We start from the raw sequence: 57,671 nt of genomic DNA on the forward strand, positions 1-57,671 counted from the left end.
GCCGACGACGCCCAGCCGTTCGGCGACGATCTCGGCGGGGACCGGGCCGCGGTAGACGACGAACGCGAGGCCGTACTCCTCGGCGCGCTCGCGCACGGCGTCGGTGAGCGCGGGAGGCGCGGACGGATGCGGCTTGAACACGATGCGGGCGGGCTTCCATGGCAGCGCGCGATCGATCATGTCCTGCTGCATCCGGATCTCCTCGTCGGGCGAGACGAGACCGAGCGCTGCGAGGTACTGGCCGAGCACGAGGGCGGTCGGGGCGCCGTCGGCGAGGGCGTCGAGCTCGGCATCCTCTCCCCCGGTCTCCGCGAGTGCGGCGGCGAACGCCGCGGCGGGAACCGGCGTCCGCGCAGCCCCCGTCTCGCGGAACACGAGCGGCTCCACACCCGGGACGACATCGGCGTAGACGACGCGGCCGACGCGCGAGACGATCGATCGGGGCAGCTCGACGCGGATCGGCGAATAGGTCATCAGTCCGTCGCCGATGATCGTCAGCCGGGCGCCCGGGAACAGCGCCATGAGCGTGCGGGCTGGGGCCACCTGCGGGCTCTGCACGCACAGCTCGAGGTCGCCGTCGATGCTCCACGCCCGCTCGAGCAGCCTCCGCAGGACGGGGAACTCCTCGTCGTCCGGCTCCCACGCGCTCGGATGCCGCGGCTGCAGCAGCGCGTCGAGCGACTCGACGCGGTCGAAGCGCGCACGCAGGGTCGCCAGTTGCGGATGCTCGTCGATGCCGATCGTCGTCTCGGGCACGCGCGCCGAGTTGAACGGCACGAGCACTCGCTCGCCGCCGCCCTCGAAGAACCCCTCATCGATCGCGGCTGCGGCGGTCGTCAGACCGTACGCGCTGTGCAGCGCGAACAGGACCGTCATGCGGCGCGCCCCGCCGTGCGCAGCGATCGCGCCAGCACTCGCCTGCGCGAGCCGTCCAGCCGCGCGAGGGCCCGCGCGGCATCCGAGACGGGAAGGGTGGCGAGAAGACCGCGGATGCTCCGGCGCATGTCGCGGCGCAACCCCGCGTCCATACGGCGCGAGCGGACGATGTGGTGCGAGCTGAGCGCCAGGACAGTCTGCACGGCCTTGGGCAGGAAGCGCTCGGCCTCGGCGTCCTGCTGCACGATCTCGAGCACCTGCGCCATCGCGCGCGCGAAGTCGAGCTGGCGGCGATCGTGCACCTGCGTGAGCGAGGTCGTGACCCCGCGGCGGTAGAGGATCGCGGGCGCGTCGACGACCGCGAACCGGCGGGCCTGCAGGTGCAGGCGCCAGATCCAGGGGCGGTCCTCGGCGGTGAACAGCCCGTCGGGGAATGCCGCGAGTCCCTCGTCGATCACGCGGCGGTGGAAGATGCCGGCCCACGCGTACGGGTAGTCGACCATGGTCTTGTCGTCGGCGGGGAGGATCGCGTCGCGCGGCGATGCGGCGATGCCGCGCCACGGATGCGGTGCACGCACGAGCCGGCGATCCTGCCCCCTCACGCGCACGTGATCGGTGCGCAGGAAGTCGCAGTCCAGGGACTGCAACTGCTCGGCGAGCACCTGCAGGCGGCGCGGCTGCATCCAGTCGTCGCCGTCGATGAAGCAGAACGCGTCGCCCTCGACGTGGCCGAGGCCCTGGTTGCGGGCGGTGGCGAGTCCGCTCGGCCGGGCGTTGACGAGCACCTCGGCGTGCGCGAACCGTTCAGCGTACGCGCGCATGATGTCGCCGGTGCCGTCGCTCGAGCCGTCGTCGATCGCGACGAGCTTGAGGGCGGAGGCGTCGTCGAACTGGCGCAGCAGCGTCTCGAGCGTCGTGCCGATGTAGGGCTTTGCATCCTTCGCGGGGAGGATCGCGGTGACCTGTGCGCTGCGCATGGGTTCGGATGCTGGCATCCGCACCTTAACGCGAGGTGACGTCGCGGCGGCTACCGTGGAGGCGTGACGACGCCTGCACCCCAGCCCATCGCATTCGACGCGCGACCGCTCACCGAGCCCGTCGATCCGAAGGCGGTCTCGGCATTCGTCCGCAACATGCGGGCCCGCTCGTCCGGCCGGGGGATCGCGGCCGGAACGGTGATCGCGATCGTCGTCGTGGTGATCATGGCGGCGATCGCCGTGCCGATGCTCGTGCTCGGGGTGACGGCGGCGATCCGCAGCGGCTCGAGCGTGATCGGCCTTCCGTTCGTGCTGCTCCTCGTGGTGTTCGTCGGCATCGGCGTCGCCGCGTTCGTCACCTCGCGGCGGAAGCGGGTCGCCCGCTACCGGATCAGCCGGTTCGCGGCGGCCAACGGCATGACGTACGAGGATCAGGTGTTCGACCCTCCCCTGCCGGGGATGATCTTCGGCATCGGCAGCTCCCGGGTCTCGGAGCAGCTCGTGCGGGGCAGCACGCCGCGGTTCGTCGAGTTCGGCAACTACCGGTACACGGTGAAGTCCGGCAAGAACTCCACGACGTACCGCTGGGGGTACGTCGCCGTGAAGCTCGACGTGCCCTTGCCGAACATCGTGCTCGACGCCCTCGGCAACAACGGGTTCGGGTCGAACCTGCCGGCGTCCTTCGGCAAGGATCAGCGCCTGTCGCTCGAGGGCGACTTCGACCAGTACTTCACGCTGTACTGCCCGAAGGGCTACGAGCGGGACGCCCTGTACCTGTTCACGCCCGACATCATGGCGCGCTTCATCGACAGCGCCGCCCAGCTCGACGTCGAGATCGTCGACGACTGGCTGTTCCTGTACACCAAGCGCGAGGCGTCGACGCTGGATGCCGCGACCTGGGCCTGGCTGTTCGGCGCCGTCGGGGCGCTCATGACCAAGCTCGACCAGTGGGCGCGGTGGCGCGACGACCGCCTGCTCGAGGAGCAGGGGCGCACCTACGCGCAGGCCGTCGGCGCCGGGTCACCCTCGACGCCGACCGCCGGATCGCACGCGCTGCCGTTCGCCGCGCCGGCGGGGATGCTGAGCCCGCCGCCCGGTGTCGCCCGGCAGGGCCGTCGGCTCAAGCGCAGCGGCCGCTGGGTGTTCATCGCCCTGGCGATCCTCTTCGCCGTGGTGTGGGTGTTCGGCCGCGTCGTGGACTTCACGCTCGGCTGACGCGCGGCCGCGCGCGTCCTCGTGCGCTACCAGACGGACGAGACGGGGTTTGCAGCATGATACCCGGGCCATACACCCCCGTCTCGTGCAGCAAGCCCCGTCTCGCAGTCAGGCGCGGGCGGCGGCACGGCGGGCGGCCTGCTCCTCCGGGTCGGGGACGGGCAGGCTCGCGATGAGCCTGCGCGTGTAGTCGTCCTTCGGGTTGCCGAGCACCTCGGCGGTAGGGCCCGCCTCAGCGATCTCACCATGGTGCAGCACGACCACCTTGTGCGCGAGCATGTCGACGACGGCGAGGTCATGCGTGATGAACAGCGTCGCGAACCCGAACCGCTCCTGCAGTTCGCCGAACAGCTCGAGCACCTTCGCCTGCACCGACACGTCCAGCGCACTGGTCGGCTCATCGGCGATGAGCAGCTTCGGGTCCAGGGCCAGGGCTCGGGCGAGCGAGGCGCGCTGACGCTGACCGCCCGACAACTCGTGCGGGAAGCGGTCGCCGTACGCCCCCGACAGCTGCACGGCGTCGAGCAGCTCGTCCACCTTGCCCCTGGCATCCGCCGGGTTCTTCGCCAGCCCGTGCACGATAAGCGGCTCGGCGACGTTCTGCGCGATCGTCAGCAACGGGTTGAAGCTCGTCGCCGGGTCCTGGAAGACGAAACCGAGATCCTTGCGGTGCGGGCGGAACTGCCGCTCCTTCACGCCGTTCATCTCCACGCCGAGCACCTCGAGCGATCCTCCGGCGACCGGGGTGAGGCCGGCGATCGCGCGTCCGATCGTGGTCTTGCCCGATCCGCTCTCACCGACCAGCCCCACGACCTCACCCGGCGACAGCGTGAAGTCGATGCGCTTCACGGCCTGGAAGGCACTGCGACCGAAGCGTCCCGGGTACTCGATCACAAGCCCCTCGGCCTTGACCAGAGGACCCGTCTCGGACACCGGCGCTTCGCGCTCGCTGATCTGCAGCCGCGGCACAGCGGCCAGCAGCCGCTTCGTGTACTCGTGCTGCGGGTGGGCGAACAGCTCGCCCACTGGAGCGGTCTCGACGAGTTCTCCCTCGAGCATGACGGCGACGCGATCGGCGAGGTCGGCGACGACGCCCATGTTGTGCGTGATGAGCACGATCGCCGTGCCCTCCTCGTCGCGGAGCGTGCGCAGCAGCTCGAGGATCTCGGCCTGCACCGTGACGTCCAGGGCCGTCGTCGGCTCATCCGCGATGATCACGGCGGGGTCGAGCGCGAGCGCCATCGCGATGACGACGCGCTGCTTCTGACCGCCCGAGAACTGATGCGGGTAGTCGTTGACACGGCGCTCCGGTTCGGGGATGCCGACACGGCGCAGCATGTCGACGGCTCGGCGACGGGCCTCCTGCTTGGAGACGTTGCCGTGCGCCCGAAGTCCCTCGGCGATCTGCCACCCGACGGGGAAAACCGGGTTCAGCGCTGTGGACGGCTCCTGGAAGACCATCGCGGCCTTCTCGCCGCGCAACGACCGCAGTCCAGCAGCATCCAGAGCCGTCACGTCGGTGCCGTCGACCACGACGGCACCGCGGATCGTCGACGTCTCGGGGAGGAGCCCGAGAATCGAGCGAGCCGTCACGGTCTTGCCCGATCCGCTCTCGCCCACGATGGCGAGCACCTCGCCGGCACGCACGTCCAGGCTCACGCCGCGCACGGCGTGCACATCACCGGAGTCGGTGACGAACGTGACGTCGAGATCGCGAATCTCCACAGCGGATGCCATCACTCCACCTCTCCCATGAACTCGCGCGCGACCGGTTGAGACGCGGCGACGGCGTCGGCCGGAGTCTTGCCGGCGCGGCGCCGTGCCCGCAGGCGCGGGTCGGCGAGGTCGTTCAGGCTCTCACCGATGAGCGTGATGCCGAGCACCACCAGCACGATGGCGAGCCCTGGCGGGATGGCCGTCCACCAGATCCCCGCCGAGACGTCGCTGATCGACTTGTTCAGGTCATAGCCCCACTCAGCGGCCGCAGTCGGCTCGATGCCGAATCCGAGGAAGCCGAGGGCGGCCATCGTGGAGATCGCCTCGGAGGCGTTGAGCGTGACGATCAGCGGCAGCGTCCTCGTGGAGTTGCGCAGCACGTGGCGGAACATGATCCGTCCGTTCGACGCGCCGATCACCCTGGCCGACTCGACGAACGCCTCGGCCTTCACGCGCACGACCTCTGCGCGTACGACGCGCAGGTACTGCGGAATGAAGACCACGGTGATCGAGACGGCGGCGGCCATCACACCGGGCCAGAGGCCGGATTGCCCGCCCGAGATCGCGATCGCGACGACGATGGCCAGCAGCAGGGTCGGGAACGCGTAGATGGCATCCGCGATGACCACGACCACGCGATCGATCCAGCCGCCGAAATAACCGGAGAGGAGACCGAGCAGCACGCCGGCCACGACCGAGAGCGCGACGGCGACGATGATGACGAAGAGCGCGGTCTGCGCGCCCCAGATCACTCGCGACAGGACGTCGTAGCCGCCCACTGTGGTGCCGAGCAGGTGTGCGGAGCTCGGCGGCTGCTGCGCGCCGAAGCCGCCGTCGGGGCCCTTGAGCTGATTGAACGAGTACGGGGCGATCCACGGCGCGAAGATCGCGCAGATGAGGAACACCGCTGTCAGCACCAGGCCGGCGACGAGCATCCCGCGCTGCAGCCCCACGCTCTGACGCAGCTGACGGATCACGGGGACCCGGGCGAAGAAACCGGTGCGAGCCATGTCAGTACCTCACCCTCGGGTCGATGAAGGCCGCGATGATGTCGACGAGGAAGTTCGTCACGGCGACGATCACGGCGATCATCGCGACGATGCCCTGCACGGCGACGAAGTCGCGGGATCCGAGATACCCGGCGAGCTGGAAACCGAGGCCGTTCCATTCGAACGTCGTCTCGGTGAGCACGGCGCCACCGAGCATGAGGGCGATCTGCAGTCCGATCACGGTGATAATCGGGATCAGCGCCGGCCGGTACGCGTGCTTGCGCACCAGACGCCCCTCATGCACGCCACGGGAGCGTGCGGCATCGATGTACGGCATGTTGAACGTGCCGATGACGTTCGTGCGCACGAGGCGCAGGAAGATCCCGGCCGTCAGGAGCCCGAGCGTGATCGCGGGGAGGATCGCGTGCAGCAGGACGTCCTGGATGTACGCCGGGTTGCCGGACGCGATCGCGTCGATCAGGTAGATCCCGGTGCCACCGCTGCGGTTGAGCGCCACCTCGGTGCGCACGTCCGCTCGCCCGGAGACGGGCAGCCAGCCGAGCCACACCGAGAAGATGAGCTTGGCGACCAGGCCGGAGAAGAAGACCGGTGTGGCGTAGAACAGGATCGCGGAGACGCGAAGCGTCGCGTCCTGCCAGCGGTCGCGCTTGGCCGCGGCGATCATGCCGAACGGGATGCCGATGAGGAAGGCGATCACGAGGGCGTAGCAGACCAGTTCGAGCGTGGCGCCGCCGTAGTTGATGAGCACGTCGGTCACCGGCTGGTTGTCGGTGATCGTGTTGCCGAAATTGAAGGTGAGGATCTGCCCGAGGTACTCGAAGTACTGCACGAGAACCGGACGATCGTAGCCGGCCTCATGGATGCGGTCGGCGAGCTGGTCGGCGGGAAGCCGGCCGCCGAGGGCGGCCGTGATCGGATCGCCGGTGAGGCGGATGAGGAAGAACACCAGGGTGACGAGGATCAGCACCGTGGGGATCATCAGGAGGAACCGCACGAGGATGTAGCGCCCGAGCGAGTTGCCGCCGCTGCGGCGACGGCGTGCGGCGGGAGAGCCGGGAGCGTCGGGCGCGCCCGCGGAGGGGACGGAGATATCTGTCGTCATGACGAAGTACAGGCATCGGCCGTCGGGTGTGCGTTTGCCACGCACACCCGACGGCCAGACACGCTAGTTGTTGGTGATCGGAGCGAACCGGAGCTTGAACGAAGCGTCGAGGATGACGCCGTCCACACTCGTTCCGGCCACAGCCACCTGGGCGCCCTGCAGGTACGGCACCGTCGACAGGTCCTGGGCGACGAGGTCCTGGATCTTCTCGATGTCCGCGGTGCGGGTGTCGGCATCCGGCTCGACGGCCTGCTTCAGGATCAGGTCGTTGACCTCGGCGTTGTCGTAGTGGTTGCCGAGGAAGTTCTCCTTGAGGAAGAACGGCGTCAGGTAGTTGTCGGCGTCGGAGTAGTCCGGGAACCAGCCCAGCTGGTAGGCCGGGTAGACGTCGGCGGTGCGGTCCTTGGAGTACTGCACCCACTCGGTCGACTTGAGGTCGACGGTGAACAGGCCGCTGTCCTCGAGCTGGGACTTGATCAGCGCGTACTCGTCGCCGGACGACGGGCCGTAGTGGTCGGGGCTGTACTGCAGGCTCAGCGATACCGGGGTGGTGACGCCGGCTGCCTCGAGCGTGGCCTTGGCCTTGTCGGCATCCGGTGCTCCGTTGCCGTCGCCGTACAGACCCTTCAGCGACTCGGTGGCACCGGCGAAGCCCTCGGGGACGTAGGAGTACAGCGGGGTGTAGGTGCCCTTGTAGACCTGGTCGGAGATGGCGTCGCGGTCGATGAGGTCGGCGACGGCCTGGCGGACGGCGAGTGCCTTGGCCGGGTCGGCGTCGGCGGTCGTCGCGCCGTACGGCTGCGTGTTGAAGTTGAACACGATGTAGCGGATCTCGCCGCCGGGGCCGTCGATGACCTGGACCTTGTCGTTCTTGCCGAGGTCCTCGACGTCGGTGGCCGACAGGCTGCGGTAGGCGACGTCGACGTCGCCCTGCTGAACGGCGAGCTTCAGGTTCGAGGACTCGGCGTAGTAGCTGAGGATGACGCCGTCGTTGGCGGCGGCATCCAGCAGACCCTTGTAGTTCTCGTTCGGTGCGAACTCGACGGTCTTGTTGAAGTCCCACGAGGTGATCGCGTACGGGCCGCCGAACGCGTTCGCGTCAACGATGTCCTGGTCGGGGGTGAGTGCGTCAGCCGAGAAGACCTCGTCGTCGACGATGGCGCCGGGGAAGCTCGTGAGGATGAACGGGAACACCTGGTCGTTCTCGGTCTTCAGGTGGAAGACGACGGTGGTCTCGTCCGGAGTCTCGACGCTGTCGAGGTTGTACAGCAGGCTCGACGCGCCGTTCGGGTCGGCGATCTTCAGGTTGCGGTCGAACGAGAACTTGACATCGGCCGACGTCAGGTCGTTGCCGTTGGCCCACTTCAGGTCGGCAGGGAGCTTGACCGTGTACTCGGTGGGCGAGGTGAACTCGGCCGACTCGGCGAGGTCGGGCACGACCTCGGTGCTGTTGTAGTCGGTGTTGACCAGGTACGGGAACACCTGGGTCTGGACGGCGAGGGAGCCGTTGTCGTAGGAGCCTGCGGGGTCGAGGGTGGTGACCTTGTCGGTCGTGCCGACGATGACCGTTCCGCCGCCTCCGCCGCCGTCACCGTCGCCCGTTCCTCCGCCGCCGGCTGCGCAGCCGGCCAGGATCAGACTCGTGGCGCCGATCGCGCCGATCGCCAGGCTCACTCGGCCCCGGCTGTGGATGTGCAGAGACATGGATCTCCCTCTTCTGTGAAGGTGGGTGCCGCGTCGGGCGGACGCGGCGATCCATCAATAATGCGCGCGGGGGCGACGCAACACGAATCCGGCGCGCGATTCGTAACGAGACCGCAACGTACCCCGGCGACGCCGGATCTCTATGCGAGTCCGAAGTACGCCATCTCCGCGTCGTTCAGCATCCGGGACCGGATGAGGAACCTCTTCCCCGTCGGGCCCTCGACGCTGAACCCGGCGCCGCGTCCTTCCACGACGTCAATGGTGAGGTGGGTGTACTTCCAGTACTCGAACTGCGGTTCCGACATGTACACCTCGATCGGGGCATCCGTTCCGGCATCCACCGTCCCGAGGAGCACATCGCTCGGGCCGGTGATGAACATCCCGACCGGGTAGCACATGGGCGATGAGCCGTCGCAGCATCCGCCGGACTGATGGAACATCAGCGGGCCGTGCTGCTGCGTGAGTTCGCGCAGCAGCACGGCGGCGGCATCCGTAAGATCCACCCGCTGGTAGGTGCCGATGCTGACCATGAGCTCAGAAGAAGCCCATCGGGCCCTCGGCGTACGACACCAGCAGGTTCTTGGTCTGCTGGTAGTGGTCGAGCATCTTCAGATGGTTCTCACGGCCGATGCCCGACTGCTTGTACCCGCCGAACGCGGCATGCGCCGGGTACTGGTGGTAGGTGTTGGTCCACACCCGACCGGCCTCGATCGCGCGTCCGGCGCGGTACGCGGTGTCGCCGATGCGGCTCCAGACACCGGCGCCCAGGCCGTAGAGGGTGTCGTTGGCGATCGAGATGGCGTCGTCGAAGTTCTCGAAGCTCGTCACCGACAGCACCGGCCCGAAGATCTCCTCCTGGAAGATGCGCATGTCGTTCGTGCCCTCGAACACGGTCGGCGCGACATAGAAGCCCTCGGACAGGTCGCCGCCGAGGTCGACCCGCTCGCCGCCCGTCAGCAGCCGGGCCCCGCCCTGCTTGCCGATGTCGATGTAGCTGAGGATCTTCTCGAGCTGGTCATTCGAGGCCTGCGCGCCGATCATCGTGTCGGGGCTGAGCGGATTGCCCTGGACGATCTTTCCGACGCGATCCAGGCCGTCTGCGAGGAAGCCGTCGTAGATGGAGCGCTGGATCAGCGCCCGCGACGGGCACGTGCACACCTCGCCCTGGTTGAGCGCGAACATCGTGAAGCCCTCGAGCGCCTTGTCGTAGAACGGGTCGTCCTCGCGGGCGACGTCCTCGAAGAACACGTTCGGGGACTTGCCTCCGAGCTCGAGCGTGACGGGGATGAGGTTCTGCGAGGCGTACTGCATGATCAGCCGGCCGGTGGTCGTCTCGCCGGTGAAGGCGATCTTGCGGATGCGCTTGTGCTGGGCGAGCGGAGCGCCGGCCTCGATGCCGAAGCCGTTGACGATGTTGACGACGCCGGCCGGCAGCAGATCGCCGATGATCTCGAACAGATACAGGATGGATGCCGGCGTCTGCTCGGCGGGCTTGAGCACGACGCAGTTGCCTGCGGCGAGCGCGGGGGCGAGCTTCCACGTCGCCATGAGGATCGGGAAGTTCCACGGGATGATCTGGCCGACCACGCCCAGCGGCTCGTGGAAGTGGTACGCCACGGTGTTCTCGTCGAGCTGGCTGAGCGAACCCTCCTGTCCGCGCAGGACGCCGGCGAAGTAGCGGAAGTGGTCGACGGCGAGCGGGATGTCAGCGGCGAGCGTCTCGCGCACCGGCTTGCCGTTCTCCCACGTCTCGGCGACCGCGATCTCCTCGAGGTGCTCCTCGATGCGGTCGGCGATCCTGTTCAGGATGACGCTGCGCTCGGCGGGGGTCGTGCGCTTCCAGCCCTGGAACGCCTTCCACGCGGTGTCGACGGCGCGATCGATGTCTTCGGCGGTACCCCGGCCGACCTCGGTGAAGGGCTTGCCGTTGACGGGGCTGATGTTCTCGAAGTACTGGCCCTTGACGGGTTCGACGAACTCGCCGCCGATGTAGTGGCCGTAGCGCGGGCGATAGTTCGCCACGGCTCCTGGCTGACCGGGAGCGGCGTAGGCCGTGGACGTGGTTTCTTCGACGATGGTCATGCTGTCTCCTTCGACGCTCGCGCAGCCTCAGTGCTGCATCGTTGCGTCGACGGTAGGCCGCAGGACGTTGCACGCAGATGCGCAACGTTGCATCCGGTTGCAGGGTGCGGTCAGTCGCGCTCGAGGCGCTCGATGCGGCTGACGAGCCCGGCGCGGCGAGGCGAACGCGGCGGCAGCATCTCCAGACAGAGCCGCAGGGCCTCGACGTCGCCGGCGCCCTCGGGGATCTCGGCGTACGCGAGCAGCACGTCGACGCTGGCCTCGGTCAGCATCGCCTCGCGCAGTGCGCCGCGCACCTCGTCGCGGAACTCCTCGACCCCGGGGGATGCCGAATCCGGCAGCACCGGCCCGCGGTACGAGGTGAGCGCGACGCGATGCGCGCCGCGCGCCAGCAGGGAGAGCACGTTCTGCGCATCCGTCTCGAGCGGCACGGTCAGCCGGTACGGACGCGACTCCGGGGCGAGGTCGGGCGAGAGCCGCTCGAGCGCTTTGCGCAGCCGGACGACCTCGGGCCGGAGCGTGTCGGGTGAGGCGTCCTCGCCGTACACGAGCTGGGTGAGGCGGTCGGCGGAGAGCCCCTGGCGGTGCACGGCCAGCATGAGCAGGATCTCTGCGTGCCGGGCGCTGAGCGCGATGACCGAATCCGACTCGGGACCGCAGACCTCGAGCTGCGCCTTGTCGCGACCGAGCACCCGGAGCATCGCGCGGGTGACGGCGGGGCGACGCGGCAGCCGGACGGCCGGAGTCTCGGCGCTGCGCGCCTTCAGTCGCGAGACGAGCAGTTCGGACTCGACGGCCCTGGCGGTGGCATCCACGAGCATGCGCGCCTGGGGCGTCGCCGCCTCGGCGCCGCCGGTGACGTCGATGACGCCGAGAAGGCGTCGGGTCTCGGGGTCGAAGACGGGCGCTGCCGTGCACGACCAGGGGTGCACGAGCCGGTTGTAGTGCTCGGCCTCGTGCACCTGCACCGACTGACCGAGCGCGATGGCGAGCCCGGGGGCGGCTGTGCCGACCGACTCCTCCGACCAGTTCGCGCCCTCGATGAAGCCCATCTCGCCGGTGAGGACGCGCTGATGCAGATCGCCCTCCACCCACAGCAGCCGCCCGACGTGATCGCCCACGGCGACCATGACCCCGGAGTCGGTCGGGTCGCCGGGGAGCAGCAGCCCGCGGATCATGTCCATGACGCCGGCGAGCGGATGCCCGCTTCGATAGGTCTCGAGCTCGTCGCCGCCGAGGTCGATCGTCGGGAGCCCTTCGGCCCGCACGCGCAGCTGCCACGCGCGCTCCCACGACTCGCGCACGAGCGGACGCACCTGCTCCAGCCGGTGGTCGTCGACGTTGCCCGCGACGAGCTCCTCGTGCGCGCGTTCGATGATCAGACGCGACGCAGGGCTCCCGGCATCGCGTGACGATGCCCACGGTGACGGCATGAGGCCTCCGATCGTCGGTGACGGAGCTACGGCCAGTGTACGAGGGCGGATGCCGTGGGGACAGGGGCTCCGGCGGATCTTCGCGGCTGCAGCCCGGTGCGCGTCCCGCCTACCCGATCGCCCGGCGCACCTCGGCAGCACCTCGGTGGCGAGCAGTTCGATCGACCGGAGCGTCTCGCGCTGGCCGATCCCACCCAGACCCACCTGTGCGAGGAAGCGCGTATGCCCGAGCAGTTCGTGCTCCCACAGGATCTTGTCGACGATCTCGGCCGGGCTGCCGGCGAACAGGGCGCCGCCGGGGTTCGCCCAGGCGTCGAAGGTGTCGCGGTCGAGGCGTCCGCCGCGGGGCATGTTCTCGGCGAAGTACGCCGCGTAGTGCGGGAAGAACGCGTCACGGGCGGCCTGCGTCGTCTCGGCCACGTGGAAGTGCGAGGTGACGCCGAGCCTCGGGGCCGGATGCCCGGCCGCGCTCGCAGCCTTCCGGTGCAGGTCGGCGAGGGCCGTGAACCGCGCCGGTGCCCCGAGGATCGCGAGATACATCGGCAGCCCGAGGGTGCCGGCGCGTGCAGCGGATGCCGGTGTGCCGCCGACCGCGATCCACACGGGCAGCTTCTCCTGCAGCGGGCGCGGGTGGACGCCGGCATCCTGAAGCGGAGCGCGCGTCGTGCCCGACCACGTGACCTCGGCGTTCTCGCGGGCGGCGAGCAGCAGGTCGAGGCGGTCGTCGAAGTACTCGTCGTAGCGGGCGAGGTCCTGGCCGAAGAGCGGGAACGACTCGACGTAGGCTCCGCGACCGGCGGTGATCTCGGCGCGGCCGGCGCTCAGCAGATCGAGGGTCGCGAACTCCTCGTGCAGACGCACCGGGTCGGCGCTGGAGATCACGGTGACGGTGCTCGTCAGACGGATCCGCTCGGTCTCGCGCGCCGCGGCGGCGAGCACCATCTGCGGAGAGGAGACCGCGAAGTCGGGGCGGTGATGCTCGCCGACGCCGAAGACGTCGAGGCCCGCCTGGTCGGCGACGCGCGCCCACTCCAGGAGCTGTTCGAGGCGCGCTGCCGGAGGCGTGAAGGCGCCGCCCGCGGTGCGGCTGAGCTCACCGAATGTGAAGATGCCGATCTCGAAGGGGGAGGTCATCGCGTGTCGTCTCTCCTGCTCGCCGTCGCGAGACGGGGTCTGCTGCATGAAACGGGGGTTGCTGACAGGGGTCTCATGCTGGAAACCCCGTCTCCGTCTCGCGGGCGAGGAACGCCTGCACGTCGGCGAGTTCACGGGCGTCGATCCCGTGGCCGAGTCCGGGGTATCGGCGATCCTCGAGCTCGGTGTGCTCGGGCGCCCACGCGTCGGTCCGGACCACCGCATCGGACGCGATGACCCTGTCCTGCTCGCCCCGGCCGAGGAACATCGCGGGACGTGTCGCGCGCAGCACGGCATCCGCCTTCTGCTCCCCCGCGGCCACGAATCCGCCGAGGACGACCGGGGCGAGCACGCGCTCCGGCGCCGTGCGCAGCAACTGGGTCGCCATGAGGCCGCCCTGCGAGAATCCGATCGGCACGATTCGCGTCGAGGTCGGGAGTGCGGCATCTGCCCATGACCAGATCGCGGCGGTCGCGGCATCCAACGCGTCCTGGTCGGGATGCCCCGGTGTGACGATCCGGAACCACGCGTAGCCGCCAGGGGCGAGCTCGATCGGGGCGCGCAGAGACGCCCACGGCATCCCTTCGGGAAGGGCGGATGCCAGGGCGACGAGGTCGCGCTCGTTCGATCCGTAGCCGTGCAGGAACAGCGCTGCAGCGGGGGCCGGCTGCTCCCAATCGTCCGAGACGATGGCGGTCATGGATGCTCCTCTGCGATGTGTTACTTGCAGATGCAACCAAACTCGGTCGCAACTATTCCGAGCGGGAGATCATGCGGTCCTCGCCCACGACTCCGTGACAGCATCCAGCACGCCGGTGAGCGCGCCTTCGGCGTCACATGCGCACCGTCGCGAGCGTGGCCGCGGTGAGAATCGCCCTGTCGCGCGAGACTGCCGCTGACGACGCCGTTTTCGGCATGCAGAGCAATTCTCTGCGGGTTACGCCCGGGCCGCCCACCAGTCGCGGAGGCGCTGCTCGGCGGCATCCGGCCCGATGATCCCCTCATCGAGGCGGATGTCGAGCAGGAACCGGTAGGCCTCGCCGACCTCCCGGCCGGGGCCGATGTCGAGGATCTCCTGGATCTGATTGCCGTCGAGCTCCGGCCGCATGGCGTCGAGCTCCTCCTGCTCGGCGAGGGCCGAGATGCGCGTCTCGATGTCGTCGTAGGCGCTCGCGAGCCGGGCCGCCTTGCGCCGATTGCGCGTGGTGACGTCGGCCCGGGTCAGGATGTGCAGGCGCTCGAGCAGATCGCCCGCGTCGCGCACATAACGGCGGACGGCGGCATCCGTCCACGCCCCCTCGGCGTACCCGAAGAACCGCAGGTGCAGCTCGATGAGCTTCGCGACGGCATCCGTCGTCTCGCCGTCGAAGCGCAGCGCCTGCAGGCGCTTGCGCGCCATGCGCGATCCGACGACGTCGTGGTGGTGGAAGGTCACCGCCCCCCCGGGCTCGAGCTTGCGGGTGCGCGGCTTGCCGATGTCGTGCAACAGCGCCGCGATGCGCAGCGCGACGTCCGGCGCCTCGCCGGCATGCCGGGAGTGCTCGAGCTCGATCGCCTGCTGCAGCACGGTGAGCGAGTGCTCGTAGACGTCCTTGTGGTGGTGGTGCTCGTCGACCTCGAGCCGCAGGGCGCTGATCTCGGGCAGGAACTCGTCGATGAGTCCGGTCTCGACGAGGACGCGGATGCCGCGCACCGGATCATCCGTCTGCATGAGCCGCACGAGCTCGCCCTGCACCCGCTCGGGGCTGACGATCTTCAGCGTCTCGCGCAACTGCGCGACCGCGTCGTGCGTGGCGGGGTCGATGTCGAAGCCGAGCTGCGCGCTGAAGCGGGCGGCCCGCAGCATCCGGAGCGGATCGTCGCCGAAGCTCACGGTCGGGTCCGCAGGTGTCCGCAGGATGCCGGCGACGAGATCCTCGACGCCGCCGGTCGGGTCGATGAGCTTGATCTCGCGCCCGGACTCCGGGGACGCGACTTGCAGGGCCATGGCATTGACGCGGAAGTCGCGGCGCGCGAGGTCGCCGTCGATCGTGTCGCCGAACTCGACGGTGGGCTTGCGCGTCACGCCGTCGTAGCTGTCGGCGCGGTAGGTCGTGATCTCGACCTGCTCGCCCTGGACGCGGGCTCCGATCGTCCCGAACGCGCGGCCGATGTCCCACTGCGCAGTGGAGATCGGCGTGACGATGCGCAGGATCTCGTCGGGCGAGGCGTCCGTCGTGAAGTCGAGGTCGTTCGTCTCGCGGCCGAGCAACGCGTCGCGCACCGGTCCTCCGACGACGGCGAGCTCGAAACCGGCGGCCTGGAACGCGGAGGCGACCTCGGACACGACCGGTGCCTCGGCGAGCGCGCGCAGGCGTGCAAGCCCCTCGGCCATGTTCAGCATGGGTTCCAGGTTACCGGGCGCACGATCGCCGGTTCCCCCGTGCACAGCTTCGGATGCTGTGGGCGACCCGCCGCGGCATGCGGCCATCGAGCGGCGTGTCGGACGGGGCGTCCGAAGTTGTGCACGCGGCTGGGACATCACACCCATGCTCGAAGCGTAGCGGCGCCGTGCTCCAGCGCAGCCCGCTGCGGTCCGCGCACAGCTTCGGATGCCGAGGGCGACACGCCGCGGCATCCAGCACCCACCCGGCGTGTCGGGCCCACGATCCGAAGCTGTGCACGGAGGGGGGCCGGGATCGTGAGCATCAGGGTGGCGGCGGCCATGACCGCGTCGACCTGCTCGAGCTGCTCGATGAGCACGTCGGGTTCCGCGGCGTAGGTCTGGCCGAACATGGAGGGGAAGACGACGGCGAGTGAACGGGAGGCGGCGAAGCGGCGTCTATGCAAGCGAATTCACAGAAGCGCTTGGCTTGACGGCCGGTTTTGCTCCATAGTGAGTCATTAGGGGAGATCGTGCTTGATTTTCGGGGCTTGCTCTGTCGACCCGTGACATCGTTTCAGGCACTATCCGAGTTTCGCCTGAGACGAATCGCAGTCGAGGCGCTGACCAGCGCTTCGTCAGCGAGCCAGACTCAGGGCGAACAAGGGGAAAGCCGTGTCCATATTCCGTCGCGAGCGTCCGGATGCTGCATCCGGTGGGGCTCAGAACACGCGTCCGAGTCCACGCCGACAGCTGACGGTGGCAGCGGAGCCGCACCCGACCACCCGCGACCTCGCCTGGAACGCGCTGCTCACCGCCGAAGGTTCTGCCGCTGCGGGCACGGCGACCGCCGTCGACACCCTGGCGCCGGAATCCCCCCTGCCCGTGACGCCCAGCGCGCCCGCGCAGCAGAGCGCTCCGGCTGCGCAGGCGACGGATGCCGCCGACCAGCTCTTCACCGAGGATGCCACCGTCGCGCAGCTGGCTGAACCGGCGCCGACCTCGCGGCGGGCCCGCCGCCGAGCGATGTCCATCGCCTCCACCTTCGCGCCGACTGCGGCTCCGGTCGCGCCGGACGGCGCCGCCGGTGAGGCCACTACCCCTGCGGCACCCGAGATCCCCGCCGCGGTCGTCGAACCGGTGGAGGAAGACACCCGCACGCCGCGCGAGCGGGCCGTCGCCCTCGCCGAGCGCCTGGGGCTGGCCTACGTCGATCTGACCGAGTTCGTCGTCGAGCCGGGCGTGGTGAACCTCATCCCCGACCAGATGTGCCGCCGTCAGGCCGTGCTGCCGATCTCGCGCGTCGGAGAACGCCTGGTCGTCGTCGTCGCAGACCCCGAGAACGTCATCGTGCTCGACGACGTCGCCGCGGTCGTGCGCATGCCGATCGCTCCCGTCGTCGCCGAGCGCGAGGCGATCCTCGCCGCGATCGACCGCTATCACCGCGTCGACTCCGAGCTCGAAGAGCTCACCTCCGCCTTCGAGAGCGACTCGCCGCTCGAGAAGGAGGTGTGGACGCAGGACGTCGCGGATGCCGCCGGCGACGACGAGGCGCCGATCATCCGCTTCGTGAACCTGATCATCAGCCAGGCCGTCATGGACCGCGCCTCCGACATCCACATCGAACCGGGCCGCGAGGATCTGCGTGTGCGGTACCGCATCGACGGCGTGCTCACCGAGGTGCAGCGCGTGCCGCGCAACATGGTCGCCGGCGTCATCAGCCGTCTGAAGGTGATGGCCGAGCTCGACATCGGCGAGCGCCGCAAGCCGCAGGACGGCCGCATCTCGATCATGCACGGCGGCCGCACGGTCGACCTGCGCGTGGCGACCCTGCCGACGGTCTGGGGCGAGAAGGTCGTCGCCCGTGTGCTCGACTCGCCCGTCGCGAGCCTGAAGCTCAGCGATCTCGGCATGCTCGACCGCAACATGGAGGTCTTCCGCAACAGCTTCACCAAACCGTACGGGATGATGCTCGTCACCGGCCCCACCGGATCCGGCAAGTCGACCACGCTGTACACCACGCTCGCGGCGATCGCGAAGCCGACGGTCAACGTCATCACGGTCGAGGATCCCGTCGAGTACCGGATGCCGGGGATCAACCAGGTTCAGGTCAACAACCGTGCGGGGCTGACGTTCTCCGCCGCCCTGCGCTCGATCCTGCGCTCGGACCCGGATGTGATCCTGCTCGGCGAGATCCGCGATGAGGAGACCGCGAAGATCGCGATCGAAGCGTCGCTGACCGGACACCTCGTGCTCTCGACGCTGCACACCAACGACGCCCCGAGCTCGGTCACCCGACTGATCGAGATGGGCGTCGAGCCGTTCCTCGTCGGCTCTGCCCTCGACTCGGTCGTCGCCCAGCGTCTGGCCCGCCGGCTGTGCGAGCGGTGCAAGACGTCGTCGCCGGCGACCGAGACCGAGCTGCGCATCGTGGGCGCACCGCCCGAGATGCTGCAGGATCCGCCGATGATCCACCGTCCCAAGGGCTGCTCGCAGTGCTCGAACACCGGCTACCGGGGCCGGATCGCCGTGCACGAGGTCATGGCCGTCGACGACGAGGTCGAGCGGATGGCGGTCGCCAACGCCCCCACCGCCCGGATCGCCGAGTACGCCACGAGCCAGGGCATGACCCGGCTCCGTCAGGACGGCTGGGCGAAGGTGCTGCTCGGCCTCACCTCGGTCGACGAGATCCTCCGCGTCACCGTCTGACCCACCCGCTTCCCACTTCCTGCTCACCTCCCACTTCCTGCTCACCCCCAGGTGCGCTCCCCAGGCGCACCCCTTCCCCAGATCACGAAAGGTCCGTCAGTGACGACCGAGAACGAGCCCGCCTTCCCACCGGGCGTCTCCCGCTTCGATGCGCTGTTCGGCGGCACCGAGGCCGACACCGAGCTGCACTCCTTCCTCACCGGCATCCCCGGAGTCACCCTGCCCGGCGCGCAGACCCCGCCTGCGGCGGCCCCGGCGCCGACGAACCCCGCTGCCGACGCACCGACCGCAGCGGCGCCAGCGCCCCCGAGCATCCTCGACACCGCCCACGCGATCGCCGCCGCTCCGACCAGGGCGCTGGACGCCGCAGTCGACGCCGAACTGGCACCGGGCCTGCCCGACTTCAGCGAGCGCTCGACCCGTCCGACGCGACCCAGCCGCGCCACCGAGATCGAACAGGCGATGATCGCCGAGAATCCCGAGGTCGACCCGGAGTTCGTCGCGGCCGTGACAGCGATCCTCGATCTCGGCGCATCCGACCTGCACATCGTGGCCGAGTCGACTCCTGTCGTGCGCCTGGACGGCCAGTTGAAGACCGTGACCGACACGTCGGTGTGGGACCGCGAGCGCACCGAGCGCGTCATCCGCGGCTTCGTGCCCGAGACGATGATGACGGCGTTCGCCCGCGACCTCGAGCTCGACCTGGCGTGGGCCGTCGGCGACATCGCCCGCTTCCGCGTGAACGTCTTCCGCGACCAGCGGGGCATCGGCGCGGCGCTGCGCATCATCCCCACCGAGATCAAGTCGGTCTCGCAGCTGGGCCTGCCGCGCGAGCTCGTCGCCCTCGCCAACCTGCCGCGCGGCCTCGTGCTGGTCTGCGGGCCGACCGGCTCCGGCAAGTCGACCACGCTCGCTGCGATCATCGACCGCGCGAACTCCACGCGCGCCTCGCACATCATCACCGTCGAGGACCCGATCGAGTTCCTGCACCACCACAAGCGCGGCATCATCAACCAGCGCGAGATCGGCGCCGACACCCACAGCTTCTCGGATGCCCTCAAGCACGCGCTGCGTCAGGACCCCGACATCATCCTCGTCGGCGAGATGCGCGACCTCGAGACCATTTCGACGGCACTGACGGCGGCTGAGACCGGTCACCTCGTCTTCGCGACCCTGCACACGCAGGATGCCGGCCAGACGATCGACCGCATCATCGACGTCTACCCCTCGCACCAGCAGGCCCAGGTGCGCACGCAGCTGGCGGCCACCCTGCGCGCCGTGGTCGTGCAGACGCTGATCCCGCGCGCCGGCGGCCGGGGCCGAGCGGTGGCGACGGAGGTCATGTTCACGACCCCGGCGATCCAGAGCCTGATCCGCGCCGGCAAGACGCACCAGCTGCGCACCGCGCTGCAGGCCGGCAACGACATCGGCATGCACACGCTCGATCAGGATCTCGCCCGCCTCGTGCGCGCGGGCGAGATCGAGTACGCGGCGGCGCAGGAGCTCGCGCAGGACGTCACAGAGTTCGAGCAGCTGGTCGGGCGGCGCGGCATCACCGCGGGCGCCGCCGGCGACCTGACCCCCGAGGGCACCCGCCAGAGCGTGGGCGGCCGGGGAGGCGGTGACTGATCATGGCGACGAGTGCGAAGACCCCGCAGTGGGCGTACCGCGGAACGGATGCCGGCGGCAACAAGGTCAAGGGCGTGGTGGATGCAGCGTCCGAGGCGAGTGCGATCCAGCAGCTGCGCGCGAGCGGGGTCATGCCCGAGAAGCTCACCGCGAAGGGCGCCGGCACCGGGCTCCAGCAGGAGATCTCGATCCCCGGGCTCGAGAAGCGTCCGTCGCTCAAGGACCTCGCCGTCCTCACCCGCCAGATGGCGACCATGGTGAACGCGGGGGTCTCGATCCTGCGCACCCTGGGGATCGTGCAGGGCCAGATCGACAACCCGATGCTGCGGCGCACGGTCGAGCAGATCGCCGCGAAGGTCGAGGGCGGCACGGCGCTGTCGGTCGCGCTGGAGGAGTTCCCCCTGGTGATCCCGCCCATCATGGTGCACCTGGTGCGCGCGGGCGAGACCGGCGGATTCCTCGACCGGTCGCTCGTCATGGTCGCCGACAACTTCGAGGCCGAGAGCAAGCTGCGCGGCAAGGTGAAGTCGGCCCTGACGTACCCGATCGTCGTGCTGATCGTCGCGGTGCTCGCCGTGGCGGCGATGCTCATCTTCATCGTCCCGGTGTTCGAGAAGATGTTCGCCGATCTGGGCGGAGCGCTGCCAGGACCGACGCAGGGCCTGGTCGACCTTTCTAAGGCCATGCCGATCATCGCCCCGGTGACGATCGTCGTGGTCGTCGCGTTCCTGATCTGGTGGGGGCGCAGCAAGAACACGGATGCCGTGCGCCGGGTCGTCGACCCCGTCAAGCTGAAGATACCGGTGTTCGGCAAGCTCAACTCGAAGATCGCGCTGACGCGCTTCACCCGCAACTTCGCCACCATGCTCGCCTCGGGTGTGCCGATCCTGCAGTCGCTGGCGATCGTGGGGGCGACCAGCGACAACTACGTCATCAACCAGGCGCTCACCAGCGTTCAGGATGCCGTACGCCAGGGCCGGCCGATCGCCGAGGCGCTGGCCGCAACGGACGTCTTTCCCGAGATGCTCGTGCAGATGGTCGCGATCGGCGAGGAGTCGGGGTCGATCGACACCATGCTCTCGAAGACTGCCGACTTCTACGACGACGAGGTCGAGACCATGAGCGCGGGCCTGACCGCCATGCTCGAGCCGCTGATGATCGTGTTCATGGGCGGTCTGCTCGGCTACATGATCGTCGCCCTGTACCTGCCCATGTTCATGATCTTCCAGAACATCCAGTCCCTGTAATCCCCGTAGTCCCTGTTCCCATTCCGAATACCCGACCCAGAAGAAAAACTGCTCACAGCCAAAACTGCTCACAACCAAAACTGCTCACAACACGACCGGCATCGGACCCAGTTGCCGCGTCGTTCCGAACGCGAATCCGCTGCGTGGACGCCGTCACCGACGGTGAAAAGCACACGAGGTCATCGCGTTCAATCTCGACCCAAAAATATGCCTTCTGACCAGGGATTTTTGCGACACGCCCGGGATTCTCAGTTCTTGTGATCCGCCTGAATGGCCCGCTATTTTTCGACTGTCGTCTATCCCAGCCGGCACATAGTCATTGCACAAAGAAGAACGGAATCACCATGAACAAGCTGGTCGCTGAGACCCTCGCGAAGAAGGAGAAGGGCGAGAAGGGCTTCACCCTGATCGAGCTCCTCGTCGTCGTCATCATCATCGGAATCCTGGCCGCCGTCGCCATCCCGATCTTCCTGAACATGCGCACCGGCGCGTGGAAGGCCTCGGTCGAGACCGACGTCGCCAATGCCGTCCTCGTCGTCGAGCAGGCCACGACGGCGAACAACGGTAAGGTCAACGGGCTCACCGATGTCACAGCCACGAAGAACTCGTACACCGTCGGCACCGTCAAGGGCACCGTCTCGCCGGACAACACGATCGCGATCACCTTCGACTCGACCACGCAGGCCTACACGATCACTGGAAAGAACGACAACGTCACCGAGAGCTACGTCTACAAGAGCGCGGACGGCGCTGGTAAGTGGCCGACCCCGTAACCCACGCAACCCCCCATCGGTTGTGCCTGCACGCCCCCAGCGTGCAGGCACAACCGATTCCCATCCCGGCGCCGAGAGGAGGACGCCCGTGCGCACCCGACCGAAGCACGACGAGGGCTTCACCCTCATCGAGGTCATCATCGCCGTCGCCCTGCTGCTGGGCGTCGCCGTCGCCCTCGGCGCCTTCGCGATGCAGAGCCTGCGCCTGGCGGCCCAGCAGCAGCGCACCCAGGTCGCCGTCACGGTCGCCACCCAGCGCATGGACGAGGTGCAGCGCCTGACGACCTCGAACGCCCAGCTCGCCACTCTCGTCGCCGGCCGCAGCGAGACCGCCGTGAAGACGGCGTGGAGTGCGGCATCCGGCGTTCCCGGTCTCGCCCAGAGCTACCCGGCCTGGCCGACCGTCTCCAGCGGAACGCCGGCCATCCCGATCCAGCAGACCACCACGCGCAGCGGATCGGCCTACGCCTCCACCGTGCTCATCGGCACCTGCTACCAGCCCGTCGCCGGCGGCGCGTGCACGAGGATCTCGGGCGCATCGAACGACCCCGGGGCCGAATCGACCCTGGCTGCCGGCCGCAGCCAGATGATCCGGGTGATCGTCGTCGTGACCTACCCCGGCGCCTGCGACGGCGACGGCACCTGCCGCTACACCGCCTCCGGCCTGTTCGACACGAGGGGAGACCTGAAGTGGCGGACCGAGTGACCCGGCGCGAACACGACCGCGAATACGAGCGCGAGCACGAGCGCGGCTACGAGCGCGAGCACGAGCGCGGCTACAGCCTCATCGAACTCATCATCGCGATGGGCATCTTCTCGATCTTCCTGGCCATGTTCATCGGCGGCATCGTCGCCGTCTCGCGTGCGACCAACGACGCGCGCACCGACGCGCAGACCTCCAGCGCGATCGGCATCTCGCTGCAGCGCCTCGAGCGATCCGTCCGCTACGCCGACGCCATCAACCGCCCCGGCACCGTCGGCCACCGCGCCTACGTGGAATGGCGCACCAGTGCCGTCTCGGCATCCTCCGGTGTCGAGACGTGCTCGCAGCTGCGATACAACAGCGACGACGGCACGGTGGCGCTGCGCACCTGGAAGGCCTCCGCATCGCCCGCCACCGGAACCTGGGGCGTGATCCTCCGCGACGTGCGCGGCGCCGCGACCACGACCTACCCGTTCAGCGTCGTCGCCGCGGCCGGCGGCATCAGCAACTACCAGGGCCTCACCGTGCACGTGATCGCCGGCACCTCCGACTCCGCAGGCACCGAGACCACCACGACGATCTACGCCAAGAACAGCTCCTTCGATTCGATCTCCAACGCGGTGGGCACGAATGGGCAGAGCGCCAACCCGGTGTGCGCAGGAACGGGGTACCGACCGTGATCAGATTCCGCGGACTCGCCCGCCCGGCATCCACCCGCTCCGCTCACGATGGCGAGCGCGGCTCAGCCCTGCTCATGACCGTCATCTTCTCGGTCTTCGCCGGCGGTGTCATGCTCGTGCTGCTCACGGTGCTGCTCTCGCAGGCGCAGGCCGCCCAGCTCGCGCAGAAGAACACCCGCACCGGCTACGCCGCTCAAGCCGGCATCCAATCGACCCTCTCGGTGCTGCGCTCGAACACGAAGACCGTCGGCGTCGGGCCGTCGGCCGTCACCTACGGCGACCCGACCAAGCTCCCGTCCACCCTCACCGGCACCGTCGACGGCGTCGCCGGCAGCACCCTCGGCTACAGCGTCACCCTGAAGTACTACCAGCTCGACCCGACTGCGCGCAGCGACGCGTGGCTCGCCGCCAACGCGCTGCCGTACCCGCTGTCGGCGGACCTCACCAAGCAGCCGAAGTACGTGCGGATCGTCTCGCAGGGCAGCGACTCCGCCGCGAGTGGCGGCACCCGAACCATCACGGCCCTGTACACGTTCACCACGACCACCGTGAACATCCCCGGCGGGCTGATCCGCAACACCGACCGCACCAGGTGCCTGAAGGCGACGTCGGCCACGGCGGGAAGCACGATCAACGTCGTGCCGATCGCGCAGTGCACCGACAACACCCTGAGCATGTGGGTGTACGACACCGACTACAAGCTCAAGCTCGCCTCGACCGTCAAGTCGGCCACGGTGCTGTGCATCACGGGACGTCAGTGGGGCACCAGCACGAACCAGGTCAATGCGACGCTGCGGGCGTGCGCCGCCACCAACAAGGCCGCTCACGGCAACCAGCTGTGGAGCTGGGAGCCCCCGGGGTCGTGGGTGAGCCAGAACGAGGCGAACACGAGCCGCGGCGGACGCTGGCTCGGCATCAGCGGAACGACGGTGATCGAGCGCACGACCTCGACCGCCTCCTTCGAACCGAGCCCGAGCGTCGGCGCGGGGGCTGCGAGCATCGACACGAAGCAGATCGTGAACTTCAGCGAGTTCGGCCGCTGCATGGATGTGACCGACGAGCAGATCAGCAAGAGCTTCATGATCATCTACCCGTGCAAGCAGGACCCGACCGGCACCGGCAACGACCTCCGGTGGAACCACAAGTGGAACTATTCCGAGCCGACGGGCTCCGCCAAGAGCTCGGCGGCCCAGGCCATCTACGTCCGCGCCGCGGACAACAAGTACTACTGCCTGACGACCCGGACGCTCAGCAGCGGCAACACCGACGTCTACTTCGTCGCCTGCAGAAACCCGACCAACGCCTCCTCGCTGAACAACCAGCAGAAGTTCATCCGCAACACGGACACCGTCAACGCCCTGAACGCCTACACGTTCCAGCTCGCCAGCAACCCGAGCATGTGCCTGGCCGCCGTCCCCGAGCCCGGTTACGCCTGGTCGCACCTGCGCCTGATCGCCTGCAACGGCTCGGCGACCCAGAAATGGAACGCCCCGGCCATGACGAGCGGTTCGACCTTCGGCGACTACAAGGAGATCGGATGACGGATCCGCTGATCCCCGCGTGGTTCGCGATCCCGGTGGCTGCCGTCTTCGGCGCGCTCATCGGGTCGTTCCTCAACGTCGTGATCTGGCGCGTGCCGCAGGGCATGAGCATCGTGCGCCCCGGAAGCGCCTGCCCGCACTGCGGTCACGCGATCGCCTGGTACGACAACCTGCCGATGCTGTCGTACCTGATCCTGCGGGGCCGCTGCCGCCGCTGCGGTGCGCGCATCTCGCTGCGGTACCCCGCCGTCGAACTGCTCACCGCGCTGGCCTTCGCCGGCGTCGTGGCCGGTGCCTACGGCGCGGTCTACCCTGCGGCGATCCTGCCGCTGCTGCTGTACTGGGCGGCGGCCGGCATCGCCCTGGCACTCATCGATCTCGACCATCACCGGCGCCCGACGTGATCACGCGCCTCGTACGCCGTGAGCGCCGTGCTCATCGTGCTGGCCACCGCCCTCACCGGCGAGCCGGCGCGTCTCATCTCTGCCGGCGTGGGTCTGGTCGCCCTCGGGGGCCTGTACCTGCTGCTCGCGCTCGGGTGGCGCGACGGCATGGGCTGGGGCGATGTGAAGCTCGCCGGCGCGCTCGGCCTGACGCTGGGCTGGCGGGTGGCCGCACTGATCGTCGGCGGGTTCAGTGCGTTCGTCATCGGCGGCATCGTCGGCGCGGTGCTGATCGCGACCCGGAAGGCCGGCCGCAAGTCGGGCGTCCCGTTCGGGCCGTTCATGATCATCGGCGCGTGGACCGGCGTGTTCGCCGGCGCCGCGATCGCCGACCTCTATCTGTCCGCGGTGGGTCTGGCATGACCGGCCGCGCCCCAGCATCCACATCTCACGGAGGATCCCCATGGCAGGAGTAGTCGCACTCGACATCGGCAGACGCGGTCTGCGAGGGGTGCAGGTCGACGGCGCGTACTCGAACCGCCCCAAGATCACGCGCTTCGGGGCGGTCGGCGTCACCGAGGGCACGGTCTTCGACGGCGAGATCACCGACGAACGCCGCGGCGCGGCCGCGATCAAGCAGCTGTGGAAGTCGGCCGGCTTCACGACCAACAAGGTCGCCTTCGGCATCGGCAACCGCAAGGTGGTCGTGCGCGAGATGACGCTGCCGGCAATGCCCGCCGCTCAGCGCAAGTCGGCGCTGCGATTCGCCGTCGAAGGTCACATCCCGATCGACCTCGACGACTCGATCCTCGACTTCCTGCCGCTGCGCGCCGTCACCGAGCACAACGAGCCCCGCCACGAAGGACTGCTCGTGGCCACCGCCCGCGCCAGCCTCGAGAGCACCGTGAACGCCATCGAGAAGGCCGGCCGGCCCATCGACGCCGTCGACTTCTCGGGCTTCTCGCTGCTGCGCACGCTCTCGAACGCGAACAGCGGCACGCAGGCGATCATCAACATCGGCGCCGCCAGCACCACCGTCGTCATCGCGACCGGGTCGATGCCCGAGTTCGTGCGCATGGTGCCCAGCGGCGGCGACGACGTCACGCACGCGATCGAGCGCGCCCTGAGCATCCCCTTCGCCGAGGCCGAGATCGACAAGATCAACCGCGGCCTGCAGGGCGGCGCCACCAGCGCCCACGACATCGAGGCCGAGACGGTGCTCCGCGAGAACGTGGCGGCGCTGATCGACAGCATCCGCAACACCCTGAACTTCTACGCCGGCGCGCACCCCGAGCGGCCCATCGCCCAGGTCTTGCTCACCGGCGGCGGCAGCCGGCTGATGGGCCTCGCGCCGGTGCTCACGCGGGCCCTCGGCGTGCCGACCGTGCACGGAGACCCGCTCGCGGCGTTCTCGATGAGCAGCAAGGTGCGGGCGTCCGGCGTCGAGAACTGGGCGCTCGAACTGGCCGCGCCGCTGGGCGTCACGGTGGGAGAGAAGTGATGAAGACGACCAAGACACCTGCGCCGCGCCGCGGCTCTGCGAACGTGGCATCCGTCGCCAGAGTCGACCTGATCCCGCCGATCATCGAGGTGCGGCGCACCGAGAACGCGCGCATCCGCGGTCTGATGGCGGGTCTTGTGGGCCTGGCCGTCGTCGTGGCGGCCGGGAGCCTCGCCGCGTCGTTCCTCGCGAACGGCTCCGAGCAGACACTCGCGAAGGAGCAGGCGCTCAGCGCCCAGCTGATCGTCGAGCAGAACCGCTACACCGAGGTGGCGAACGTGCGGGCCCTGCTCGGCGACTACGAGATCGCCGCGATGTCGGCGCTGTACTCCGAGGCGGACTGGTCGCGCATCATGCGCGAGCTCGACGGCGCCATGCCGGACGGCGTCACGCTCGCATCCGAGGTGATCACGGTCAAGGGCGTGCTCGGCGCCGCAGCATCCTCGACGGCCGTCGCCACCGCCGGTCTCGACTCACCGGGCGTCATCGAGATCACCTTCACGGCCACGGCGAGCGTCTTCGACTCGCCCACCCCGCTCCTGAACCGGCTGCAGGAGCTCACCGGCTATGCGAGCGCGACCGTCGACGCGGTCGCCGGCGACGACGAGGGGTACCTCATCACCGGCGTCATCCAGCTGAACTCCTCGGCCCTGGGCGGCACGGCACGCACCGAGCGCCTTGACCAGGACCGCCTCGCGACGCTCCGCAGCGAACTCGAATCCTCCGTCATCGCACCGCCGGCACCAGCCGCTCCCGACGAGAGCTCCGCGATCGCGGACGCCGGATCCACCGACGATCTGACGAACCCGGAGGAATGACACCATGTCCAGATACCGCTTCAGCCTCATCGTCGTCGGCCTGCTGGCCTTCCTGGTCCTCATCGGTGGTTGGTTCATCGGCGTGCAGCCGCAGCTCGACCGGATCTCGACGGCGAACACGCAGACCGACAGCGTGCGGCAGCTGAACCAGATCCAGCAGGCGAAGAACACCGCCCTCGCCGAGGACGATGCGCACCTCGACGAGTACAAGGCGCAGTTGGCGAGCACGCAGGCCGAGATCCCCGCCGCACGCTCGCAGCAGGCGCTGATCGATCAGATCAACGCGGCGGCCGGCAGCGCAGGGGTCACCATGACGGCGCTGCGATTCGAGCCCGCGCAGGCCTACGTCGCGCCGGTCGGGGTGTCGCTGGACACCGCGTCCAGCGGGACGCTCGTGGCGATCGCGGTGAGCCTCAGCGCGCAGGGCGACCGCGCCGCGTTGGAGAGCTTCACCGCCAACCTGCAGGCGTCCACTCGCCTGATCACGGTGATCGACAGTCAGTACACCGGGCCCGAGGATGCCCAGCTCACGCTGAACGGCGCCACCTGGGTGCTCGTGCCTCTGGAGCAGCCCGCGCAGTAGCCGCCCCGCCCCGCCCCGTTCCCTGTGCGCAGCTTCGGATGCCGCGGGCGACACGCCGCGGCATCCGGCGTCCGGCCCCGCGTGTCGGGGCCGAAATCCGAAGTTGTGCACGAGAGGAGCTGTGCAGGGGAGGAGTTCAGGCGGGGTCGCCCTGCACCGGGCCCTCGGTGTTGGGCTTCCAGCCCAGAGCAGGGGCGACGTGTTCGGCGAACGCCTGCAGCACGTGCAGGTTGTAGTCGACGCCCAGCTGGTTCGGGATCGTGAGCATCAGGGTGTCGGCGGCCATCACGGCTTCATCGGCGAGCAGCTGATCGATGAGCACGTCGGGTTCGGCGGCGTAGGTCTTGCCGAACGTCGAGCGGAAGCCGTCGATGATCCCGACCTGGTCGCCGTTCTCGGCGCTGCGCAGCCCGAAGTACGCGCGGTCCATATCGGACACGAGCGGGAAGATGCTGCGGCTGACCGACACCCGCGGCGTCCCGGTGTGGCCCGCCGCTTTGTACGCCGCGCGATACAGATCGATCTGCTCGCGCTGCAGCTCATGGAACTGCGCGCCGGTGGCCTCGGTCAGCAGCGTCGAGCTCATGAGGTTCAGACCCTTGCGGCCGGTCTCCTCGGCCGTGGCGCGCGATCCGGATCCCCACCAGATGTGGTCGCGCAACGTCTCGGAGCGCGGCTCGATCGCCAGGTACCTGCCCTCGCCGACCTGCTGCGGATCTCCCTGGACCACTCCTGCACCATCGATCGCCTCGAGGAACAGCTCGAACTTGTCACGGGCGAGGTCGGCGCCGCGCGGATCCTCCGACCCGACGTAGCCGAACGCCTCGTAGCCGCGCAGCGCGGTCTCGGGTGATCCGCGGCTGATGCCCAGCGCGATGCGTCCGCGCGCGATGAGGTCGAGCGCGGCGGCCTCCTCGGCGAACTGCAGCGGGTTCTCGTACCGCATGTCGATGACGCCCGTGCCTACCTCGATGCGCTCGGTCTTCGCGGCCATCGCGGCCAGCAGCGGCATGGGCGATGCGGCCTGACGGGCGAAGTGGTGCACGCGGACGTAGGCACCGTTGACGCCGATCTCATCCGCACCGACGGCGAGGTCGATCGTCTGGTGCAGCATGTCCGCCGCCGTACGGGTGCCCGAACCGGGCACGGGCGCGTAGTGCCCGAAGGAGAGGAATCCGAAAGCCTTCATGGTCGTATGCAACCGAATGGATGCCGGTGGCATTCCCCCTTCACGGCGCTGGGACGAGGAACCCGTCGAGCACGAGCTCGCGGATGCGCGGCTCGAGGTCCGCCCACAGATCCACCAGCGGCACCTCGAACAGGTCGGCGATCGCCGAGACGATCTGCATGACCGACAGCTCGCCGTCGCACGCCCCGACGAAACCGGCGAGCGCCGGATCGACTTCGACGGTGCGACCGAAACCGCCGCCCTGCCGCAGCTCGATCACGCTCGGATCGTCGTTGCCGGGCAGGTAGTGCCGCGCCTCGGTGACATCGGGCGCCGTCACGAGCATGTGCGGGACGCCGTCGCGCAGCCCATCGTGCGCCGCGAGGCCGTCCCGCAGCGCCCGACCGAGCGAACCGCCGGGCGCCGCGAGCGGCTGCGACACCTTCTCGAAGCGGTGCAGCGATTCCCCTGGTGCGGCAGGACGACGCAGCAGCACGTACCCGAATCCGACTGCGGTCACCCCGCGGGCGGTGAAGTCGTCGAGCCACGCCTCCAGCATCCGCCCGAACGTCGCCTCGCGTGGCGTCGTGCCGCCGTCGCGGACCCACAGCTCGGCGTACGCGAGCGGGGTGAGCTCTTCGCGCTCGATCACCCAGGCGTCGAGGGCGGGGTCGATCCAGGACTCCAGGCGGGTGAGGCCGGGGGTCGTCTTCGACCCTTCGACAGGCTCAGGGAGCGAAGACTGCGGCACAGGGAGCGAAGACTGCGGCACAGGGAGCGAAGATACCGACTCCCAGTTGCCGAGCAGCTGCGCGATGCCGCCGGGGGTCAGATGGCCTGGGACCGACCGGACGAACGCCTCGACCAGCGCATCCCCCACCAGTCCCCCGTCGCGGTACTCGTAGGCCGTCACGCCCTCCACCCGCGGCGTGATGACGAACGGCGGGTTCGACACGATCAGGTCGAACGCCTCGCCGGCGACCGGCTCGAACATGCTGCCCTGACGGAACGTGATGTTCGTCACGCCGTTCAGGCGGGCGTTGAGCGCCGCGAAGGCCAGCGCGCGCTCGGAGATGTCGGTCGCGACGACCTCTCCGGCATGCCGGGCGACGAGCAGCGCCTGGATGCCGCATCCCGTCCCCAGGTCCAGTGCACGCGCGACCGGCACGGGCACGACGAGCTCCGCGAGCGTCCGCGATGCTCCACCGACCCCGAGAACATGATCGGCCGGCAGCGCCGTGCCGAGAGCCAGCTCGTCGAGGTCGCTGGCGATCCACCACTCCCCGACGCCGTCGGCATCCACGAAGGACTGCGGGCGCACCAGCGCGGTCGGCACCGCATCCGCGCCGTCGACGCGGGCAAGTCCCAGGGCGACAAGGCCGTCCACCCCGACACGAGCGAACGCCGCGTCGACCAGGGCCGCCGGCTGGGGCATCCCGAGAACGAAGAATCGGCCGGCGGTCGCCAGCGGGCCGACGTCGCGGGTGATCGCCCGCAGGACAGGCTCGCGGACTCCCCGGCCGAGTGCGTCGTCGGCCTCCTCTCCCCACAGACGCCGGAGCGGTTCGGAGCGGAAGTCGGCGGCATCCAGATCCGCGGCCAGCGCCGAGGCGAGAGCGGGATCCGGGACAGGCGGGAGGGCTTCGGACACGGCCGTCACTCTACGCGCCTTCAGGATTCCCCGAAGCCGCACACCTAGAATTGCGGGGTCACCACTCACGGGTCGCTCCTGCGCGCCCCGAGGAAGACCAGAGACTTGATCAGCCCCCGAACCGGCAGACGCGCGCGCGCGAACCGCGGCATCCGCGGCGTACTGGCGTCGGCCCTCGCCGTCGGGCTGGTCGCATCAGGGCAGCTACTCGCCCCGGCATCCGCATCCGCCGAAACCCAGACCCCCGAGGACACCGGCACGGTCGAGCTCTCGCTGACCGCCGGCATCCACGGCCGCGGCGCCCCCGACGCCCCCGTCACCGCCACCGTCACGATCGACAACGGCAGCGACGCGGCTCTCGCCGCAGGGCGCGTCACGGTCGAGATCAACAAGACGCCGCTGGCGGATGCCGCATCCCTCACCGCCTGGCTCAACGGCGGCGACGCCGACGGGACCTTCACGTCGATCGGATCCGAGGAGTCCGGAGACGTCGCGGCATCCGAGAGCGCATCGACGTCGATCAGCGCGACCTCGGCTGTGCTCGGCGATCTGCCGGAGGGCGTCTACCCCCTGCGCGCACTGATCTCCGGCCCGAAGATCTCGGGCATCGCCGGAGCCACCAGCGTCCTCGTCGTCACCGGCGACACCGACCTGCAGCTGACCGTGGTCGTGCCGATCACCGCCACCCCTGCGGACGGCGGCCTGCTCTCAGCCGACGAGCTCACCGCGCTCACCGCCCCCGACGGGGCCCTCACGGCCCAGCTCGACGGCGCGGCGGGAACCTCGGCCGCCCTCGCCGTCGACCCGCTCATCCCCGCGGCGATCCGTGCTCTCGGAACAGCGGCACCCGCGGATGCCACGGCGTGGCTCGCGCGGCTGGAATCGCTCGCGAACGAGCGGTTCGCCCTGCAGCCCGGCGACGCGGATGCGACCGTCCAGGCCCGTGCCGAACTGCCCGAGCTGCTCTCGACACTGCCGCTGACCCCCTACCTCGACCCCGCCGACTTCACAGCGCCGCCGGCTGACGGCGAGACCCCCGCCCCCACGCCGACGGCATCCGGCCCCGAGCTCCCCAGCGATGCCGAGCTGACCGCCCTGGGCGGCGCCGAGTCCGGCGTGCTGTGGCCCCTCGGCGATGTCCGCACCGCCGATCTCGCCGCCTTCGACGGCTACCTGGACACCGACGTCACCACGATCCTGCCCTCGACGTCGGTCGCCTCCGAGTCCGGTGCGCACGTCGAGGTCGACGATCATCGGATCCTCGTCTCGGATGCCGATGCCTCAGCCGTCATCAGCGAAGCGGCCGCGACGGCCGATGAGTCCGACCGTGAGCGGACCATCACCTCCGGCATCGCCCGGCTGAGCCTCGTCCCGCAGGCGTCGCTGCTCGTCGGGCTCGATCGCGACGAGACGCGGACGGCCGACGCACTGCGCGAGACTATCCTCGCGCTGTCCTCCATCGCCGACCTCACGCCGCTGTCGGAGGCACGCGCCTCCGACCCGGCATCCGCCACGATCGTCTCGGACGACTCGCGCGACCGCGCGGACGCCCTCGACAACCTGCTCGCCGACGAGGCCCGCCTGACGTCGTTCGCGACCATCCTCGACGATCCGCTCGTGCTGCTCTCCCCCGAGCGCATCGAGATCCTGCGCCTCATCGGCGTCGGCTCGGCGAATCAGTTCGTCCCCGGCACCGCGACGCACCGCACCGAGACCACGGCCACCCTGAACGCCGTCGGCGTGCAGCCGCCGAGCCCCGTGCAGTTGTTCACCGCGGCCGCCCCCCTGCCGGTGTGGGTGCACAACGACCTGCCGTGGCCCGTCAACGTCACGCTGACCTCGCGGCCGTCGGACGCGCGTCTGGACATCGAACCGCGCACCGAGGTCGTCGCCCAGCCCGCCAGCAACACCCGCGTCAAGGTGCCGGTGTCGGCCCGGGTGGGCAGCGGCGTGCTCGACGTGCGTTTCGGGCTCGTCTCGCCCACCGGCGTGCACATCGGCACCGACCAGACCGCGACCGTCACCGTGCGCGCCGAATGGGAGGGCATCGGCCTCGGCATCCTGGGCGGCGTCATCGGCCTGCTGCTCGTGCTGGGCATCATCCGCACCGTCGTCCGCCGACGCAAGGACAAGGCCGCCGATTCCGACGCATGACGCTGACCGGGAATGCCGCGCGGTTACCATGGGTTTCACACTCTGACGCGTTTTCACGCGAGAAGGAAGAGGACATGCGCAAGGTCATCATCATCGGCTCCGGCCCCGCCGGATTCACCGCCGCGATCTACGCGGCCCGCGCGAACCTCGAGCCGCTCCTCATCGCGAGCTCGGTCGAGGTCGGCGGCGAGCTGATGAACACCACCGAGGTCGAGAACTACCCCGGCTTCCCCGACGGCATCCAGGGCCCTGACCTGATGTCGAAGTTCCAGGCGCAGGCCGAGAAGTTCGGCACCGAGGTCGTCTACGACGACGTCACCTCGCTGTCGCTGGACGGTCCGGTGAAGAAGGTCGTCCTCGGCAGCGGCGCGGAGCACGAGGCGCACACCGTCATCTACGCGACCGGCTCCGCTTACCGCAAGCTCGGCATCGAGGGCGAGGAGCGCCTCTCCGGCTACGGCGTCTCGTGGTGCGCCACGTGCGACGGCTTCTTCTTCCGTGAGAAGACGATCGCGGTCGTCGGCGGCGGCGACTCCGCGATGGAAGAGGCCACGTTCCTCACCCGCTTCGCCGACAAGGTCTACGTGATCCACCGCAAGGACACCCTCCGGGCATCCAAGATCATGCAGGAGCGCGCGTTCGCGAACGAGAAGATCGAGTTCATCTGGAACAGCGAGGTGACCTCCATCGAGGGTGGCGATGCCCTCACCGGCGTGACCCTGCGCGACACGGTCGACGGCTCGTCGCGCGAGCTGGCCTTGGACGGCCTGTTCATCGCCATCGGAAACGACCCGCGCACCCACCTCGTGCACGACAAGCTCGATCTGACTCCGGAGGGCACGATCTGGGTCGACGGGCGCTCGTCTCGCACGTCCGTTCCCGGCGTCTTCGCCGCCGGCGACGTCATCGACCCGACGTACCGTCAGGCCATCACGGCCGCCGGGTCGGGAGCGGTCGCGGCGCTGGACGCCGAGAACTTCCTCGCGGATCTCGAGGATGCCTCGGTCGAGGTCCCGGCCGCCGAAGCGGCCGCGATCATCGCGTAGGGAACAGTTTCGACACCGCTGCTGTTGCAGCAGGTGACCTTCGATCAAGGAGATAAGCAGATGACTGCCAAGGTAACGAGCCAGGCGACGTTCGAGCAGGACGTCCTGCAGGCCGAGGGCCCCGTCCTCGTGGACTTCTGGGCCGAGTGGTGCGGACCGTGTCGCATGGTCGCCCCTGTCCTGGACCAGATCCAGGCCGAGCACCCCGACAAGATCACCATCATGAAGCTCAACGTCGACGAGAACCCCGAGCTGGCCATGAAGTACCAGATCACGTCGATCCCGGCGATGAAGGTCTTCCAGGGCGGCGACGTCAAGACGACCATCATCGGCGCCAAGCCGAAGCCCGCTCTCGAGCAGGATCTCGCCGCTTTCATCGGCTGATCCCCGGACGAACGAAGAAGGCGCGGACCGTGCGGTCCGCGCCTTCTCTGCGTCTGCGGGTCAGTCGTGGCGGTGTCAGGACGCGCCGCGACCAGCGTCAGGAGGCGTCGGCCACCCTGGCATCCCACCGGCGGTAGCGGGGCCCCTCGCCGAGGAGCCCCCACACGGCGGGCGTGAGCTCGGGGTACTCCAGCGCGATCTGGCGCATCACGCGGTAGTTCCTGGCCGCGTTGGGCCGCACACCGTCGTTCGCGGCGATGTTGTCGGCGCGCAGCAGGTAGACGACGAGCTCGTCGACGCTCGGGAGGTCCTCCATGAAGTCCCAGGGGTCCTCGCCGCTGAGCAGCCGCTCCTGAATGAGGACGGCCAGTTCGTCCGACGCCTCTGCGCGCAGCACTTCGAGACTCGCGCGGCGGGGGACGGCTTCAGACATACCTCAAGCCTACGCGCGCTTTCTGCCCCCACGGCGCGGGAGGTTCACGACATCCGTCATCGTCTCCAGCTCCTTGCCCTTCGTCTCCGGCACCTGGAAGTACACGAAGAAGAACGACACGACGGCGAAGAAGGCGTAGAAGCCGTAGGCGAAGGTCAGCCCGATCTCGGCGAAGGCCGGGAAGGTCGTCGAGATGAAGAAGTTCGCGATCCACTGGGCAGCGGCTGCGACGGCGAGGGCGCCCGCACGGATCTTGTTGGGGAACATCTCCCCCAGCAGCACCCACACCAGCGGCCCCCAGGTCGCGCCGAAGAAAACCACGAACCCGTTGGCGCAGATCAGCGCGATGAGCGACCACGGTTCAGGGAGGGTGACGGCGCCGTCCTGAAGCGTCCCGAACGAGAAGGCGACGGCCATCATGCCGAGGGTCACCGCCATACCGACCGATCCGATCAGCAGCATCGGTCGCCGGCCGACCCGGTCCACGAGAACGATCGCGATGATCGTGACGACGATGTTCGTGATCGACGTGATGACCGACGTCATGAGAGCGCTCGACTCATCGAAGCCCACGGAGAGCCACAGCGTCGTCGAGTAGTAGAAGATGACGTTGATGCCGACGAACTGCTGGAAGACGCTGAGCAGGATGCCGACCCACACGATCGGCTTCAGCCCGAACCTTTCGCCGCGCAGGTCCTTCAGGGACTCGTTCTTCTCGTCGCCGAGACTCTCCTCGATCTCCTGGATCTTGAGATTCACATCGGTCTCGCCCGTGAAGTCGAACAGCACCTGCGAGGCCTTGTCCACCTTGCCTCTGGCGACGAGGAAACGCGGGGACTCCGGGAGCTTGAGCGCCATGAGGCCGTAGACGACGGCGGGGATGGCCTCGACCATGAACATCCAGCGCCACGCGTCGATGCCCAGCCACAGCACGTTCGCCGCGGACCCGGCGATGTTCGCGAGCAGCGCGTTCGACAGCAGGGCGGTGAAGATACCGGTCACGATCGCGAGCTGCTGCAGCGACCCGAGGCGCCCGCGCACCTTGGCCGGTGAGACCTCGGCGATGTAGGCGGGGGCGATGACGGATGCCGCACCGACGCCGAGTCCGCCGATCACGCGCCACACGATGAGGTCGATGACGCCGAAGGCGAGTCCGGAACCGATCGCCGACACGAGGAACATGGTCGCGGCGATCACCATGACCGGGATGCGGCCGAGCCTGTTCGCGAGGCTGCCCGCGAACCATGCTCCGACGGCGCAGCCGAGGAGCGCCGACGACACGGCGAAGCCCTGCAGCCCCGGGCCGAGGTCGAAGGCCCCGGCCAGCGCATCCACGGCGCCGTTGATGACGGCCGTGTCGAATCCGAACAGGAAGCCGCCGAGCGCGGCCGCGATGCTGATGCCGATCACACGCGCGCTGAAGCGCCCTGATGTGCCCTTGTTCTGAGACATGTATCTCTCCCCACTCACTCCCCACTCTACGAGCGCGAGGGATGCGGCGGCGGGAGGATCGCGACGAGCCTCAGGATCCGTACTGCTCCTCGCCCAATTCGGCGAGGATGCGATTCAGGTCCTGAATCGAGGCGAATTCAATCGCGACCTGGCCTTTTCGTGCACCGAGAGTGATCTTCACGCGCGTGTTCAGACGGTCGCCGAGGTTGCCTGCCACCTCATCGAGGTACGCCCGGCGGGCGCCGGCCTGCGGCTTCACCTTCTTCGCGCCGGATGCCGGGAGCGCTTTGGTGGCCTCTTCCGTCGCGCGGACGGAGAGGTCCTCATTGACGACTTTGTCGGCGAGCCGTTGCATCTGCTCGGGATCGTCGAGGGAGAGCAGGGCGCGCGCGTGGCCGGCGGAGAGGACGCCGGCGGCGACGCGCTGTTGAACGGGCACGGGCAGACGGAGCAGGCGGATCGTGTTGCTGATCTGCGGGCGGGAGCGGCCGATGCGCGTGGCGAGCTCCTCCTGCGTGATGCCGAAGTCCTCGAGGAGCTGCTGGTAGGCGGATGCCTCTTCGAGCGGGTTCAGCTCGGAGCGGTGCAGGTTCTCGAGCAGTGCGTCGCGGAGGAGATCCTCGTCGGCGGTGTCGCGGACGATCGCCGGAATGGCGTCGAGGCCCGCCTCGCGTGCAGCACGGGTGCGCCGCTCCCCCATGATGAGCTCGTAGTCGCCGTCGCCGTTGCGGCGGACGATGACCGGCTGCAGCACCCCGAACTCGCGGACGCTGTGGACGAGCTCGGCCAGGTCCTGCGGGTCGAAGTGCGTGCGCGGCTGACGCGGGTTGGGGACGATCTTCATCGGATCGACCTGGATCAGGTGGATGCCGGGGACGGATTCGAGCTCCGGCTCAGCAGCTTCATCTACCTGCGGCTCGGGCTTCTCGGGTGCGACCTGGATCGGCGCACCCGGGAAGAACACGTCCACCGGGCGCTGGGTCGTCTGATCTGCCGTCGGGATGAGGGCTCCGATCCCCCGGCCCAGTCCAGTGCGCTTCGCCATCAGTTCTCCTTGCTCTGTGTCGTCTGACTCTTCGACACGATCTCGACAGCGGCCTCGCGGTACGCGATCGCGCCGGCGGAGTTCCCGTCGTACGCAATGACCGTCTGGCCGAAGCTGGGGGCCTCGGACACACGCACCGAACGCGGGATGACCGTGTTCAGCACCTGCTCCGGGAAGTGATTGCGGACCTCATCGGCCACCTGCTGCGCGAGACGGGTGCGTCCGTCGTACATCGTGAGCAGGATCGTCGAGAGGTGAAGCCCGGGGTTGAGGTGCTTCTGAATCATCTGGATGCTGCCGAGCAGTTGGCTGAGCCCTTCGAGCGCGTAGTACTCGCACTGGATGGGGATGAACACCTCGGATGCCGCCGTGAAGGCGTTGATCGTGAGAAGACCGAGCGACGGCGGGCAGTCGATGATGACGAAATCGACCGGGTTGTCGGCGACGTACTGGTCGAGCGCGCGGCGCAGTCGGTGTTCACGGGCTACCTGCGACACCAGCTCGATTTCGGCGCCGGCGAGGTGGATCGTGCTGGGCGCGCAGAACAGCGTCTCGGACTCCGGGCTCGATTGAACCACGTCGGCGAGCGAAACGTCGTCGATGAGGACGTCATAGATGCTCGCGGTCTCGGCGTTGTGCGGAACCCCGAGGGCCGTGGATGCGTTTCCCTGCGGATCCAGGTCGATCACGAGGACCTTCGCACCGAAGGATGCCAGCGCGGATGCGATGTTGACGGCGGTGGTCGTCTTGCCGACGCCGCCTTTCTGGTTCGACACGGTGAGGACGCGGGTCGAGCCGGTGAAGTGGAGATCCACGTCCTCCAGATTGCGTCGGCGGGCGCTCAGGTCGGCGATTTCGCGTGCCAGGGGCGTATCCACCCCGAAAGCCTCGTTCGGCGATGTCTTTTCGGACTGTTTCACGTGAAACATCCACTCCTCTCGATGGCCGCGTTCCACTCTACTTGCCGTTCTGCATCCGCCGAAGTCGCAGGGCATCCGCGGTCATGTTTCACGTGAAACATGACGTGCTGGTGCGGCTTCGACTCCGGGCCTCGCCCTCCGCTCACCCCGTTTCGCCTTCGCGGCCTGCGACCGCTCCCTCAACGACCCGCAAGTGTCGCCGCCCAGAGTTCCCATCGCGTCGTTGAGCGAGCGAAGAGAGGAGGCGCGTTGATCGCAGCGCCGCCGAGCCGAAGCACGCACGCTCCAAGCGCAGGATGTTTCACGTGAAACATGACCATGCGCGCCCGGCGTCGACTGCAGGCTCCGCCGTCCGCTACCCGGTATCCACCGTCCGGGCTCCGGTCCGATCAACGCGCCGCACGGCTCTTCGTCGCGTGTATCGCGGGTCGTTGAGCGAGGCGCAGCCGAGCCGAAACCTTGCCAGCAGCAGGTTTCGATGTTTCACGTGAAACATCCTCTACCCAGACAGCTTCAACGACGGGCTCCGCCCTCCGCTCAACGCCCAGCAAGCAGCGTCCCGTCGATCAACGGAGCGAGAAGAGAGGTTCGTGCTTATCGGGTCGTTGAGTGAGCGCAGCAAGTCGAAGCGGGTTGAGCGAGGCGCGACCGCGTCGAAACGATCCCAGTGGACCACGATGTTTCACGTGAAACACCGGCCCATTCACGCTCAGCCCCGAACGGTCCCCCGCACGACCCGAGTCGTCTCGGCGAGCACTCCCTCACCCAGAACCTCGACCCGAACGTCAGACACCTTGAACTTCTTCAGCGGCTTGGCGGCGGCATCGATCTCGGCCTCCGCATTCTGACCCTTGAGCAGTACGAGCTCGCCGCCGTCGCGCACCAGTGGGGCAGTCCAGGGCAACAGAGTGCGCAGTGCACTGACGGCACGAGCGGTGACCACGTCGAACTGACCCGCCGGCACGTCCTCCGCACGAGCTCGGAGCACCGTCGCATTCGAGAGGCCCAGCTCCGACACCTGCTCCGACAGCCATGCGACGCGACGCTCCATGGGCTCGATCAGCGTCCACGACACATCCGGCCGGGCGATCGCCAGCACGAGGCCGGGCAGTCCGGCGCCGGAACCGACGTCCGCAGCCGAACCGTGGAAGAGCGGTGCGGCGATGGCACTGTTCAGCACATGTCGGGTCCACAGCCGCGGGAGCTCCAGCGGACCGATCAGTCCGCGCTCCTCCCCCTGCGCAGCGAGGTTCGTTGTGAAGGCTCGCGCCACCTCGATACGATCACCGAATAGTGACGCAGCGACGTCGGGCTCAACCTCGACAATCATCTCAGCATCCTTCGCGATGTTTCACGTGAAACATCAGCGCCGGCGGATGACCGTGTGACGGTCCGCGCCCTCGCCGTACGACTCTGAGACGAGGTTCCGGTCGGCCACGATGTCGTGCACGAGCTTGCGCTCATAGCTCGACATCGACGGCAGTGACGCCTGCGATGCACCCTCGTCGAGCTTCGCGACTGCGGCGTCCACCAGCTTCTCGAGCTGACGACGACGCGCATCCCGCGATCCGCCGATGTCGAGGATGAGACGCGAGAACGCGCCCGTCTTGCTCTGGACAGCAAGGCGGGTGATCTCCTGCAGTGCCTGCACGGTTTCCGGCTCGGACAGCACTGAGATGCTGTCCTCCTCCGACTCGACCGACACGTATGCCCGACCCTGCCGGACGTCGAGGTTCAGATCCCCATCGATGTCGGCGATGTCGAGCAGCGCCTCGATGAAGTCCGCGGCGACATCGCCCTCGTTCTCCAACTGCTCCAGCGTCGGTTCGGTGCACTCGGCGACGTTGTCCGCGGTCATCAGTTCGACCCCTTCTTCTTGGCCCGCTTCTTGCTCATCGGCTGCTCGCGCTTGGGAGCGGCCTGCTTGGCCTTCTCGGCCTCGTCCAGCAGACGCTGCTGCTCGGCCTCGTAGACCGCCATCGGAACGACCTTGCCGGACGAGTCGATCGCCTTGCCCTTGCGGGCGAGACGCTCTTCGCGAGCCTTCGCGGCCTCGGATCCGGGCGTCGGCATCTCACGGATGACGAGGAACTGCTGGCCCATGGTCCACAGGTTCGAGATGAACCAGTAGACGACGACGCCGAGCGGGAAGAACACACCCGAGAAGATGAAGCCCAGCGGCAGCACGTAGAGCATGATCTTCTGCATCTGGTACGCCTGGCCGGTCTTGGCCTCCGGCGAGAGGTTCTTCGAGATGATCTGCAGCTGGGTGAAGAACTGCGACGCGATCATCAGCACGACGAGGATCACGAGGATCACGATCGCGACGGTGTTCTGCGTCTCGACCGCGTTGCCGAGGGTGCCGTGCAGCGACACGTCCCCGAAGATCGTCGCGTCGTAGAACTGCTGGGTGAGCTGGTTGCTCAGCAGCCCGACACCGCTGAAGGCGGGGTTGTCACGGATCTTCTGGACGTCGTTGAGCACGCTGAACAGAGCGAAGAAGATCGGCATCTGGACGAGCAGCGGAAGACAGCTCGACATCGGCGACGTGCCGTGCTTCTTGTACAGCGCCATCGTCTCGCGGCTCATGGCCTCGCGGGAAAGCTGGTCCTTCTTGCCGCGGTACTTCTCCTGGACCTTCTTCATCTCAGGAGCGATTTCCATCATCTTGCGCTGGCTCTTGATTTGCCGCACGAACAGGGGAAATACCGCTCCGCGGACGACGATCACGAGCCCGACTATGGAGAGGATCCAGGTGACGCCGGATGCCTCCGGCAGTCCGATCGCGGTGAACAGCCAGTGCCAGGCGACGAGGATGAGCTCGACGGCCCACTTCAGCGGCCACAGGATCGTGCCAAGCAGGTCGAAGCCGCCCCCACCGGAATCCGGGGCGGGTGTCGCAGAGGCGAGCAGAAGGTCAAGACCCACTGTTCAGTCCTTTCGAGAAGGGACGACGAAACCTCGTGCGGTCAGGTCGTGTCGGAAATGGTCGTGAGGGCGCACGTCGTCGACGCCGCCTTTGCTCCAGGGATTGCATCGCAGGATGCGCCATGCCGAGAGCGCCGCTCCCTTGATGGCGCCGTGCTGCTGCACCGCACCTACAGCGTAAGCCGAGCACGACGGGTAGTACGCGCACACGTCCCCGTAGATCGGCGAGATCACGGCGCGATAGGCCGTGAGGAATCCCAGCACGAGGTTGCGCGGGATGAGGGGGATGCTGCGCCCGAGGTCGCGCGCATGCAGATGTCCTGCGCCCATCGCGTAGGACGGCAGGGCGCTCATGACCTCGCCGCCGGACGACTCAGCCGGGCCAGACACCGCGTCACGTCGGCCTGGAGCTCGGCGAACGTCGCTGTCGCAGATGCAGGAAGGGCACGGATGACGACATCCGTGCCCTGAGGGACGTCTGCGATCGCGTCCGCGCACACGGCTTTGAGCCGTCGGCGCACGGTGTTACGGATCACAGCGGTACCCACCTGCTTGCTGATGATGAACCCGAACCGGGGTTCGCGCGCTTCGCCGGTCGTCAGCATCGAGGTGACGACTCGGCCGCCCCCGCACCGGACACCGCGACGGACGACTGACCTGTAGTCAGTGCCTCGCGTCAGTCGGAACGGACGGGCGAGCACAGCGGTTCGGGCCGAGGGCTTACGCCGAGAGCTCGGTGCGGCCCTTCGCGCGGCGTGCCGACAGGATGCTGCGGCCGGCGCGGGTGCGCATGCGGGCGCGGAAGCCGTGCTTCTTGGCGCGACGACGGTTGTTGGGCTGGAACGTACGCTTGCTCATGGAATCACTCCGGGAATGGCGTCACCGGATGAGTACGACCGGAGACATTGGGGAAACTGCCCGGATCCGGGCATAAGTCAACCGATTAAGGTTACGTCCTGGCGGCGCAGAGAGCAAATTCCCCGCGCTGAGCACCCGGCACGAACCCCGTGTCGTTCGTCGATTATCCACAAGTGCGAGGCCTGTCGAGGCAAGCACACACCCGGGTTCTCCACAGGCAGGTTGCCCCGTGCGGCCGGGATGACTACCGTGGCATCCGAAGTTATCCACAGGGGGTGCCGGGGCGAGAATCGTCCGGCCCTCCTCGACCCACCGCCCGGAGCACCATGTCGACACCCGCCCAGCCTGACGTTCCGATCTGGGCGCAGGTGCTGGACCTGCTCGATCAGGATGATCGCGTCACCCCGCAGCTCCAGGGCTTCCTGAGTCTCGCAGTCCCCGCCGGCGTCATGAGCGGCACGCTCTACCTCGACGTCCCGAACGATCTCACAGCGGCGCAGATCAACAAGCGGCTCCGTGTCCCGCTCATGGAGGGGCTCGCCCGCATCGGGGAAGAGGTCACCTCCTTCCGCGTGGTCGTGAACCATGAGCTCGCCGAGCAACCGACCGCGCCGATCGCGGTCGCCGACTTCGGCCGGCCCGAGGCGCCGCGCACCGACCTGCCTGTCGAGCTGCCGACGCAGATGCGCCACGAGTCGCGCCTGAATCCGAAGTACACGTTCGACAACTTCGTCATCGGCCAGTCCAACCGCTTCGCCCACGCCGCAGCGGTCGCGGTCGCAGAGGCGCCGGCGAAGGCGTACAACCCGCTGTTCATCTACGGCGACTCCGGGCTGGGCAAGACGCACCTCCTGCACGCGATCGGCGACTACGCGCAGTCGCTGTACACCGGGGTCAAGGTCCGGTACGTCTCGAGCGAGGAGTTCACGAACGATTTCATCAACTCGATCGCCAACAACCGGGGCTCCGCATTCCAGGCCCGCTACCGCGACGTCGACATCCTTCTCATCGACGACATCCAGTTCCTGCAGGGCCGTGCCGAGACGCAGGAGACCTTCTTCCACACGTTCAACACGCTCCACGATCACAACAAGCAGATCGTGATCACCAGCGATGTCGCGCCCAAGCACCTCACCGGCTTCGAGGACCGCATGCGCAGCCGCTTCGAGTGGGGCCTGATCACCGACGTGCAGGCCCCCGACCTCGAGACGCGCATCGCGATCCTCCGCAAGAAGGCGCAGAGCGAGGCGCTGCACATCCCCGACGAGGTGCTCGAGTACATCGCGACGATCGTCTCGTCGAACATCCGCGAGCTCGAGGGCGCCCTCATCCGGGTGTCGGCCTTCGCGAGCCTGAACCGCTCGCCGCTGGACATCTCCCTCGCCCAGACCGTGCTGCGCGACATCGTCGACACGGCCGAGGACAACATCATCTCGCCGACCGACATCATCACGGCCACCGCGCAGTACTTCAAGCTCACGGTCGACGACCTGTACGGCTCGAGCCGGTCGCAGCAGATCGCGACGGCACGCCAGATCGCCATGTATCTGTGCCGCGAGCGGACCAACCTCTCCCTCCCGAAGATCGGGCAGCTGTTCGGCAACCGAGATCACACGACTGTGATGTACGCGTACAAGAAGATCAGCGACCTCATGAAGGAGCGCCGCTCGATCTACAACCAGGTCACCGAGATCACCACGCAGCTCGGCCGTCGCTGATCCCTGAGCCCGTCGAAGGGTTGACAGCGGGCATCGGCATCCCCTTAAATGCCGCTCTGCACATGTGGATAACTTGTGGATGAATGCGGTCCGCGTTCGGGACGGATGTGTGCGGATCCCGGCATACTGTGGATAACTCGGTCAGAAGCGGATGCTGCGCCACCGCCGTATTCACGCGGATTCCTCACCGATTCCACATGTCACACCCGTGTAGTTCCCTACGGAATGCTGATATCCACCGACTTATCCACAGTATCCACAGCTGTTAACACCGTTAAGAACTCAATCCTCTGAAGACGGCATCCCATCACCTCGAAGCGCGGTCGGGTGTGCGGAAACGGGCCGTATGGCGCATGTGCGCTCTGGGGCTACGATGGGAACCCCTGAGGTGGGTCACGCCGCTCAGGTCATGTCATTCACGACGAGGGAGAGCCCGTGAGGTTTCAGGTAGGCCGCGATGTCTTCAGCGAAGCAGTGTCGTTCGTGGTCAAGCTGCTCCCGCAGCGCAATCCTCAGCCGATCCTGGCCGGTGTGCTCATCGAAGCCGGTGACGGCGGACTGACCCTCTCGGCGTTCGACTACGAAGCATCCGCTCGCACGACCATCGAGGCGAGCATCGAGACGCCCGGCACCATCCTCGTCCACGGCCGTCTGCTCTCCGACATCGCCAGCCGCCTGCCGAACGCACCGATCGACATCGCCGTCGAGGACGACGGCGGCATCGCCGTGACGTGCGGATCCGCCCGCTTCACCCTCGCTGCGATGCCCGTCGAGGAGTACCCGTCGATCCCCGAAGTCTCCGGTTCGTCCGGTGTCGTCCCGGCCGACGACTTCGGCACCGCGATCGCGCAGGTCGGCTTCGCGGCATCCCGCGATGACGTGACCCCCGTCCTCACCGGCGTGCAGCTCGAGGTCTCGGGCCAGAGCCTGAGCCTGGTCGCCACCGACCGCTACCGCGTGTCGCTGCGCGACGTCCCGTGGGACGGCGAGGAGTCCGAGCAGACCGCGCTCGTCCCCGCCCGCACTCTGACCGAGGTCGGCAAGACGTTCGGTCACGCCGGAACGATCCAGGTCGCGTTCTCCGGCACCGGCGACCGCGAGATCATCGCCTTCACCGCCGGCAACAAGACCGTGACCTCGCTGCTGATCAAGGGCAACTTTCCGCCCGTCCGCCGGCTGTTCCCCGAGCAGACCGACCACTACGCGGTCGTGAACACCGCCGATCTCATCGAGGCCGTGCGCCGCGTCTCGCTCGTGCTCGACCGTGCCGCTCCGCTGCGGTTCACGTTCAGCTCCGACAGCGTGACGATGGATGCCTCGGGCAGCGAGCAGGCCCGCGCATCCGAGTCGGTCGATGCGCACCTCTCCGGCGGCGACGATGTGACGCTCGGCCTGAACCCGCAGTACCTGACCGAGGCACTCGGCGCGGTCAAGAGCGAGTTCGTCCGCGTCACGTTCACCTCGAGCGACAACGCGAACAAGCTCAGCCCCGTGCTGATCACGAGCCAGACCTCTGTCGACCAGGCGGGTTCGGACTCGTTCAAGTACCTGCTGCAGCCCAACCTCCTCCTCCGCTGACCGTTCGAGAGGATCAGGGACGATTCCCCTGTCCCACCCCCGAAGTAGGCTGAACCCGTGATCGTGGAGCACCTGAATCTGGTCGACTTCCGCAATTACGCGACCGCCGATCTCACTCTCCTCCCCGGACCGAACGTCCTTGTCGGCCGCAACGGTCAGGGCAAGACGAATCTCGCCGAGGCGGTCGTCTTCCTCGCGACGCTCGGCTCCCACCGGGTTTCGGCGGATGCGCCGATGGTGCGCGACGGTCAGGATTTCGCCGTCATCCGTGCACGTCTCTCGGTCGGCGAGCGCCGGGTCCTCACCGAGGTGCAGATCAACCGGCAGGGGTCGAACAAGGCGCGCATCAACGGCTCGCCGTCGAAGACGAGCGAACTCCCCCGCTACGCGCATGTCGTGCTGTTCGCTCCGGAAGACCTGCAGATCGTCCGCGGCGACCCGTCGTCGCGCCGGCGCTTCGCCGACCAGCTGCTCATCCAGCGCACTCCGCGCATGGCGGCGGTTCTCGGCGACTACGACCGTGTGCTCAAGCAGCGCACGGCGCTGTTGAAGTCGGCTCGCGCCCGCGGCATCCGCGGCGACGCGCTCACGACGCTCGACGTGTGGGACGACAAGCTCGTCGCGCTCGGCTCCGAGATCATCGAGGCACGGATGCGTCTGGCGTCCGATCTGCAGCAGCCGCTGGCGGATGCCTACACGGCGATCGCCGGGGCCGACCACAGTCCCGAGCTCGAATGGGCACTGTCCGTGCGCGGCGGCGACCCGGAGGAGGGCGAGGTCGAGGCATCCGATTCGCGCGGCGCACTGGCGGATCAGTTCCGCGCGGCGCTGCAGGCGAAGCGCACACAGGAGCTCGACCGGGGGCTCACCCTCGTCGGGCCGCACCGCGACGATCTGCTGCTGCGGGTCCGCGGTCTTCCCGTGAAGGGGTACGCCTCGCACGGCGAGTCCTGGTCGGTCGCGCTGGCGCTGCGTCTGGCATCCGCCGAGCTGCTGAGGGCCGAGTCCCCCGCCGGCGACCCGGTGCTCATCCTCGACGACGTGTTCGCCGAGCTCGACGCGGATCGGCGTCAGCGCCTGGCGAGCCTCACAGCCGGGTACGAGCAGGTCATCGTCACCGCCGCGGTCGAGGAGGACATCCCCGAACCCCTGCACCGGCACGTCGTCCGCATCCATGCGGGTACGATCAGCGACGACCGCGCGAGCGACGAGCGCACGACGGACGACGGGGAGGAGACGCCGTGACGGATGCCGACACCCCAGAGACCGTCGCGACCTACCTCCGGCTGCGCGGTCTCCAGCCGAGTTCGAAGAGCTGGAAGCGCAAGCGCCGCATCCGCGACGACGACGAGAACGCGCCGTTCACCCCCGGTCGTGATCCGGGAGCCCTCGGTGCCGTGCTCGACAAGCTCAGCCGCGAGTCCGGATGGGACATCACGCTGGCCCGTGAGGACCTCGTCCGGCAGTGGGCGGATCTCGCCGGTGCCGACACCGCGAAGCACTCCGAACCGGTGTCGCTTTCGAACGGGATGCTGACCGTGAAGTGCGATTCGACGGCCTGGGCGAAGAACCTGCAGTTCATGCGAGCGACCATCCTGACCGAGATCGGACGACGCTATCCGCAGGCGGGTGTCGAGAACCTCCGCTTCATCGGTCCGGACGTCCCTTCTTGGAAATGGGGGCCCAGAGCCGTCCCAGGGCGGGGTCCGCGCGATACCTACGGGTAGGACACCACAGAAGGGGTCCAGATCGATTTCAGGGCCACACGCGGCCGTTCAGCGCGATGAAGCGGGTCTGATGAGGGTAGACTGGTCATTCGAGATATCGATGTGGAGAATGCCCTCTGATGACGCCTGAAAATCCTGCTGACGAGCCTGAATCCACAACCGCAGCCAGTGCGGCCACGCCGCCGTCCTCCGACTACGGCGCCGATCAGATTCAGATCCTCGAAGGCCTTGAAGCGGTGCGCAAGCGCCCCGGCATGTACATCGGATCCACCGGTCCCCGCGGCCTCCACCACCTCGTCTACGAGATCGTCGACAACTCGGTCGACGAGGCGCTCGCCGGCTACGCCGACACGATCCTCGTGACGCTGCTCGCCGACGGCGGCGTCCGCGTGGTCGACAACGGCCGCGGCATCCCGACCGACCCGCACTCCTCCGACCCGAACAAGTCGACTGTCGAGGTCGTGCTCACGATCCTCCACGCCGGCGGAAAGTTCGGCGGCGGCGCCTACGCCGTCTCCGGCGGTCTGCACGGCGTCGGCTCGTCCGTCGTGAACGCGCTGTCGACCCGTTTCGACGTCACGGTCAGGCAGAAGGGCTTCGCCTGGCACCACAGCTTCGCCGACGGCGGTGTGCCGCAGCAGAAGCTCGAGAAGGGCGAGCCGACCGACGCGACCGGCACCGACATCACCTTCTGGCCGGACCCCGAGATCTTCACCGAGTCCGTCGAGTTCGAGTACGACGTGCTGCGCACCCGCTTCCAGCAGATGGCCTTCCTCAACAAGGGTCTGCGCATCGAGCTGCGCGATGAGCGCGAGGGCGCGACCTACGAGATCGAAGAGGACGGGCAGACCGTCACGAAGCAGCGCGAGGATGTCTTCCTCTACGAGCGCGGCCTCGTCGACTACGTCGAGTACCTGAACAAGGTGCGTCACGCCGAGGTCGTCACCGAGGAGATCATCGATTTCGACGCCGAGGACACCGAGCGCAAGATCTCGCTGGAGATCGCGATGCAGTGGACGACCGGGTACTCCGAGAACGTCTACACGTACGCGAACACGATCAACACGCACGAGGGCGGCACGCACGAAGAGGGCTTCCGCGCAGCGCTCACGACGCTCGTCAACCGGTACGCCCGCGCGAACAACCTCCTCAAGGAGAAGGACGACAACCTCTCCGGCGACGACGTCCGCGAGGGACTGACCGCGGTCATCTCGATCAAGCTCGGAGAGCCGCAGTTCGAGGGTCAGACCAAGACCAAACTCGGCAACACCGAGGCGAAGGCCTTCGTGCAGAAGGTCGTCGGGGATCAGCTCGGCGACTGGTTCGAGCGCAACCCGGGGCAGGCGAAGAATGTCGTCCGCAAGGCGATCGACGCCGCGACCGCGCGCCTCGCGGCCCGCAAGGCGCGCGAGACCGCGCGCCGCAAGAGCGTTTTCGAATCGGCCGCCATGCCCGACAAGCTCAAGGACTGCACGAGCAAGGATCCGTCCATCAGCGAGATCTTCCTCGTCGAGGGAGACTCCGCCGGCGGCTCGGCCGTGCAAGGCCGCGACCCGCACACCCAGGCGATCCTGGCGCTGCGCGGCAAGATCCTCAACGTCGAGCGCGCCCGCCTCGACAAGGCCCTCGCCAACAAAGAGGTCCAGGCGATGATCCAGGCCTTCGGCACGGGCATCGGCGAGGACTTCGACATCGAGAAGGCCCGCTATCACAAGATCGTCCTGATGGCGGATGCCGACGTCGACGGCCAGCACATCACGACGCTGCTGCTGACTCTGCTGTTCCGCTACATGCGCGGACTCATCGAAGCCGGTTTCGTGTACCTCGCGATGCCGCCGCTGTACCGGCTGAAGTGGTCGAACCAGCCGCACGAGTACGTGTACTCGGATGCCGAGCGCGACGCGCTGCTCAAGCACGGTCTCGACAACGGCAAGCGCATCCCCAAGGACAACGGCGTGCAGCGCTACAAGGGTCTCGGCGAGATGAACGCCAAGGAGCTGTGGGAGACCACGATGGACCACACCACGCGGACTCTCCGCCAGGTGACCATCGAGGACGCCGCCAGCGCGGACGAGATCTTCAGCGTGCTCATGGGTGAGGACGTCGAATCGCGACGCACGTTCATCCAGCGCAACGCCAAGGACGTCCGCTTCCTCGACATCTGACGCCGACGGCGCCGACGGAAAGAAACACATGACTGACGACATTTCGACAGGCTCAATGACCGGCCCCGAGGGGCACGAGCACGGCAAGATCGACCAGGTCGACCTGCAGTCCGAGATGCAGCGCAGCTATCTCGACTACGCCATGGCCGTCATCGTCGGCCGTGCGCTGCCCGATGTGCGCGACGGCCTCAAGCCCGTGCACCGCCGCGTGATCTACGGCATGTACGACGGCGGATACCGGCCCGACAAGTCGTTCTCGAAGTGCGCCCGCGTCGTCGGCGAGGTCATGGGTCAGTACCACCCGCACGGCGACACGGCGATCTACGACACCCTCGTGCGCCTCGTGCAGCCGTGGGCGCTGCGCTATCCGCTGGCCCTCGGGCAGGGCAACTTCGGCTCACCGGGCAACATGGGCGCCGCCGCCCCCCGGTACACCGAGACGAAGATGGCTCCGCTCGCGCTCGAGATGGTGCGCGACATCGAAGAGGAGACCGTCGACTTCTCGCCGAACTACGACGGCCAGACCCAGGAGCCCGACGTCTTGCCGGCGCGGTTCCCGAACCTGCTCGTCAACGGGTCCGTCGGCATCGCGGTCGGCATGGCGACGAACATCCCTCCGCACAACCTGCGGGAAGTGGCGGATGCCGCGCTGTGGGCGCTGGACAACCCCGAGCTTCCGCGCGAGGAGCTCCTCGAGGGCCTGATCAAGCGAGTCCCCGGTCCCGACTTCCCGACCGGGGCGCAGATCCTCGGCACGAAGGGCATCCACGAGGCCTATCGCACCGGCCGCGGGTCGATCACGATGCGAGCGGTCGTCGACGTCGAGGAGATCCAGGGCCGCACGTGCCTGGTGATCACCGAGCTGCCCTACCAGGTCAACCCCGACAACCTCGCCGTGAAGATCGGCGACCTCGCTCGTGAAGGCAAGGTCACCGGTATCGCCGACATCCGCGACGAGACCAGTGACCGCACCGGTCAGCGGATCGTCGTCGTCCTCAAGCGCGACGCCGTCGCCAAGGTCGTGCTGAACAACCTGTACAAGCACACCCAGCTGCAGGACAACTTCGGCGCCAACATGCTCGCGATCGTCGACGGCGTGCCGCGCACCCTGGCGCTGGACGGCTTCATCGCCAACTGGATCACGCACCAGATCGACGTCATCGTGCGGCGCACGATCTTCCGTCTGCGCGAGGCCGAGAAGCGCATGCACATCCTGCGCGCCTACCTCAAGGCGCTCGACGCACTCGACGAGGTCATCGCGCTGATCCGCCGCTCTCCCACCCCTCAAGAGGCGAACGAGGGTCTGCAGAAGCTGCTCGACATCGACGAGGGTCAGGCCGACGCGATCCTGCAGATGCAGCTGCGCCGTCTGGCCGCTCTCGAGCGTCAGAAGATCATCGACGAGGCCGACGCGCTCGAGATCAAGATCGCCGATTTCAAGGCGATCCTCGCCGACGAGTCGCGTCAGCGCGCCATCATCCGCGCAGAGCTCACCGAGATCGTCGACCGCTTCGGCGACGAGCGCCGCACGCACATCCTGCACGGCTTCGACGGCGACGTGTCGATGGAAGACCTCATCGCCGAGGAGGAGATGGTCGTCACCGTCACCCGCGACGGCTACATCAAGCGCACCCGCAGCGACAACTACCGCTCGCAGCACCGCGGCGGCAAGGGCGTCAAGGGCGCCCAGCTGCGTGCCGACGACATCGTCGAGCACTTCTTCGTCACGACGACCCACCACTGGCTGCTGGTCTTCACCGACAAGGGCCGGGTCTACCGCACCAAGACGTACGAGATCCCCGAGGCCGGCCGCGACGCGAAGGGCACGCACGTCGCGAACCTGCTCGCGCTGCAGCCCGACGAGGGCATCGCGCAGATCCTCGATCTGTCCGGCTACGACGACGCGGACTACCTCGTGCTCGCGACGCGCGACGGTCTGGTGAAGAAGACGCGCCTGAGCGAGTACGACACCAACCGCCAGGGCGGCGTCATCGCGATCCGACTGCGCGAGGACGACGAACTCGTCAGCGCCATGATCGTGGACGCCACCGACGACATCCTGCTCATCAGCCGCAAGGGCATGTCGGTCCGCTTCCAGGCGACGGATGCCGCGCTGCGGCCGATCGGCCGCGCGACCGCGGGTGTCACCGGCATGAAGTTCAAGGGCGACGACCGGCTGCTGTCGGCATCCGTCGCCGCACCCGAGGGCTTCGTGTTCACTGTGACCGACGGCGGGTACGCCAAGCGCACCGAGGTCGAGCAGTACCGCGTGCAGAACCGCGGTGGATACGGCATCAAGGTGGCCAAGCTCAACGACGATCGGGGGGTCCTGGCGGGCGGTCTGATCGTCAGCGAGGACGACGAGGTCTTGGTGGTTCTCTCCAGTGGCAAGGTGGTACGCTCTGCCGTGGCCGAGGTGCCCGCGAAGGGTCGAGACACCATGGGTGTGCTCTTCGCCCGCACGTCCGAGAAGGACCGCATCCTCGCTATCGCCCGCAACGGAGAGCGGGGCCTCGACGACGACGAGGCGGAGGCGGCGACAGAGAACGACGCCCCCGAGACGGCCACGGCCCCCGAAACGAACCCGAGCCCTGAGGAAGCAGACGCATGAGCACAGTAGCCGACAGGCTGGCGAAGAAGTCCACGCGCAAGACCGGTGGAAAGCAGGTCCGCCTGCGCCTGGTCTATGTCGATTTCTGGTCGGCGGTGAAGCTCTCGTTCCTGGCAGCGGTTGCGATGGCCATCGTCACGATGGTGTCGTTCTTCCTCATCTACCTGGTTCTCCAGACCACGGGTCTGCTCGCCGGTGCGGATGACTTCGTCGGCCAGATCACCGACAACTCGGTCTCGCTCGCCTCGCTGATGGGCCTGCCCCAGGTCATGGCGTTCGCTGCCGTGGTCTCGATCCTCAACCTCATCGTGTTCACGGTGCTCGGCGCTGTCGTCGCCGGCATCTACAACCTGGCGGTGAAGGTGACCGGCGGCCTGCTCGTCGGCTTCATGTCCAACTGTGAAACCTCACGAACGGCGGATGCTCCGGCATCCGCCGTTCGTCGTCTCTGGCGCCGATCAGGCCACGCCCGACGTGCCCAGCAGGGTGCCGATGGCCCAGGTGACCGCGAGTGCCAGCGCGCCGCCGCCGACGAGGCGGATCGATGCGCGAAGACGGGACGCACCGCCGATCCCTGCCGAGATCGCACCGGTCGCCGCGAGTGCGACGAGCACAGCGACGAACGTCACCGGAATCCGCCACTCCACGGGCGGCAGGAGGATCGCCAGCAGCGGCAGCAGGGCGCCGATCGTGAACGAGATCGCCGACGAGATCGCGGCGTCCCAGGGGTTCACGAGGTCGTCCTGATCGATCCCCAGCTCCACCTCGAGGTGAGCGGCCAGAGCATCGTGCTCGGTGAGCTCGACAGCGACCTGGCGCGCGGTGTCCTCGCTGAGTCCCCGTTGTCGGTAGAGCTCGGTGAGTTCGTCGAGCTCTTCTTCGGGGAGCGTCTCGAGCTCCTCGCGCTCCTTCTCGATGAGCGCGCGTTCGGAGTCGCGCTGGCTGCTCACCGACACGTACTCCCCGAGCGCCATCGAGATCGCGCCGCCGACGAGGCCGGCGACGCCCGCCAGCAGCACGGGCGCCTTGGCGGGGGTGGCGCCGGCGACCCCGACCACGAGGGATGCCACGGACCCGATGCCGTCGTTCGCGCCGAGGACGCCGGCGCGGAGCCAGTTCAGCCTCTGGCCGAGGCCGGCGCCATGGGGTTCATTCGGATGTTTATCGCTCACTCCACCATGATGGCGCACGGGTAGGGAAAACCCGACCGCAGCTCTCGGGATGACTCGGTGTCGGCGACCCCGGACCCCCGCCTACCTTTGAGGCATGACCACTCAGACCGTCCCTCCCGCGTCGCCGGTTCCGCCCGCGGCGCCTGCCCCGGCGAAGACTCCGCCGCTGCGCATCCTGATGACCGTCCTGCATCTGGCAGGGCTCGGCGTCATCGGCGCATTCGCCCTCACGATGCTCTCGGGGCTGCTGGGCCTGGGGCTCGGCCTCATCCTCGTCGTCGGTGTCGGACTGCTCTTCCTTGTCGGCTTCGTGTACCTCTTCTACGCGACCGCATGGTTCGAGGTCGCCCGCGCCAGCAGCCTGTACCGTCTCGATCTTCCTCCGCTGCGCTGGCGCGGCAGCCCGCACACCGGTTTCGGCGGGTGGCTGCACTCGCTGTGGCGGCAGCTGATCGACGGGCGCACGTGGCGCGCGATCGCGAACTTCGTCATCGCGTGCATCATGGGTGCGATCGTCCTGCGCCTGTTCGAGGGCATGATCCGCTCGGCCATCGCGGCTTTCGCGCCCCTCACGGGCGCCGAGACGGTCACCATCCCGTTCTTCGGGGCGGAGACGGCCATCGGCTGGGCACCGGTGCTCGGTGCGATCGGCGTGGTGGTGTCTGCTGCGGCGATCGTGGGTCTGGCGCTGCTGCACCGTGTGCTGACCCGGGCGATCGTCGTCGCGAACCGCGAGGCCGAGCTCACCGAGCAGGTGCGCACGACCAGTGCGCAGCGCGAGGGCGCCGTCCGCGCGGCCGATGTCGAGCGCACCCGCATCGAGCGCGACCTGCACGACGGCGTCCAGCCTCGGCTGGTCTCGGTCGGAATGACGCTCGGGCTCGCCCAGCAGAAGATCGACACGGACCCGGATGCCGCCAAGCAGCTGATCGGCGAGGCGCACACCTCGACGAAGGCGGCGATCACGGAGCTGCGGCAGCTCGCCCGCGGCATCCATGCGTCCGTGCTCGATGACCGGGGACTGGATGCCGCGCTCTCCGCTCTCGCCAGCAGGTCGCACATCCCCGTGAGCCTCGACGTGCGCATGAATGGGCGGTGCAGCCGGGATGCCGAGGCGGCCGTGTACTTCTCGATCGCCGAGTCGCTGACCAACGCCGCCAAGCACTCGCGGGCGAGCGAATGCCGGGTCGTGGTGCGGCTCCGCGAAGGCGGAACGCTCTGGGCGCGGGTCGAGGACAACGGCATGGGCGGCGCGCAGGTGCAGCCCGGCGGGGGACTCGACGGGGTGTCGAACCGGGTGCTCGCGGCCGGCGGCACCTTCCGGCTGGACAGCCCGCAGGGCGGTCCGACGTCTCTGGAGGTGAGCGTGCCATGCGCATCCTGATCTGCGAGGACTCGGTCCTCCTTCGCGAAGGGCTCGTCAGGCTCCTCGAGGATTCCGGTCACACCGTTGTCGCGGCTCTCGCCGACACCGAGACGCTGACCGAGGCGGTGCGGACCACGAACCCCGAGCTCTGCATCCTTGATGTGCGCCTCCCTCCGACGTTCACCGACGAGGGCATCCGCGCAGCGCTCGGACTGCGGGCCACGCATCCTGACCTTCCTCTGCTGGTGCTCTCGCAGTACGTCGAGGAGCGGTACGCCAGCGACCTCATCGCAGCACAGGGAGGTCCGCTCGGCTACCTGCTGAAGGATCGGGTGGCGGACGTGGCCGAGTTCGTGGCGTGCGTGGAGCGGATCGCCGAGGGGGCGACGGTGCTCGACCCCGAGGTCGTGGCCCAGCTGCTCACGCGTCGAAACCGCGATGATCGGATGCTGCAGCTGACGGAGCGCGAACGGACCGTGCTCGCCCTGATCGCCGAGGGCAAGTCGAACCAGGCGATCGCCGGGCTCCTGTTCCTCTCCGAGGCGAGCGTCGAGAAGAACATCACCTCCATCTTCCAGAAGCTGGGCTTCGAACAGGACGAGTCGGGCAACCGGCGCGTGCTCGCAGCACTGGCGCACATCGAGAATTCGGGCGGAAGCGCGCCCACGCAGACAGGAGCAGAACGATGAACGAGCAGGAGAACACCGGCTTCAAGGCCGTGGCGATCGTCACGGCGGTGATCGGCGGCATCGCGCTCGCCGGTGCGGGGACGACCGCCGCGTTCGGCGCCGTGAACGCCGTCGTCGACCGAGCGGATCGTTCCGCCACCGTCGACGCCAGCGGGGTCACCGACCTCGATGCCGACGTATCGGCCGGCGACGTCACGATCCGCTTCGGAGACGTCGACGAGGCCGAACTGCACGTGACGGGGGGCGATCGCGACTGGAAGATCGAGCGCGACGGAGACACACTGCGGCTGCACAACCCGGATCGCTGGTGGGGCTGGGGCGGCGACTGGTCGTGGTTCGGCGACTGGAACAGCGACGCGAGCGTCGAGCTCGTGCTGCCGCAGGATCTGTCCGGTCTGGATGCCGCACTCGACCTCAGCGCGGGACGCCTGGACGTCGAGGGCGACTTCGGCGAGCTCGACGTCGATGTCTCGGCCGGGGCGCTGCGGCTGACGGGCAGTGCTGACTCGGTGAGCGCCGACATGAGCGCCGGCGACGCCGATGTCGAGATCGCCGACGCTGACACGGCATCCTTCGAGGTGTCCGCCGGCGAGTTCATCGCAACGCTCACCGGCTCGGCGCCCAGCGAGGTGAAGGTGGGCGTGAACGCCGGATCGCTCGAGCTGACGCTGCCCGACGTCGAGTACGACGTGACCCAGGATGTGAGCGCCGGATCGCTCGACAACGGGCTCAGGACCTCGTCGAGCGCCCGCAACGCGGTCGAGGTCGACCTGTCCGCCGGGAGCGTCGAACTCCGGGCTGCGGACTGATCAGCGTCGATTCGGATTTTCCGTCAAACTCCGGTAAAGTCTTGGAGGTTGACGGGGCTATAGCTCAGGCGGTTAGAGCGCTTCACTGATAATGAAGAGGTCCCAGGTTCAAGTCCTGGTAGCCCCACCGTTCCCTCCAATTCAATACCCCTTCGGGGCCTTAGCTCAGTTGGTAGAGCGCCTGCTTTGCAAGCAGGATGTCAGGAGTTCGAATCTCCTAGGCTCCACAGATACATCGAAACGGGCCCCTGCCGCACGAGACTTGTGCTGGCAGGGCCTGTTTCGTCGTGCGAGACGGGGTCTGTTGCACGAAACAGGTCGTGGCACCGCCCGTCTCGTGCGGCAAGCCCCGTCTCGATGCGCGAGCGGCCTCAACCGCGCCGCCGCCGCACGCCCTCCGCGAGGGCCTCGAGGGCAGCGGTCGTGGCATCCCACCCCATGCAGGCGTCCGTCACGCTCTGGCCGTAGACGAGCCGGGTCCGGCCCGCAGCCACGTCCAGCTTCTGGGCGCCTGCGACGAGGTTGCTCTCGAGCATGACGCCGGCGATCGCGACGCCGTCGGTCGCGATCTGCTCGCCGAGCTCCGCCGCGACCAGCGCCTGACGCACGTGGTCCTTGCCGCTGTTGCCGTGGCTCGCGTCGATGATCACGCGCGGGATGAGCATCGCGGCCTCCAGTCGAGCGGCTGCCTCGGCGACGTGGGCTGCGTCGTAGTTCGGGCCGTCCGCTCCCCCTCGGAGAATGATCGACGTGTCGGGGTTGCCCGTCGTCGACACGAGGCTCGCACGGCCGTCGGCGCCGATCCCCAGGAACGCCTGCGGGGCGGATGCCGCGGCCGCAGCATCCAGCGCCACCTGGAGGCCGCCGTCCGTGCCGTTCTTGAAACCGATCGGCATGGATAGGCCTGATGCCAGCTGCCGATGGATCTGGCTCTCGGTGGTCCGCGCGCCGATCGCGCCCCACGTGATGAGGTCAGCGGTGTACTGCGGGCTGATCGGTTCGAGGAACTCCGTGGCGCACGGCATCCCCAGAGCCGTCACATCGCGCAGGAACCCGCGGGCCATCCGCAGCCCCGCCTCGATGTCGTGACTGCCGTCGAGGTGCGGGTCGTTGATGAGGCCCTTCCATCCCACCGTGGTGCGCGGCTTCTCGAAGTAGGTGCGCATGACGATCAGCAGGTCGTCGCGGTGCTCCTCAGCCGCTCGAACGAGGCGTCCGGCGTACTCGAGTCCCGCCGCCGTGTCGTGGATCGAGCAGGGGCCGGCGACGACGAGCAGCCGGTCGTCCTCCCCCGCCATGATCGCCCTGACCTCGTCACGGGTGCGGGCGATGAGGCCGGCCCGCTCCTCCCCGATCGGAAGCTCGGCGGAGATGTCGCGGGGCGACGGGAGCGTCGTGAATCTCGAGACGTGCAGGTCGGCGGTGGTCTCGCTTGCGGTGATGGTGCTCATGGGTCCTGTTCCTCGTGAGGGCGGACCCGGATGCAGAGCCCGCCGTAAACGGCGAAAGCCAGAGCGAATGCTCTGGCTCGTCGGCTCTGAAGGTGTCGGGATGCGTCAGATCATCGCCGGCCCCTCCAGAGCCGACTCGAAATACGCATACCAACGGGTTGTCATGCG

The 57,671-nt window shown here is 68.2% G+C and carries 51 protein-coding genes, 2 tRNA genes and 1 pseudogene; 28 read left to right on the forward strand and 26 right to left on the reverse strand.

The annotated features are described in order from the left end of the window. Both HWX58_RS11225 and HWX58_RS11230 read right to left on the reverse strand, forming a co-directional pair. Nucleotides 1–876, reverse strand: an 876-nt coding sequence (locus HWX58_RS11225; RefSeq protein ID WP_217702987.1) for a polysialyltransferase family glycosyltransferase, incomplete at its 3' end; no start/stop codon positions are given. Next, nucleotides 873–1,853, reverse strand: a complete 981-nt coding sequence (locus tag HWX58_RS11230; RefSeq protein WP_175987778.1) for a glycosyltransferase family 2 protein — start codon at nt 1,851–1,853, stop codon at nt 873–875. The genes HWX58_RS11230 and HWX58_RS11225, both read right to left, overlap by 4 nt. Nucleotides 1,854–1,916: 63 nt before the next feature. Between HWX58_RS11230 and HWX58_RS11235 the strand changes: the two genes are divergently transcribed. Then, nucleotides 1,917–3,068: a hypothetical protein gene (locus tag HWX58_RS11235; RefSeq protein WP_175987780.1), complete on the forward strand. Its 1,152-nt coding sequence runs from the start codon at nt 1,917–1,919 to the stop codon at nt 3,066–3,068. 108 nt (nt 3,069–3,176) lie between these two features. On the opposite strand, the gene HWX58_RS11240 is transcribed toward HWX58_RS11235, so the two are convergent. The 10 genes from HWX58_RS11240 to HWX58_RS15135 form a co-directional block, all read right to left on the reverse strand. After that, on the reverse strand, nt 3,177–4,805 hold the full coding sequence (locus HWX58_RS11240; RefSeq protein WP_175987782.1) for an ABC transporter ATP-binding protein: 1,629 nt from the start codon (nt 4,803–4,805) through the stop codon (nt 3,177–3,179). Further along, entirely contained in the window at nt 4,805–5,794 is a 990-nt protein-coding gene (locus tag HWX58_RS11245; protein ID WP_175987784.1) for an ABC transporter permease, read from the reverse strand. The genes HWX58_RS11240 and HWX58_RS11245 overlap by 1 nt, the downstream gene beginning before the upstream one ends. A 1-nt stretch (nt 5,795) precedes the next feature. Continuing rightward, a complete protein-coding gene (locus tag HWX58_RS11250) occupies nt 5,796–6,896 on the reverse strand; it encodes an ABC transporter permease (protein ID WP_175987786.1) in 1,101 nt (366 codons plus the stop codon). A gap of 63 nt (nt 6,897–6,959) precedes the next feature. Further along, a complete protein-coding gene (locus tag HWX58_RS11255) occupies nt 6,960–8,600 on the reverse strand; it encodes an ABC transporter substrate-binding protein (protein WP_175987788.1) in 1,641 nt (546 codons plus the stop codon). Between the two features lie 140 nt (nt 8,601–8,740). Continuing rightward, nucleotides 8,741–9,130 (reverse strand): DUF779 domain-containing protein, encoded by a 390-nt coding sequence (locus tag HWX58_RS11260; RefSeq protein WP_175987790.1) that lies wholly within the window; start codon nt 9,128–9,130, stop codon nt 8,741–8,743. Nucleotides 9,131–9,134: 4 nt separating this feature from the next. Further along, entirely contained in the window at nt 9,135–10,682 is a 1,548-nt protein-coding gene (gene exaC / locus HWX58_RS11265) for an acetaldehyde dehydrogenase ExaC (RefSeq protein WP_175987792.1), read from the reverse strand. 110 nt (nt 10,683–10,792) lie between these two features. Continuing rightward, a complete protein-coding gene (locus HWX58_RS15130) occupies nt 10,793–13,249 on the reverse strand; it encodes an LLM class flavin-dependent oxidoreductase (protein ID WP_250646200.1) in 2,457 nt (818 codons plus the stop codon). Between the two features lie 73 nt (nt 13,250–13,322). Further along, nucleotides 13,323–13,949: an alpha/beta hydrolase gene (locus tag HWX58_RS11280; RefSeq protein WP_175987794.1), complete on the reverse strand. Its 627-nt coding sequence runs from the start codon at nt 13,947–13,949 to the stop codon at nt 13,323–13,325. Between the two features lie 237 nt (nt 13,950–14,186). After that, complete coding sequence (locus HWX58_RS11285; protein ID WP_175987796.1) at nt 14,187–15,632, reverse strand: CCA tRNA nucleotidyltransferase; 1,446 nt, start codon at nt 15,630–15,632, stop codon at nt 14,187–14,189. A 137-nt stretch (nt 15,633–15,769) separates the two neighbouring features. Next, the gene (locus tag HWX58_RS15135) at nt 15,770–16,024 is read right to left on the reverse strand and encodes a hypothetical protein (RefSeq protein WP_438268257.1); all 255 of its coding nucleotides are present in this window, start codon (nt 16,022–16,024) and stop codon (nt 15,770–15,772) included. Nucleotides 16,025–16,286: 262 nt separating this feature from the next. Between HWX58_RS15135 and HWX58_RS11295 the strand changes: the two genes are divergently transcribed. The 12 genes from HWX58_RS11295 (at nt 16,287) to HWX58_RS11345 (ending at nt 28,178) form a co-directional block, all read left to right on the forward strand. Beyond that, nucleotides 16,287–18,320: a GspE/PulE family protein gene (locus HWX58_RS11295; protein ID WP_250646201.1), complete on the forward strand. Its 2,034-nt coding sequence runs from the start codon at nt 16,287–16,289 to the stop codon at nt 18,318–18,320. A gap of 99 nt (nt 18,321–18,419) precedes the next feature. After that, the gene (locus HWX58_RS11300; RefSeq protein ID WP_250646202.1) at nt 18,420–19,949 is read left to right on the forward strand and encodes a type IV pilus twitching motility protein PilT; all 1,530 of its coding nucleotides are present in this window, start codon (nt 18,420–18,422) and stop codon (nt 19,947–19,949) included. Between the two features lie 2 nt (nt 19,950–19,951). After that, nucleotides 19,952–21,196 carry a type II secretion system F family protein gene (locus HWX58_RS11305; RefSeq protein ID WP_175987798.1) on the forward strand — a complete coding sequence of 415 codons (1,245 nt, stop codon included), beginning with the start codon at nt 19,952–19,954 and terminating at the stop codon, nt 21,194–21,196. Nucleotides 21,197–21,540: 344 nt separating this feature from the next. Beyond that, nucleotides 21,541–21,969 carry a type IV pilin protein gene (locus HWX58_RS15290; RefSeq protein ID WP_175987801.1) on the forward strand — a complete coding sequence of 143 codons (429 nt, stop codon included), beginning with the start codon at nt 21,541–21,543 and terminating at the stop codon, nt 21,967–21,969. Nucleotides 21,970–22,057: 88 nt separating this feature from the next. Beyond that, entirely contained in the window at nt 22,058–22,675 is a 618-nt protein-coding gene (locus HWX58_RS11315; protein WP_175987803.1) for a type IV pilus modification PilV family protein, read from the forward strand. Further along, nucleotides 22,672–23,352, forward strand: a complete 681-nt coding sequence (locus tag HWX58_RS11320) for a prepilin-type N-terminal cleavage/methylation domain-containing protein (protein WP_175987805.1) — start codon at nt 22,672–22,674, stop codon at nt 23,350–23,352. The genes HWX58_RS11315 and HWX58_RS11320 overlap by 4 nt, the downstream gene beginning before the upstream one ends. Then, nucleotides 23,349–24,893 carry a ricin-type beta-trefoil lectin domain protein gene (locus HWX58_RS11325; protein ID WP_175987808.1) on the forward strand — a complete coding sequence of 515 codons (1,545 nt, stop codon included), beginning with the start codon at nt 23,349–23,351 and terminating at the stop codon, nt 24,891–24,893. Before HWX58_RS11320 ends, HWX58_RS11325 begins: the two co-directional genes overlap by 4 nt. After that, nucleotides 24,890–25,297, forward strand: coding sequence for a prepilin peptidase (locus HWX58_RS15145; protein WP_250646203.1), 408 nt, complete (start codon nt 24,890–24,892; stop codon nt 25,295–25,297). The genes HWX58_RS11325 and HWX58_RS15145 overlap by 4 nt, the downstream gene beginning before the upstream one ends. An 18-nt stretch (nt 25,298–25,315) precedes the next feature. Next, a complete protein-coding gene (locus tag HWX58_RS15150; protein WP_250646204.1) occupies nt 25,316–25,699 on the forward strand; it encodes a prepilin peptidase in 384 nt (127 codons plus the stop codon). A 40-nt stretch (nt 25,700–25,739) separates the two neighbouring features. Further along, nucleotides 25,740–26,777: a type IV pilus assembly protein PilM gene (gene pilM, locus HWX58_RS11335; protein ID WP_175987810.1), complete on the forward strand. Its 1,038-nt coding sequence runs from the start codon at nt 25,740–25,742 to the stop codon at nt 26,775–26,777. Beyond that, complete coding sequence (locus HWX58_RS11340) at nt 26,777–27,595, forward strand: PilN family protein (protein WP_175987811.1); 819 nt, start codon at nt 26,777–26,779, stop codon at nt 27,593–27,595. The genes pilM and HWX58_RS11340 overlap by 1 nt, the downstream gene beginning before the upstream one ends. Before the next feature lie 4 nt (nt 27,596–27,599). Then, nucleotides 27,600–28,178 carry a hypothetical protein gene (locus HWX58_RS11345; protein ID WP_175987814.1) on the forward strand — a complete coding sequence of 193 codons (579 nt, stop codon included), beginning with the start codon at nt 27,600–27,602 and terminating at the stop codon, nt 28,176–28,178. A 136-nt stretch (nt 28,179–28,314) separates the two neighbouring features. Here the strand turns inward: HWX58_RS11345 and HWX58_RS11350 are convergent, their stop codons facing one another. Next, the gene (locus HWX58_RS11350) at nt 28,315–29,367 is read right to left on the reverse strand and encodes an LLM class flavin-dependent oxidoreductase (RefSeq protein ID WP_175987816.1); all 1,053 of its coding nucleotides are present in this window, start codon (nt 29,365–29,367) and stop codon (nt 28,315–28,317) included. A 40-nt stretch (nt 29,368–29,407) separates the two neighbouring features. Next, the gene (locus HWX58_RS11355; protein ID WP_175987817.1) at nt 29,408–31,006 is read right to left on the reverse strand and encodes a DUF7059 domain-containing protein; all 1,599 of its coding nucleotides are present in this window, start codon (nt 31,004–31,006) and stop codon (nt 29,408–29,410) included. A gap of 96 nt (nt 31,007–31,102) precedes the next feature. Between HWX58_RS11355 and HWX58_RS11360 the strand changes: the two genes are divergently transcribed. The 3 genes from HWX58_RS11360 (at nt 31,103) to trxA (ending at nt 34,581) form a co-directional block, all read left to right on the forward strand. Continuing rightward, entirely contained in the window at nt 31,103–33,151 is a 2,049-nt protein-coding gene (locus tag HWX58_RS11360; RefSeq protein ID WP_175987820.1) for a DUF6049 family protein, read from the forward strand. Nucleotides 33,152–33,225: 74 nt separating this feature from the next. Further along, nucleotides 33,226–34,197 carry a thioredoxin-disulfide reductase gene (gene trxB / locus HWX58_RS11365; RefSeq protein WP_175987822.1) on the forward strand — a complete coding sequence of 324 codons (972 nt, stop codon included), beginning with the start codon at nt 33,226–33,228 and terminating at the stop codon, nt 34,195–34,197. 60 nt (nt 34,198–34,257) lie between these two features. Then, complete coding sequence (trxA, locus tag HWX58_RS11370; RefSeq protein WP_175987824.1) at nt 34,258–34,581, forward strand: thioredoxin; 324 nt, start codon at nt 34,258–34,260, stop codon at nt 34,579–34,581. 97 nt (nt 34,582–34,678) lie between these two features. On the opposite strand, the gene HWX58_RS11375 is transcribed toward trxA, so the two are convergent. The 10 genes from HWX58_RS11375 to rpmH form a co-directional block, all read right to left on the reverse strand. Then, nucleotides 34,679–35,014 (reverse strand): tryptophan synthase subunit alpha, encoded by a 336-nt coding sequence (locus HWX58_RS11375; RefSeq protein WP_175987825.1) that lies wholly within the window; start codon nt 35,012–35,014, stop codon nt 34,679–34,681. A gap of 9 nt (nt 35,015–35,023) precedes the next feature. Continuing rightward, complete coding sequence (locus HWX58_RS11380) at nt 35,024–36,466, reverse strand: sugar porter family MFS transporter (RefSeq protein ID WP_175987827.1); 1,443 nt, start codon at nt 36,464–36,466, stop codon at nt 35,024–35,026. Between the two features lie 70 nt (nt 36,467–36,536). After that, a complete protein-coding gene (locus HWX58_RS11385) occupies nt 36,537–37,511 on the reverse strand; it encodes a ParB/RepB/Spo0J family partition protein (protein WP_175987829.1) in 975 nt (324 codons plus the stop codon). Continuing rightward, complete coding sequence (locus HWX58_RS11390; protein ID WP_175987831.1) at nt 37,511–38,440, reverse strand: ParA family protein; 930 nt, start codon at nt 38,438–38,440, stop codon at nt 37,511–37,513. Before HWX58_RS11390 ends, HWX58_RS11385 begins: the two co-directional genes overlap by 1 nt. 700 nt (nt 38,441–39,140) lie before the next feature. Next, entirely contained in the window at nt 39,141–39,761 is a 621-nt protein-coding gene (gene rsmG / locus HWX58_RS11395) for a 16S rRNA (guanine(527)-N(7))-methyltransferase RsmG (RefSeq protein WP_175987833.1), read from the reverse strand. A 33-nt stretch (nt 39,762–39,794) separates the two neighbouring features. Beyond that, the gene (locus HWX58_RS11400) at nt 39,795–40,289 is read right to left on the reverse strand and encodes a Jag family protein (protein WP_175987835.1); all 495 of its coding nucleotides are present in this window, start codon (nt 40,287–40,289) and stop codon (nt 39,795–39,797) included. Then, nucleotides 40,289–41,359 carry a membrane protein insertase YidC gene (gene yidC, locus HWX58_RS11405; protein ID WP_175987836.1) on the reverse strand — a complete coding sequence of 357 codons (1,071 nt, stop codon included), beginning with the start codon at nt 41,357–41,359 and terminating at the stop codon, nt 40,289–40,291. The genes HWX58_RS11400 and yidC overlap by 1 nt, the downstream gene beginning before the upstream one ends. Nucleotides 41,360–41,362: 3 nt before the next feature. Next, on the reverse strand, nt 41,363–41,713 hold the full coding sequence (gene yidD, locus HWX58_RS11410; RefSeq protein WP_175987838.1) for a membrane protein insertion efficiency factor YidD: 351 nt from the start codon (nt 41,711–41,713) through the stop codon (nt 41,363–41,365). Beyond that, complete coding sequence (rnpA, locus tag HWX58_RS11415; protein ID WP_175987840.1) at nt 41,710–42,060, reverse strand: ribonuclease P protein component; 351 nt, start codon at nt 42,058–42,060, stop codon at nt 41,710–41,712. The genes yidD and rnpA overlap by 4 nt, the downstream gene beginning before the upstream one ends. A gap of 19 nt (nt 42,061–42,079) precedes the next feature. After that, nucleotides 42,080–42,217, reverse strand: a complete 138-nt coding sequence (gene rpmH, locus HWX58_RS11420; protein WP_005054680.1) for a 50S ribosomal protein L34 — start codon at nt 42,215–42,217, stop codon at nt 42,080–42,082. 326 nt (nt 42,218–42,543) lie between these two features. On the opposite strand from rpmH, the gene dnaA reads away from it, so the two are divergent. The 7 genes and pseudogenes from dnaA to HWX58_RS11455 form a co-directional block, all read left to right on the forward strand. Next, nucleotides 42,544–43,935, forward strand: a complete 1,392-nt coding sequence (gene dnaA, locus HWX58_RS11425; protein ID WP_175987842.1) for a chromosomal replication initiator protein DnaA — start codon at nt 42,544–42,546, stop codon at nt 43,933–43,935. A gap of 435 nt (nt 43,936–44,370) precedes the next feature. Next, complete coding sequence (gene dnaN / locus HWX58_RS11430; RefSeq protein WP_175987844.1) at nt 44,371–45,513, forward strand: DNA polymerase III subunit beta; 1,143 nt, start codon at nt 44,371–44,373, stop codon at nt 45,511–45,513. 57 nt (nt 45,514–45,570) lie between these two features. After that, the gene (recF, locus tag HWX58_RS11435) at nt 45,571–46,758 is read left to right on the forward strand and encodes a DNA replication/repair protein RecF (protein ID WP_175987846.1); all 1,188 of its coding nucleotides are present in this window, start codon (nt 45,571–45,573) and stop codon (nt 46,756–46,758) included. Beyond that, nucleotides 46,755–47,240, forward strand: coding sequence for a DciA family protein (locus HWX58_RS11440; RefSeq protein WP_175987848.1), 486 nt, complete (start codon nt 46,755–46,757; stop codon nt 47,238–47,240). The genes recF and HWX58_RS11440 overlap by 4 nt, the downstream gene beginning before the upstream one ends. Before the next feature lie 119 nt (nt 47,241–47,359). Continuing rightward, complete coding sequence (gene gyrB / locus HWX58_RS11445) at nt 47,360–49,405, forward strand: DNA topoisomerase (ATP-hydrolyzing) subunit B (protein ID WP_175987850.1); 2,046 nt, start codon at nt 47,360–47,362, stop codon at nt 49,403–49,405. Between the two features lie 28 nt (nt 49,406–49,433). Then, nucleotides 49,434–52,016 (forward strand): DNA gyrase subunit A, encoded by a 2,583-nt coding sequence (gene gyrA / locus HWX58_RS11450; RefSeq protein WP_175987852.1) that lies wholly within the window; start codon nt 49,434–49,436, stop codon nt 52,014–52,016. Then, nucleotides 52,013–52,414 (forward strand): annotated as a pseudogene (locus tag HWX58_RS11455) (DUF3566 domain-containing protein); the annotation flags it as partial. The gene gyrA and the pseudogene HWX58_RS11455, both read left to right, overlap by 4 nt. Before the next feature lie 60 nt (nt 52,415–52,474). Here HWX58_RS11455 and HWX58_RS11460 read toward each other — a convergent pair. Next, on the reverse strand, nt 52,475–53,188 hold the full coding sequence (locus HWX58_RS11460; RefSeq protein ID WP_175987854.1) for a VIT1/CCC1 transporter family protein: 714 nt from the start codon (nt 53,186–53,188) through the stop codon (nt 52,475–52,477). A 94-nt stretch (nt 53,189–53,282) separates the two neighbouring features. On the opposite strand from HWX58_RS11460, the gene HWX58_RS11465 reads away from it, so the two are divergent. From HWX58_RS11465 to HWX58_RS11485, 5 genes are all read left to right on the forward strand, one after another. Continuing rightward, entirely contained in the window at nt 53,283–54,572 is a 1,290-nt protein-coding gene (locus HWX58_RS11465; RefSeq protein WP_175987856.1) for a sensor histidine kinase, read from the forward strand. After that, nucleotides 54,560–55,243 (forward strand): response regulator, encoded by a 684-nt coding sequence (locus HWX58_RS11470; protein ID WP_175987858.1) that lies wholly within the window; start codon nt 54,560–54,562, stop codon nt 55,241–55,243. The genes HWX58_RS11465 and HWX58_RS11470 overlap by 13 nt, the downstream gene beginning before the upstream one ends. Beyond that, nucleotides 55,240–56,052: a DUF4097 family beta strand repeat-containing protein gene (locus HWX58_RS11475; RefSeq protein ID WP_175987860.1), complete on the forward strand. Its 813-nt coding sequence runs from the start codon at nt 55,240–55,242 to the stop codon at nt 56,050–56,052. Before HWX58_RS11470 ends, HWX58_RS11475 begins: the two co-directional genes overlap by 4 nt. Nucleotides 56,053–56,105: 53 nt before the next feature. Beyond that, a tRNA-Ile gene (locus HWX58_RS11480) sits at nt 56,106–56,179 on the forward strand. Between the two features lie 27 nt (nt 56,180–56,206). Continuing rightward, nucleotides 56,207–56,279 (forward strand) — tRNA-Ala (locus tag HWX58_RS11485). A gap of 144 nt (nt 56,280–56,423) precedes the next feature. On the opposite strand, the gene HWX58_RS11490 is transcribed toward HWX58_RS11485, so the two are convergent. Next, nucleotides 56,424–57,503 (reverse strand): 3-deoxy-7-phosphoheptulonate synthase, encoded by a 1,080-nt coding sequence (locus HWX58_RS11490; protein ID WP_175987862.1) that lies wholly within the window; start codon nt 57,501–57,503, stop codon nt 56,424–56,426. Nucleotides 57,504–57,671 lie beyond the last annotated feature (168 nt).

This window comes from Microbacterium tenebrionis (assembly GCF_903645325.1).
GTDB classification, from domain to species: domain Bacteria; phylum Actinomycetota; class Actinomycetes; order Actinomycetales; family Microbacteriaceae; genus Microbacterium; species Microbacterium tenebrionis.

Bases quoted from the DNA above. Each gene is read 5' to 3' on its own strand.
- HWX58_RS11230 (WP_175987778.1), bottom strand. From the start codon at position 1,853: ATGCGCAGCGCACAGGTCACCGCGATCCTCCCCGCGAAGGATGCAAAG.
- HWX58_RS11240 (WP_175987782.1), bottom strand. From the start codon at position 4,805: ATGGCATCCGCTGTGGAGATTCGCGATCTCGACGTCACGTTCGTCACC.
- HWX58_RS11245 (WP_175987784.1), bottom strand. From the start codon at position 5,794: ATGGCTCGCACCGGTTTCTTCGCCCGGGTCCCCGTGATCCGTCAGCTG.
- HWX58_RS11250 (WP_175987786.1), bottom strand. From the start codon at position 6,896: ATGACGACAGATATCTCCGTCCCCTCCGCGGGCGCGCCCGACGCTCCC.
- HWX58_RS11255 (WP_175987788.1), bottom strand. From the start codon at position 8,600: ATGTCTCTGCACATCCACAGCCGGGGCCGAGTGAGCCTGGCGATCGGC.
- HWX58_RS11260 (WP_175987790.1), bottom strand. From the start codon at position 9,130: ATGGTCAGCATCGGCACCTACCAGCGGGTGGATCTTACGGATGCCGCC.
- exaC (WP_175987792.1), bottom strand. From the start codon at position 10,682: ATGACCATCGTCGAAGAAACCACGTCCACGGCCTACGCCGCTCCCGGT.
- HWX58_RS15130 (WP_250646200.1), bottom strand. From the start codon at position 13,249: ATGACCTCCCCCTTCGAGATCGGCATCTTCACATTCGGTGAGCTCAGC.
- HWX58_RS11280 (WP_175987794.1), bottom strand. From the start codon at position 13,949: ATGACCGCCATCGTCTCGGACGATTGGGAGCAGCCGGCCCCCGCTGCA.
- HWX58_RS11285 (WP_175987796.1), bottom strand. From the start codon at position 15,632: ATGCTGAACATGGCCGAGGGGCTTGCACGCCTGCGCGCGCTCGCCGAG.
- HWX58_RS15135 (WP_438268257.1), bottom strand. From the start codon at position 16,024: ATGTTCGGCCAGACCTACGCCGCGGAACCCGACGTGCTCATCGAGCAG.
- HWX58_RS11305 (WP_175987798.1), top strand. From the start codon at position 19,952: ATGGCGACGAGTGCGAAGACCCCGCAGTGGGCGTACCGCGGAACGGAT.
- HWX58_RS15290 (WP_175987801.1), top strand. From the start codon at position 21,541: ATGAACAAGCTGGTCGCTGAGACCCTCGCGAAGAAGGAGAAGGGCGAG.
- HWX58_RS15145 (WP_250646203.1), top strand. From the start codon at position 24,890: ATGACGGATCCGCTGATCCCCGCGTGGTTCGCGATCCCGGTGGCTGCC.
- pilM (WP_175987810.1), top strand. From the start codon at position 25,740: ATGGCAGGAGTAGTCGCACTCGACATCGGCAGACGCGGTCTGCGAGGG.
- HWX58_RS11340 (WP_175987811.1), top strand. From the start codon at position 26,777: ATGAAGACGACCAAGACACCTGCGCCGCGCCGCGGCTCTGCGAACGTG.
- HWX58_RS11345 (WP_175987814.1), top strand. From the start codon at position 27,600: ATGTCCAGATACCGCTTCAGCCTCATCGTCGTCGGCCTGCTGGCCTTC.
- HWX58_RS11350 (WP_175987816.1), bottom strand. From the start codon at position 29,367: ATGAAGGCTTTCGGATTCCTCTCCTTCGGGCACTACGCGCCCGTGCCC.
- trxB (WP_175987822.1), top strand. From the start codon at position 33,226: ATGCGCAAGGTCATCATCATCGGCTCCGGCCCCGCCGGATTCACCGCC.
- trxA (WP_175987824.1), top strand. From the start codon at position 34,258: ATGACTGCCAAGGTAACGAGCCAGGCGACGTTCGAGCAGGACGTCCTG.
- HWX58_RS11375 (WP_175987825.1), bottom strand. From the start codon at position 35,014: ATGTCTGAAGCCGTCCCCCGCCGCGCGAGTCTCGAAGTGCTGCGCGCA.
- HWX58_RS11380 (WP_175987827.1), bottom strand. From the start codon at position 36,466: ATGTCTCAGAACAAGGGCACATCAGGGCGCTTCAGCGCGCGTGTGATC.
- HWX58_RS11385 (WP_175987829.1), bottom strand. From the start codon at position 37,511: ATGGCGAAGCGCACTGGACTGGGCCGGGGGATCGGAGCCCTCATCCCG.
- HWX58_RS11390 (WP_175987831.1), bottom strand. From the start codon at position 38,440: ATGTTTCACGTGAAACAGTCCGAAAAGACATCGCCGAACGAGGCTTTC.
- rsmG (WP_175987833.1), bottom strand. From the start codon at position 39,761: ATGATTGTCGAGGTTGAGCCCGACGTCGCTGCGTCACTATTCGGTGAT.
- HWX58_RS11400 (WP_175987835.1), bottom strand. From the start codon at position 40,289: ATGACCGCGGACAACGTCGCCGAGTGCACCGAACCGACGCTGGAGCAG.
- yidD (WP_175987838.1), bottom strand. From the start codon at position 41,713: ATGAGCGCCCTGCCGTCCTACGCGATGGGCGCAGGACATCTGCATGCG.
- rpmH (WP_005054680.1), bottom strand. From the start codon at position 42,217: ATGAGCAAGCGTACGTTCCAGCCCAACAACCGTCGTCGCGCCAAGAAG.
- dnaA (WP_175987842.1), top strand. From the start codon at position 42,544: ATGTCGACACCCGCCCAGCCTGACGTTCCGATCTGGGCGCAGGTGCTG.
- gyrB (WP_175987850.1), top strand. From the start codon at position 47,360: ATGACGCCTGAAAATCCTGCTGACGAGCCTGAATCCACAACCGCAGCC.
- gyrA (WP_175987852.1), top strand. From the start codon at position 49,434: ATGACTGACGACATTTCGACAGGCTCAATGACCGGCCCCGAGGGGCAC.
- HWX58_RS11465 (WP_175987856.1), top strand. From the start codon at position 53,283: ATGACCACTCAGACCGTCCCTCCCGCGTCGCCGGTTCCGCCCGCGGCG.
- HWX58_RS11470 (WP_175987858.1), top strand. From the start codon at position 54,560: ATGCGCATCCTGATCTGCGAGGACTCGGTCCTCCTTCGCGAAGGGCTC.
- HWX58_RS11475 (WP_175987860.1), top strand. From the start codon at position 55,240: ATGAACGAGCAGGAGAACACCGGCTTCAAGGCCGTGGCGATCGTCACG.
- HWX58_RS11490 (WP_175987862.1), bottom strand. From the start codon at position 57,503: ATGAGCACCATCACCGCAAGCGAGACCACCGCCGACCTGCACGTCTCG.